Raw genomic sequence first — 57,671 nt, forward strand, 5'->3', positions numbered from 1 at the left:
CCTCCGGACGGCACGACGCCCTGTGCGGCACCTCCACCCTCGTACGCAACACCGACCGCTACGGGGACGGGACCCCGCAGTCCGCGTCCCCGGCCGGCCGGGAGCTGTTCAAGCTGGCCGCCGCCAAGAACGGCCTCGCACCCCGCGACCTGCCGCCCTCGCTCTCCTTCTTCCAGGGCGTGGAGATCACCGAGGACGGCGCTCCGCTCTTCACGGGCTCGGCCGGACCCGGCGCCGCGGTGACCCTGCGCGCCGAGCAGGACCTCACCGTGCTGCTCGCCAACGTGCCCCACCCCGCCGACCCGCGCCCCGCCTACACGAGCACCCCGCTGGAGGTGCTGGCCTGGCGCGCCCGGCCGACCGCGGCCGGCGACCCGCTGTGGGAGGCCACACCCGAAGGCCGCCGCGCCTTCCTCAACACCGCCGAATTCCTTGCCACGAGGGGGCTCGCATGACGCACGTCACCGTCCCGGCCCGGGCCGCCTGGTCCGCCGTCGTCCGCGCCGGCCAGACGCTCACCGTCACCGACCTGCACGGCAACCAGGCCGTCGACTTCCTGGTGTACGACGCCGCCGACACCGCCGTCCGCTACAGCGCCCCCGACACGATCCAGGCCCAGGGGAACATCTTCCTGACCACGGGAAGCGTGCTGATGTCCAACGAGCACACCCCGCTGATGACGGTCGTCGCGGACGAGGTCGGCCGTCACGACACGGTCGGCGGCGCCTGCTCCAAGGAGTCCAACACCCTGCGCTACGGCCACCACACCTGGTCCCAGCACGCCTGCGTGGACAACTTCCTGGCCGAGGGCGCCCGTCACGGCCTCGGCAAGCGCGATCTCGTGTCGAACATCAACTGGTACATGAACGTGCCGGTCGAGAAGGACGGCACCCTCGGCATCGTCGACGGCATCTCCGCCCCCGGCCTCACCCTGACCCTGCGCGCCGAACGCGATGTGATCGTGCTGGTCTCCAACTGCCCCCAGACCAACAACCCGTGCAACGGCTTCGAGCCGACGGCGGTCGCCATGACGATCGGGGACCCCGCATGAGCTTCGACACCCTCCTGGTCGCCAACCGCGGCGAGATCGCCGTCCGCATCATCCGCACGGCCCGCGAACTGGGCCTGCGCACCGTCGCCGTGTACTCCGACGCCGACCGGGCCGCGCCCCACGTCCGGCTCGCCGACGAGGCCGTACGGCTCGGCCCGGCCCCCGCCAAGGAGTCCTACCTCGACGCCGACCTCGTCCTGAAGGCCGCCAAGGACACCGGAGCCGGGGCCGTCCACCCCGGATACGGCTTCCTGTCCGAGGACGCGGCCTTCGCCCGGCGCTGCGAGGACGCCGGGATCGTCTTCGTCGGGCCGACACCGGAGCAGCTGGAGCTGTTCGGCGCCAAGCACACGGCGCGAGCGGCGGCCGAGGCCGCAGGCGTCCCGCTGGCACCCGGCACCGGGCTGCTCCCCGGTCTCCCCGAGGCCCTGGATGCGGCCGGCCGCATCGGCTACCCCGTCATGCTCAAGGCCACCGGCGGTGGCGGCGGCATCGGCATGTCGGCCTGCCGGTCCGCCGCCGAACTGACCGACGCCTGGGACCGGGTGCAGCGGGTCGCCGCCGCCTCCTTCTCCTCCGCCGGGGTCTTCCTTGAACGCCTGGTCGAACACGCCCGCCATGTCGAGGTCCAGGTCTTCGGCGACGGCCGGGGCCGGGTCGTCACCTTCGGCGACCGCGACTGCTCGCTCCAGCGCCGCAACCAGAAGGTCCTGGAGGAGGCGCCCGCCCCCGGCCTGCCCGCCCGGGTGCGCGAACGGCTCGCCTCCGCCGCGCGCGACCTGTGCGCCTCCGTCGGCTACCGCTCCGCCGGGACCGTCGAGTTCGTCTACGACGCCGCCCGCGAGGAGGCGTACTTCCTGGAGGTCAACACCCGCCTCCAGGTGGAACACCCGGTCACCGAGGAGATCTACGGCGTCGACCTGGTCGCCTGGATGCTGCGCCTGGCCCGGGGCGAGTCCGAGGTCGTCCGGGAACCGGGGGAACCCCGGGGGCACGCCGTCGAGGCACGCGTCTACGCCGAGGACCCCTCCCGCGAACACCGGCCCAGCGCCGGCCTGTTGACGCGGGTCGCGTTCCCCGCCGGGGTCCGCGTCGACGGCTGGGTCGAGACGGGCACCGAGGTGACCACCTCGTACGACCCGATGCTCGCGAAGGTCGTCGCCCACGGGGCCGACCGGGCCGAGGCCCTGGAACGCCTCGACGAGGCACTCGCCGCGACCCGGATCGACGGGATCGAGACCAACCTCGGCCTCGTGCGGGCCGCGCTCGCCGAACCCTCCTTCCGCGGCGCGGAGCACTCGACGGCCACCCTGGCCGGCGTCGCCGATCCCACCCCGCGGGTCGAGGTCGTCTCGGGCGGCACGCTCACCACCGTGCAGGACTGGCCGGGGCGCAGGGGCTACTGGCAGGTCGGGGTACCGCCGTGCGGCCCGATGGACGACCTCTCCTTCCGGCTCGGCAACCGCGCGCTCGGCAACCCCGAGGGCGCGCCGGGACTCGAATGCACCCTCCAGGGACCGGCGTTGAGGTTCACCCACGCCACGACGGTCTGCGTCACCGGCGCTCCCGCACCGGTCACCGTGGACGGGTCCGCCGTCCGGCAGTGGGAGCCGCTGACCCTGCCGGCCGGTGCCGTGCTGGAGGTCGGGGCACCCTCCGGGCACGGGCTGCGCACCTACGTCCTGTTCGCGGGCGGCGGACTGGACGTGCCCGCCTTCCTCGGCAGCGCCGCCACGTTCACGCTCGGCCGGTTCGGCGGGCACGGCGGCCGCACCCTGCGCACCGGTGACGTCCTGCACGGCGGCACGGTCACGGAGTCCGGGACGCCCGTGCCCGCCGCGGACCGCCCCGCCCTCACGGCCGAGTGGCACGTCGGCGCCCTCGAAGGACCGCACGCGGCACCGGAGTTCTTCACCGAGGACGACATCCACGACTTCTACGCCGCCGACTGGAAGGTCCACTTCAACTCGGCCCGCACCGGAGTGCGGCTCGTGGGACCCAAGCCCCGCTGGGCCCGCACCGACGGCGGCGAGGCCGGCCTGCACCCCTCGAACATCCACGACACCCCGTACTCGGTCGGCGCCGTCGACTACACGGGTGACATGCCGGTGCTCCTCGGCCCGGACGGCCCCTCCCTCGGCGGCTTCGTCTGCCCCGCGACCGTCGTGAGCACCGAACGCTGGAAGCTCGGCCAGCTCCGCCCCGGCGACACCGTGCGCTTCGTGCCGCTCGCCGACGACGGCTCCGCGCGGCCCGAGATCGCCGACGGCGGGATCCTCGCCCGGGACGGCGACGTGACGTACCGGCGCAGCGGCGACGACAACCTGCTCGTCGAGTTCGGGCCCATGCAACTGGACCTCGCCCTGCGCATGCGGGTCCACGCCCTGATGGAGGCGGTGGCGGCCGCGGGGCTCGACGGCGTCACGGACCTGACCCCGGGCATCCGCTCGCTCCAGATCCAGACGGACCCGGGCCGGCTCCCCCAGCGCGAACTCCTGGACACCGTGCGGCGCACGGTCCGCGCCCTGCCCCCGACCGACCGGCTCGTCGTCCCCTCCCGCACCGTCCATCTCCCGCTGTCCTGGGACGACCCCGCCACCCGCGAGGCCATCGCCCGCTACATGGCCGGGGTCCGCGACGACGCCCCCTGGTGCCCGTGGAACATCGAGTTCATCCGCCGCGTCAACGGCCTGGACTCGGTGGACGACGTGTACCGCACGGTCTTCGACGCGGAGTACCTGGTCCTCGGCCTCGGCGACGTCTATCTGGGCGCGCCGGTCGCCACCCCGCTCGACCCGCGGCACCGCCTGGTCACCACGAAGTACAACCCGGCCCGTACCTGGACCGCGGAGAACTCGGTCGGGATCGGCGGCGCCTACCTCTGCGTCTACGGCATGGAGGGCCCCGGCGGCTACCAGTTCGTGGGCCGTACGACCCAGGTGTGGTCCGCGTGGCAGCAGCGCGGCGCGTTCGAGCCGGGCTCGCCCTGGCTGCTGCGCTTCTTCGACCGGATCAAGTGGTACCCGGTGGAGGCGGACGAACTGCTGGAGCTGCGGGCCGACATCGTCTCCGGCCGCTTCGTGCCACGCGTCGAGGAGGGCACCTTCTCGCTCGCCGCGTACGAGGCCTTCCTCGCCGAGAACGCCGCCTCCATAGCGGAGTTCCGGTCCCGGCAGGGCGGGGCGTTCTCGGCCGAACGGGACGCCTGGGAGGCGGCGGGCGAGTTCGCCCGCGCCGAGGCGGCGGCCGCCCCGCCGGCCCCGCCCGTCGAGGTGCGCGTCCCCGAGGGCGGCCGGCTCGTCGAGGCCGAGTTCGCGGCCTCGGTGTGGCAGCTGAACGTGGCACCGGGCGAACGGGTCACGGCGGGGCAGCCGCTGCTCGCCCTGGAGGCGATGAAGATGGAGTCCCGTGTCCCCGCCCCGATCGACGGCGTGGTCCGGCAGATCCTCACCCGCCCCGGCGACCATGTGGAGGCGGGCACGGCCCTGCTCGTCCTCGCACCCCCGGAACTCCCGGCACCCTGACGCCCTCCACCCGATCCGCCCGCACCCGGACCGGCTCCCACCGGTCCGGGCACGGCGCCCGGCCTCGACCACCACCGCACCGGCCATTTCGGTCCGGCCTGGACCCCGTCCTCGCGCCGGTCTCCGGCCGCTCCACCCCCGTCCACGGCCCCCGCTCGCCCCCTCTCCGCCCGCGCACCACCTCCGTCACGAGGAGCCCCGATGTCCGCCCTCACCCGAGTCCGTCTGGCGTACGCCCGCATCGAGGCCGTGGACCGTCCCGAGATCTGGATCGGCCTGCGTCCCCAGGAGGAGGCCGAGGGCGAGGCCCGTGCCGTCGACGAACGGGTCGCCGCCGGCGAGCGCCTCCCGCTCGCCGGGCGGCTCCTCGCCGTCAAGGGCAACATCGACGTGGCCGGGCTGCCCACCACCGCCGGCTGCCCGGACTACGCCTACACTCCGCGGGCCGACGCCCCCGCCGTCGCCCGGCTCCGCGCGGCCGGAGCCGTCGTGCTCGGCACCACCAACCTCGACCAGTTCGCCACCGGCCTCGTCGGCACCCGGTCCCCCTACGGCGCCGTGCGCAACGCCCTGGACCCGGAGCGGATCAGCGGCGGCTCCAGCTCGGGATCGGCCGTGGCGGTCGCCCTCGGCATCGCGGACCTGGCCCTCGGCACCGACACCGCAGGGTCCGGCCGCGTCCCCGCCGCGTTCAACGGCATCGTCGGCCTCAAGCCGACCCGCGGACTGGTGCCCACCACCGGCGTCGTCCCGGCCTGCGCCTCCCTGGACTGCGTCACCGTCTTCGCCCGCACCCTCCCGGAGGCCGAGCAGGCCCTCGCCCACCTCACCTCCCCCTCCGCACGCGAACTGCCGCCCCTGACACAGCGAGCGCCCGCCCCCTGGCGCGTGGCCGTCGCGCCGACGGCACAGCTCGGCGAACTGGACGAGGGCTGGGCACAGGCCTACGAGGAGGCGGTGGACCGGCTCGCCGCGTCAGGGGCCGAGGTGCGCACCCTCGACCTCACCCCGTTCACCGAGGCCGCCGCGATGCTCTACGAGGGCGCCTTCGTCGCCGAGCGCTACACCGCGGTCGGGAGCTTTGTCGACAAGCAGACCGCGGAGGGAGGTGCCGGGCTCGACCCGACCGTCGCCGGGATCATCACCCGCGCCCGGGACGTCCCCGCCCACCGGCTGTACGCCGACCAGGAGCGGCTGGCCGGACTGCGCGCCCGGGCGCTCGCCGAACTGGGCGACGCCGACGCGCTGCTGCTGCCCACCACGCCCGGGCATCCCACGCTCGCCGAGGTCGCCGCCGATCCGCTCGGCGCCAACGCCCGGCTGGGCCGCTTCACCAACTCCACGAACCTCTTCGACCTGGCGGCGGTCGCCGTACCGGCCGGCCTGACACCGGCGGGGCTTCCCTTCGGGGTGATGCTGATCGGGCCCGCCTTCACCGACGAGCGGCTCTCCCGCATCGCCCGCTCGCTGGAGCCCGGGACCCGTCTGGCCGTGGTCGGGGCGCATCTGTCGGGCCAGCCGCTCAACCCCCAGCTGCTCTCCCTGGGCGCCCGGCTCGACCGTACGACCACGACCGCCGCCGTCTACCGCCTGCACGTCCTGGACACCAGCCCGCCGAAGCCGGGACTCGTCCATGTCGGCGCGGGCGGCGCGGCCGTCGAGGCCGAGGTGTGGAGCCTGCCCGCGGACGGCCTCGGGCGGCTGCTGGCGGCGCTCCCCCGGCCGATGGCCCTGGGCAGTGTCGAACTGGCCGACGGCACCCGGGTGCCCGGCTTCCTGTGCGAACCCGGCGCGGCGGCCGGAGCGCCCGACATCACCTCGTACGGGGGCTGGCGCGCGTATCTCGGCCGCTGAAACGAGTGCGGCCGGTGGTGCGCCCCTCCCCGGGCGGGGAGACGCACGCCACCGGCCGCACCGGTCCGGCTCCGCGAGCGCGGGGCCGGCCACAATCCGTCGGCCTCGGCCGGCCTCAGCCGACCGAGGAGTAGGCCACCACTCCGCGCAGCAGGGCGTCGACCGCCTTGCGGGCGTTCTTCGCGACCGTCGACCTCTCGCCGCCCGAGACGGGCGCGGCGGCGGCGATCTGGCCGAGGACGTCGATGACCTGCTTGCACCAGCGCACGAAGTCGCCGGCGGGCATCTCGGCCTCGCGCAGCACCTCGTCCAGGCCCTTGCCCGAGGCCCACTCGTGGGCGGCCCAGGCGAAGCCGAGGTCCGGCTCGCGCTGGCCCACGCCCTCCGTCTGGTTGATCCGGAAGTCCTCCTCCAGCGCGTCCAGCCGGCCCCAGATCCGGACCATCTCGCCGAGCGCCGCCTTGGCCTTGCCCGACGGCACCTTGGGCGCCATCGCGTCGTCGGCGACCCGGGACTCGTACACCAACGCCGAGACGCAGGCCGCCAGTTCGGCCGGGGAGAGCCCGTCCCAGACGCCGGCCCGCAGACATTCGCTGGCCAGCAGGTCGAGTTCGCCGTAGAGCCGGGCGAGCCGCTTGCCGTGCTCGGTGACCTCGTCGGCCCGCAGATAGTCCAGCTCGGTGAGGAGGGCCACGATCCGGTCGAAGGTGCGGGCGATGGTGTTCGTCCGGCCCTCGATCCGGCGCTCCAGCTGCGTGGTGTCCCGTTGCAGCCGGTGGTAGCGCTCGGCCCAACGCGCGTGGTCCTCGCGGTCGTTGCATCCGTGGCAGGGGTGCGCGCGGATCTCCGTGCGCAGCCGGGCGATCTCACGGTCGTCGGCGGCCTCGGAGCGCCGCTTGCGGTGCCGGTCCGGGACGATGTGCCCGGCCTTGGTGCGCAGCGCGGACGCGAGGTCCCGGCGGGACTGCGGGGAACGCGGGTTGAAGGACTTGGGGATCCTCATCCGGTCCAGCGCCTCGACCGGCACCGGGAAGTCCATCGAGGCCAGCCGCTTCACCTGGCGTTCGGCGGTCAGCACCAGCGGGCGCGGTCCGTCGTGCTGCTCGAAGCCGCGGTGGCCGTTCGACCGCCCGGCGGGCAGCCCGGGGTCGAGGACCAGCGCCAGCCCCGCGTACTTGCCGGTGGGCACGTGGATCACGTCACCGGGCTTCAGCTTCTCCAGGGCGACGGCCGCCTCGGCGCGGCGCTGCGACATCCCCTGCCGGGCCAACTCGGTCTCGCGGTCCTTCAGTTCGCGGCGCAGCCCCATATAGGCGTCGAAGTCGCCGAGATGGCAGGTCATCGACTCCTTGTAGCCTTCCAGGCCCTCCTCGTTGCGCTGCACCTGCCGGGAGATCCCGACGACCGACTTGTCGGCCTGGAACTGCGCGAAGGAGGTCTCGAGCAGCTCGCGCGAGCGGTGCCGGCCGAACTGCTCGACCAGGTTCACCGCCATGTTGTACGAGGGCTTGAAGCTGGAGCGCAGCGGATAGGTGCGGGTGCCCGCGAGTCCCGCGAGGTGCTCGGGACTGAAGCCGCGCTGCCACAGCACGACCGCGTGGCCCTCGACGTCGATGCCGCGGCGGCCCGCCCGGCCGGTCAGCTGGGTGTACTCGCCGGGCGTGATGTCGGCATGCTGCTCGCCGTTCCACTTGACGAGCTTCTCCAGCACCACGGAGCGGGCGGGCATGTTGATGCCCAGCGCGAGGGTCTCCGTCGCGAAGACGGCCTTGACGAGGCCGCGCACGAAGAGTTCCTCGACGACCTCCTTGAACGTGGGCAGCATGCCCGCGTGGTGGGCCGCGATCCCGCGCTCCAGGCCCTCCAGCCACTCGAAGTAGCCGAGGACGTGCAGGTCCTCGTCCGGGATGGAGGCGGTCCGCTCCTCGACCAGTTCCCGGACCCGGGCCCTCGCCGCGTCGTCGTTCAGCCGCAGCCCCGCGTACAGGCACTGCTGCACGGCGGCCTCGCAGGCCGCGCGGCTGAAGATGAACGTGATGGCGGGCAGCAGTCCTTCGGCGTCGAGCCGCTCGATGACCTCGGGCCGGCCGGGCGTCCAGATCCGCGAGCGCTGTCTGCGCTCACGCTCCCGGTCGGCCTCGCGCATCGCGCGGCCCCGTCTGCGGTCCTGGTACGACGGACGGCTGGCCTCCATGCGCGCCATGCGCGTGAGGTCGGGGTTGACGGCCTTGCGCTGGCCCTCGCCCTCCTCGAAGAGGTCGTACATCCGCCGTCCGGCGAGCACGTGCTGGAACAGCGGGACGGGCCGGTGCTCGGAGACGATCACCTGGGTGTCGCCACGCACGGTGTCCAGCCAGTCGCCGAACTCCTCCGCGTTGGACACGGTCGCCGACAGCGACACCAGGGTCACCGACTCGGGGAGGTGGATGATCACTTCCTCCCAGACGGCGCCGCGGAAGCGGTCGGAGAGGTAGTGCACCTCGTCCATCACCACATAGCCGAGGCCGAGAAGGGTCTGCGAGCCCGCGTACAGCATGTTCCGCAGGACCTCGGTGGTCATGACGACCACCGGGGCCTCGGAGTTGACGCTGTTGTCGCCGGTGAGCAGACCGACCTTGTCCGCGCCGTAGCGGCGGCACAGGTCGGCGTACTTCTGGTTGGAGAGCGCCTTGATCGGCGTGGTGTAGAAGCACTTCTTGCCCTGCTGGAGGGCGAGGTGGACGGCGAACTCGCCGACGATCGTCTTGCCCGAGCCGGTGGGCGCGGCCACCAGCACGCCCTTGCCCGCTTCGAGCGCCTGGCAGGCCTCGATCTGGAAGGGGTCGAGGCCGAAGTCGTACATCTCGCGGAAGGACGCGAGCGCGGTGGCCTGCTCGGCAGCGCGCCTGCGTGCTGCCGCGTACCGCTCGGCCGGTGAGAGGTCCTCTGTCATCGTGCTTTCGAGACTACCGGGAGGCACTGACACAAGGACGATCATTATCCGGATAAGCAGCTGTGAAACCCCGGATCCCCGCAGCTCAGGGAAGTGCGACGCGCACAGCTGCCCGTATGCACTCCGCGGTGAGCGGCAGCGGGCCCAGCGGTTCGCCGTCCGCGTACCCGGTGACGCCCTCCGCGAGGAGCTCGACCCGGGCCGCCCGGTGCACGCTCACCACGGGATGGCCGACGTGGGTGCCCCGGTACACGCGGGGGAAGATCTTGAGCAGCGTCGCGCGGGAGCAGTCCCCGACCACCGTGACGTCGAACAGCCCGTCACCGAGGCTCGCGCCGGGACAGATCCTCATGCCGCCGCCGTAGGAGGACCCGTTGCCGACGGCCACCAGGGTCGCCTCGACGTCCCGGGTCCCGCCGTCGTCCAGCGTGATGCGGTACGGGACGGGCCGGAAGGCGGCCAGTTCGGCGACCATGGCGACGTCGTACTTGAAACGGCCGACGGGCAGGCGCATGCGGTTGCCGCGGTCGTTGACCCGGGAGTCGAACCCGGAGGCGAGGACGGTGCCGAACCAGGTGCCGTTCACCCGGCCCAGGTCCACCTCGCGCAGCCGCTCGCCCCGCAGCGCCTCGGCGATCATCCGGCCCGCCGCCGCGGGGTCGGCCACGGGCAGGCCGAGGGCCCGCGCGAAGTCGTTGCCGGTCCCGGCCGCGACCAGTCCGAAGGGTGTACGGGTCCCGGCGACGGCCTGGAGGGCCAGGTTCGCCATGCCGTCCCCGCCGACCGCGACGAGGGCGCCGGTGCCGCCGGCGACCGCCTCGCGGGCCCGGGCGAGGGCGTCCGCCGCGTCCTCGCCCTGGACGGTGTCGACGGAGAATCCCGCGGCACGCAAAGCGGAAGCGGCCGGCAGCGCCGCTCGGGCGCCCCGGCCGCGGCCCGCGGTGGGGTTGACGATGAGGGTGATCTCGCTGGTCACAGGGTGACCCTACGAGGTCCCGGGCTCCGTCAGGTCACGTCGTCATAACCGTTGACCCGGTCCGGGCCGGCCTGCTCCGGAAGGCTCCGGCTGGCCGTCACGGGCTCGATGGCGCCGATCGCCTCGGGGGTGAGGTCGAGATCGGAGGCCTCGTCGTCACCGGGGCCCTCGGCGTCGCGTCGGGCCCGGCGCCGGTCGTTGAGCAACGCCACGGCGACGGCGATGAAGTACAGCGCCCAGATCGGTGAGGCGAGCGCCAGCATCGTCATCGGGTCGGGGCTGGGCGTGGCCACGGCCGAGAACGCCGTGATGCCGATGATCATGCCGCGCCACCAGCCGAGCATGCGCTTGCCGGACAGCACACCGGTGAGGTTCAGCAGGATCAGCAGCAACGGCATCTCGAAGGCGAGACCGAAGACGACGATCATGCGGGTGATCAGGTCCAGCAGATCGTCCAGCGGCAGCAGGTTCTCGGCGCCGCTCGGCGTGAGGTCGATCATGACCTTGGCCGTGGTGGGCAGCACGTGGAACGCGAGGAATCCGCCGGCCAGGAAGAGCGGGAAACCGATGCCGACGAACGCGTACGCGTACTTCTTCTCGGTGCGGTGCAGGCCGGGGGCGACGAACGCCCACAGCTGGTACAGCCAGACCGGGGACGCGAGCACGACACCCGCCGTCAGCGCGACCTTCAGGGCCAGCGTGAACGGCGCCAGCAGGCCGCTGACCGTGAGATGCGCGCAGTGCGTGTTCTTGGCCTTCGTCAGCTCGCCGAAGGACTGGTGACAGCCGATCTCTGCGAGCATCGGCTTGGTGATGACATCGATGATGTCCCTGTAGAAGAAGGCCGCGACGATCGTGACAACGAGGATCGCCAGGACACCCTTCGCGAGCCGGTTGCGCAGCTCACGCAAGTGATCCGCGAGGGGCATCCGGCCCTCGGGATCCCTCTCCTCTTTGCGGGCGGACTTGAGCAACCCACATCCTCATCTCGTGCAACGGACCGGATGGCCCGGTCCTCGCGTCAGCGCTGGGTCGTGTCCGTGGTCTCGTTGACCGGGCGTGAGCTGGTCACGTCCCCGGGAGAGGCCTGGATCGTACGCTGGGCGGGAGTGGGCTCGTCGGCGGACTCGGCGGGGGTGGAGGTGGTGGGCTGCTTGCCCTCCTCCTTCATCGCCTTGGCCTCGCTCTTGAGGATGCGGGCGGACTTGCCGAGCGAGCGCGCCATGTCCGGCAGCTTCTTCGAGCCGAAGACGAGGACGATCACGACAACGAGGATCAGCAGGTGCCACGGCTCAAGTCCGTTGCGGAACATAAGTCTTTACCTTCTCACCGAGGCTGCATGGTCAGGGTGCTGTCCGATCGACCGGACATGTGTCCGATCATCGCGTTGTCAGCGATCGTAACGCTCATGGGTGAACGCGGGGCAATCCCCGTGCGTACGCCCAGTTCGCGGCCCGCGCCTCATTCTCCGGGCCCTGACCCTGAGCGTACCTGGCCAAGGCACGAAGTCGACAGGCTGGCGTGACGCATTGCATCCGCGGACGGCTCAGACCGCGTCCATGGATCGCGCGGCCCCGGCCGCGGCCCTCTCCAGGTCCTCCGAGGCGGCACCGACCCGGCGCGCCGAGTCGGCCACCTGCCTCCCCAGACGCTCCGCCTCGACGAAGACACGGACGGCGAGAACGCCGAGAACCGTGATTCCCAGGAAACCCGCGGCGATCGCAAACATCGGCCAGAACATGACCACGACCCTAGAGGGTGGAGTGGAGCCGCAGCGTGCGGACCCCGCCCCCGGTGAGAAGTTCCACGATGCGTTCGCCCGCGGGCTTGCGGACGGCCGACCCGCACGCGGGGCAGGTGAACGAGTAGAACGTGGTGCGGCTGCTGGCGCCGATGGCCAGGCGCAGGGCACCGGGGGTGAGCTCGAAACCGGCCCGGCAGTCGGGGCAGGCGGCCTTGAACATCACCTCGACGACGCGGCGCATCCCGGCGAAGGCCGTCCCGACCGACATCTCCGGCCCGCCCGGTGCCGAGGCGGCCCGTCCCGGCGTGCCCGGGGCCGCTCCCCCGCGTCCCTGGGCCCCCGCCCGCCGCACCGCGCCCGCCTTCTCGGGGACACCCGGCCTTCCCTGCGCACCAGACATCGACGACGTCCTCAAAGCCCTTGCTCCCGCCCCTCGTACGGTCTGTCCCGGACGTCCGCGAGCCCCTCCGGCCCGTCGTAGGCGGCGAGCGCCTCACGGGCCGCGGCGCGCGCGCTGTCCGCGAGCGCCTGCGGCGAGACGATCCGGCCGTCACCGCCGAGACGCAGGGCCAGCCGCCGCAGCGAGGCGGGGTCGGGTGTCCGCAAGGTGATACGCAGCCCGCCGTCCGGCAGCTCATCCGCGCTGTCGTGCGGGTAGTACTCGGCGACCCAGCGCCCGCCGGGGCCGACCTCGACGACCACCTCCGGGTCCTCGGCCGCGGGCTGGACGAGCCCCTCGGACAGGTCCCGCAGTTCGATCTCGGGCGGCGCGGACGGCTCGTCGAGGATGCGGATCTCGGCGACCCGGTCGAGCCGGAAGGTGCGGCGCGCCTCCGAGCGGCGGCACCAGGCCTCCACATAGGTGTGACCCACGGTCACCAGACGGATCGGGTCGATCTCGCGCTCGCTGAGCTCGTCGCGCGAGGGCGAGTAGTAGCGGATCCACAGCCGCCGCCGCTCGGAGATCGCCCGGTCCACGTCGGCGAAGACCCCGCCCTCGGACTCGAAGGTCACCGACAGCCGGGAGCTGGCGCCCGCCGCCTCGCCCGACGCGGCCTCCACCTTGGCGGTGGCCCGCAGCAGCGCCTGCCGGTCGCCCTCGCGCAGACCCGGCAGGGTGGACACCGCGCGGGCGGCCACCAGCAGCGCGGTCGCCTCGTCGGCGGCGATCCGCAGCGGCGCGGCGACGTCGTCGGGGTTGTGCCACCAGATCCGGTCGCCGTCGGTGTCGATGTCGAGGAGATCCCCGCCGCGGAAACTCGTCCCGCACAGCGGCAGGACGTCCAGGTCGGAGATCAGTTCGTCCTCGGTGATCCCGAAGGCACGGGCGACGTCCCCGACGCGCGCGCCGGGACGCTCGCGCAGATAGGTCACCAGGGAGAGCATCCGCCGGGTCTGGTCGATCGCGTTCGCGGGCCTGGCCGGTTTTCCTGCCACGTTCTTTCTCTCCCCCTCAGCCCTTGGCCACGGAACGCAGCCGGTCGATCACATCGGCCCGCAGTTCGGCGGGTTCCACGACCACGACGTCCGGCCCGAACTCGACGAGCCAGGCGTCCAGCCCGTGCCCGTACGGAATCTCCAGCTCGTCCCAGCCACCGCCCAGTTCCCGGACGGAGACGGCCTTGGCGCGCAGCGGGTAGCCCGCGCCGGCCCGCAGCCGGATGAGCGCCGAGCGGTCGGTGATCTCCCCCGCCCAGCCGGCCACCGTCTCACGCACGGTGACGACGTCGGGGACCTCGGCGGTGTAGCGGCCCGCACGCGCGCGGACCTTGCCGGTGATCCGGGAGAGCCGGAAGACGCGCTCCGCCCCCCGGTCGCGGTCGAAGCCCGCGAGATACCAGTGGCCGCGCCAGCACTCCAGGGCCCAGGGCTCCACGTGCCGGGTCCCGGGCTGCGCGGCGTTGGCCTTGCGGTAGTCGAAGACGACCGGGCGCCGGTCGCGGCAGGCGAGCATCAGGGGCTCGAAGGCGGCCTCGTGGACGGGGATGTGGGGTTCGAGGGCGCCGTGGGATCCGTAGGGGTCCACGTCCTCGGGCAGGCCCGCGGCGCGCAGCTTCTGGAGCGCGCCGCTCGCGGCGCCCGCCAGCCGGGCCTGCTGCCAGACCTTGGCCGCCAGGCCCAGGGCCGCGGCCTCCTCGGCGTCGAGGGTGATCGGCGGCAGCCGGTTGCTGTCGCGGCGGGCCAGGTAGCCGACCTCGCCGTCGAGGTTCTCCACCGTCTCGATGACCAGGCCGAGTTCACGCAGATCGTCCTTGTCCCGCTCGAACATCCGGTTGAAGCTGTCGTCCGATCCGGCTTCCAGATAGGCCTCGATGGACTCGCGGAGTTCCCGCTTGCTGAGCGGCCGCCGCGTCCCGAGCAGACACAGTGCGAGGTTCATCAGCCGCTCGGCCTTGGCAATGGCCATCGATGCCCTTCCTATGGTGCTTCCGACCGATGACCGTACCGCTCAGAAGTGTCGCGGCAAAAGCCGAGGGCCCATGCCCGGACGGGCATGGGCCTCGGATGATCGGATCCAGGCCGGATCCGGTCCGCCGTGATCAGACCGCGATCAGGTCGACCACGAAGATCAGCGTCTCACCGGGCTTGATCGCCGGGGTGGGGCTCTGGTCGCCGTAGGCGAGGTGGGCGGGGATGGTCAGCTGGCGACGGCCACCGACCTTCATGCCCTGCACGCCACGGTCCCAGCCCTTGATGACACGGCCGCCGCCGAGCGGGAACTTGAACGGGGCGCCCCGGTTCCAGCTCGCGTCGAACTCCTCACCCGTGCTGAACGACACACCCACGTAGTGCACCGTGACGTTCTGGCCCGCCTCGGCCACGGCGCCGTCACCCTCCCAGAGGTCCTTGATCTCAAGGTCCGCCGGCGGCTCGCCCTCGGGGAAATCGATCTCGGGCTTCTCGATGCTCACGTCTTTGCTCCTGCTTGTGTACGTAAGGACAACACGGACAGTCTTGCATCCCCGGAGGGGTTACATCTTCGCCAGGATGTCGACCGAGAAGACGAGGGTGGAGTCCTTCTTGATACCGCTGCCGGCCGGCGGGTTGTCGGCGTAGCCCAGCGCCGGCGGGATGACGATCAGGACGCGGCTGCCGACCTTCTTGCCCGTCAGCCCCTGCGCCCAGCCCTTGACGACCTGCTGCAGGGAGAACGAGGTCAGCTGACCCCGCTTGTACGTGGAGTCGAACTCCTTGCCGCTGTCCCACAGCACACCCTCGTACTGCACCAGGACCGTGCTGTCCGCCTTGACCTCGGGACCGTCGCCCTCGATCACGTAGTTCGCCACGAGCTTCGTCGGAGCGGTCTTCTTCGGCACCGTGATCTTGGGAGCCGAGCCGTCCGTGTTCGTGCCGACCGTCGGCAGCGAGGAGTCCTTCTGCGGGACGTCCTTGCCCTTCGCGGAGCTCTTGGCGTTGAACGTGTCCTGGATGTCCACCACGAACACCAGCGTGTCGGTGCCCTTGATGCCCGCCTGCGCGTTGCCCGACGAGCCGTAGCCCCAGGTCGGGGGGACCGACATCTCCACACGGCTGCCGGCCTTCTTGCCGATCAGACCGTAGCGCCAGCCGTCGATGATCCCGCCCTGGGCCAGCTGGATCACCAGCGGCGTGCCCCGGTCGTAGGAGTTGTCGAAGACCTTCGCCGTGGACCAGATCTGCCCCAGGTAGTTGGCCTGGATGTAGTCGTTCTCCGCGACCGTCGTGCCGTTGCCCGCGATCACCGTGCGGACCGCCAGGTCCTTCGACGGCTCCCCCGGACCCTTGGCCACGGTCGGCTTCTCACCGAACTTCGTGCCGGCGGTGATCGCCGGCAGCGGACCGTCGACGATCTTCGGCGGGGGCGGCGCGGAAGCCGCGGCCGAGGCCGAGGGCGACGGGCTGCTGCTGGACTTCGCCGTGTCTGACTTGCCGTCGTCACCGCATCCGGCGAGTGTGACCAGTCCAGCGGGTACGGAGAGAAGGAGTGAGCGTCGGCGCACGGTGGGAGCCTCGTATCGGTCGATCTTGGTTGATGGCGTGCGCGCAACTCTACGACGTGAGAAGGGCGCCGTACGGAAAACGTACGGCGCCCCGCGTTGCGTTCCGCGTCACGCGCGGAACGCCCGGCTCACATTCCGGCGATCAGCTTCTCGACCCGGTCGTCCACCGAACGGAACGGGTCCTTGCACAACACCGTGCGCTGGGCCTGGTCGTTGAGCTTCAGATGGACCCAGTCGACGGTGAAGTCCCGCCGCTGCTCCTGGGCCCGCCGGATGAAGTCGCCGCGCAGCCGGGCCCGAGTGGTCTGCGGCGGCACCGACTTGCCCTCGAAGATCTTCAAGTCGTTGCAGATCCGGGCGGCTTGCCCCTTCCGCTCCAGAAGGTAGTACAGACCACGACGTCGGTGGATGTCGTGATATGCGAGGTCTATCTGCGCGACCCGGGGGTGCGACATGGTCATGTTGTGCTTGGCCCGGTACCGCTCGATGAGCTGGTACTTCATGACCCAGTCGATCTCCGTGCCGATCCGGTCGAGGTCCTCGGCCTCGATCGCGTCGAGCGTACGGCCCCACAGTTCGAGGACCTGTTCGACCGTCCCCGTGCGGATGCCGCGGCGCTCGCAGAAGTCCACGGCCTTCTCGTAGTACTCGCGCTGCACCTCCAGCGCGGAGGCCTCACGGCCGCTGGCCAGACGCACCTTGCGCCGGCCCGTGATGTCATGGCTGACCTCGCGGATCGCCCGGATGGGGTTCTCCAGGGTGAGGTCCCGCATGACCGTGCCCGCCTCGATCATGCGCAGCACGAGATCCGTGGCACCGACCTTGAGGAGCATCGTCGTCTCGGACATGTTCGAGTCGCCGACGATGACGTGCAGACGGCGGTACCGCTCGGCGTCCGCGTGCGGCTCGTCACGCGTGTTGATGATGGGCCGGGACCGGGTCGTCGCCGAACTGACGCCCTCCCAGATGTGCTCGGCCCGCTGGCTGACGCAGTACACGGCACCGCGCGGGGTCTGGAGCACCTTGCCCGCGCCGCACAGCAGCTGCCGCGTGACGAGGAAGGGAATGAGGATGTCCGCGAGCCGTGAGAACTCCCCGTGCCGGGCCACCAGATAGTTCTCGTGGCATCCATAGGAGTTTCCGGCCGAGTCGGTGTTGTTCTTGAACAGATAGACGTCGCCCGCGATTCCTTCCTCGTGCAGGCGTCGTTCGGCGTCCACCAGGAGACCTTCGAGAATGCGCTCGCCGGCCTTGTCGTGGGTGACGAGCTCCGTCACGTTGTCACACTCGGGTGTGGCGTATTCCGGATGTGATCCCACGTCGAGATAAAGGCGGGCACCGTTCCGCAGAAAGACATTGCTGCTGCGGCCCCATGACACGACACGGCGGAAGAGGTACCGCGCCACCTCGTCGGGAGACAGCCGGCGCTGTCCCCTGAACGTACACGTGACGCCGTACTCGTTCTCCAGCCCGAAAATGCGGCGGTCCATGACTGAACATTACGCCCGATCCCCTGAGCTGAAACGGGGTTCGACGGCTCGGTTTGGATCATTTTCCGATGACGCCGCAACAACCTCGCCCCTTCCGGGGGCCGCGAGGACCCGGCCCGTGGCCAGCAGAACCACCAGCGCGGCGGCACCCGCGACCCCCGGAACGGCGAAGCCCCGCCCCGCCCCGCCCCACTCGACCACCGGTCCCGCGAGGGCCGTCCCGACCGAGGCGCCCACGGTGAACGTGGTCACGAGCCAGGAGAAGGCCTCGGTGACGGTGCCGGCCGGAGCGTGCCGGTCCACCAGGACGAACGCGCACGCGATGCTCGGCGCGAGGAACACCCCGGCGAGCGTGGCCAGAGCCGTCATCGCGACCGGACCGGGCACCAGCGTCAGCGGGACGTAACACACCGCCAGAAGGCCCACCAGCACCCGCAGTCGCCGCTCCGGCGCCCCGCCCCAGCTGCGCGCCCCGTAGACCACACCGCCGCACAGCGCGCCGAGCCCGATGCCCGCCATCAGCCAGCCGTACACCGTGTCCCCGCCGTGCGCGTCGGCGTACGACAGCGCCGCGACCGTGATCGAGCCGAGCGCGATCCCGATGAACAGGAAGGCGCCCAGCAGGGCCAGCAGTCCAGGCGAGCGCAGCGCGCCCAGCCAGTGCGCCTCGCGGGGCGCCGAACGCCACGCGCGCGAGGGCTCCGAGAGGACCACGGAGAGGGCGCCCAGGACACCGATGACGCCCAGGATCAGCAGGGCGGCCTGCGCGGACCACAGCGACACGCACAGCGTCACGAACAACGGCCCGACGGTGAACAGGACTTCCTGCGCCACCGCGTCCATCGCGTACGCGGTGTGCACCTGCTCCTCCTCGCGCAGCACCGAGGGCCACAGCGCCCGCAGGCCGCCCTCCAGGGGCGGCGTGAAGAGTCCGGCCACGGCCATCGCGGCACAGGCCAGCGCCACCGGGTCCGTACCGGCCAGCGCGAAGACCGTCATGCCGAGCGCGGAGACGACCGCCGCGGGCAGCTGCACCCGGGGCTGGCCGTGGAGGTCCACCAGCCGGCCGAGCAGGGGCTGCCCCACCGCGTTGGCCACCCCGTAGACGGCCGCGAGCGCGCCCGCCAGGCTGTACGTGCCGCCCTCGGCCCGCACGAACAGCACGACGGCGATGGCCGCGGTCGCGTTGGGCAGCCGTCCCACCAGCGTCCCGACGAGCAGCCGGGTGGCGTGCCTCGCCCTCAGGATCTCCAGGTATCCCGCAGCCATGGCGTGCCCTTCCGGTAGTGCGTGACGTCGAGGTGTTACGTATAACGTCCTCCTCAATACGTACCATGTGCGCTGACCGCGAGTCCAGACGAAGGAGCAGGCACACGGTGGCAAGAGGTAGTACGCGCCCCACCAGCCGGGACGTCGCCGAGGCCGCCGGGGTCTCCCAGGCCGCCGTGTCCCTCGTGCTCGGCGACAAGTGGCGCGGACGCGTCTCCCCCGCCACCGCCGAACGCGTACGCGACGCCGCCCAGGAACTCGGCTACCGCCCCAACCTGGCCGCCCGCAACCTCCGGCTCGGCCGCACCCGCACCGTCCTGCTGGTCGTCCCCGCGCTCACCACCGAGTTCTTCGCCGGCGTCTACACCGGCGCCGCCCGCGTCGCTTCCGAGCACGGCTTCGGAGTCGTCCTCTACCCCTCCCCCGAGGGCATCGGCCCCGCCCGCGACCCCTTCGGCTCCGCGCAGGCCGCCCTCGACGGCGTCCTCGCCTCCTCCATGGCCGCCGACGCCCTCACCGCCATCCGCGGCGACCAGCTCCCCCTGGTCATGCTCGACAGCGACCCCGCCGGCAGCCAGGGCGCCGCCACCGTCAACCTCGACATCGCCGACGGCGTGCGCCAGGTCACCGACCACCTCCTCGGGCTCGGCCACCGCCGCTTCCTGCACCTCGCCGCCGACATCCCGTCCTGGACCTTCGAGGTGCGCGGCCGCGAGATCGCCTCCTGCCTCGTCGAGGTCCCCGGCACCAGCCTGCGCGTCGCCCACGCGCCCATCTCCTTCGAGGACGCGCTCGCCGCCGCCCACACGGCCCTGTCCGCCCCGGGCCCCCGGCCCACCGCGGTCATCTGCGACGACGACAAACTCGCCGCCGGCGCCTACAAGGCCGCCCGCCGCCTCGGTCTGCGCATCCCCGACGACATCTCCATCACCGGACTCGACGACCTCGCCCTGGCCCGCGCCCTGGACCCCGAGCTCACCACGGTCCGCCTCGACGCGGAACGGTTCGGCGAGCAGGGCATGAAGGCCCTCCTGGCCGTCCTGGACGGCCGCACGCCTTCGGGGGAGGACATCCCCGTCGAGCTGGTCGTCCGGGGCTCCACGGCCCCTCCAGGCCTCTAGAGCGGCCCACGACCTCCCTCTTCCCGCCAGCCTTTAGCGTCAGCCGTCTGCCGTCTGCCGTCTGCCGGGCATACGGAAGGGGGCCGCGCCGGTCTGCACCGGAGCGGCCCCCTTCCCCGCGATCACCCGTCGAACGGGTACGCGGTCCGAGCGCGAAACTCACTCGTCGTCGTCGGCGTCCTCCGCCTCCGTGGCGGTCTCCGCTCCCCCGACCTCCAGAAGCCGGGACAGCTGACGGCCCACGATCCGCTTGAACTTGCGCTGCTGCGGCCGCGTACGGTCGAGCACCGCCACCTCGAGACGCTCCGCCGGGATCTCCCGCTCGCCGCCGTTCGGCTCCCGGGACAGCGACTGGACGGCCAGCTTCAGCGCCTCGGCCAGCGACATGCCGTCCCGGTGCTGGGTGTCCAGGTACGTGCTGATCTGCTCGGCGTTGCCGCCCACGGCGACCGAACCGTGCTCGTCCACGATGGAACCGTCGTGCGGCAGCCGGTAGATCTGGTCGCCGTCCGGCGTCTCGCCGACCTCGGCGACCACCAGCTCCACCTCGTACGGCTTCTCCGCCGCCGACGAGAAGATGGTGCCCAGCGTCTGCGCGTACACGTTCGCCAGACCACGGGCGGTCACGTCGTCACGGTCGTACGTGTAGCCGCGCAGATCGGCGTACCGCACACCGCCGATCCGCAGGTTCTCGTACTCGTTGTACTTGCCGGCGGCCGCGAAGCCGATCCGGTCGTAGATCTCGCTGAACTTGTGCAGCGCGCGGGACGGGTTCTCGCCGACGAACACGATGCCGTCGGCGTACTGGAGCACGACCAGGCTGCGGCCACGGGCGATGCCCTTGCGGGCGTACTCCGCCCGGTCCGCCATCGCCTGCTGGGGTGAGACATAGAACGGCGTCGACACCGGCTATCCGTCCCTTTCTGTCGAAGTCACTGGATCACCTGGGAGAGACGGGTCTTCAGTACAGCGCGGCACGCGGCCCGTCGGGCTGCTGGAGCCGCGCCTCCAGGATCACGCGGGCGATCTCGGAGGACTCCTCGTCGGTGAGCCGGCGGAAGCCGCTCTCGGTGATCACGGTGACGATCGGGTAGATCCGGCGCGCGACATCGGGACCACCGGTCGCCGAGTCGTCGTCGGCCGCGTCGTAGAGGGCCTGGATGACCAGCGTCGTGGCCTGGTCCTCCGTCAGATCCTTGGCGTAGAGCTTCTTCATGGCGCCGCGCGCGAAGATCGAGCCGGAGCCCGTGGCCGCGTAGCCGTGCTCCTCGGAGCGGCCGCCGGTGACGTCGTAGGAGAAGATGCGGCCCCTGCCGCGGTCGACGTCGTAGCCGGCGAAGAGGGGGACCACGGCGAGGCCCTGCATGGCCATGCCGAGGTTGGAACGGATCATCGTGGACAGGCGGTTCGCCTTGCCCTCCAGGGAGAGCTGGGCGCCCTCCACCTTCTCGAAGTGCTCCAGCTCCAGCTGGAACAGCTTCACCATCTCCACGGCCAGGCCCGCCGTGCCGGCGATGCCCACCGCGGAGTACTCGTCGGCCGGGAACACCTTCTCGATGTCGCGCTGGGCGATGACGTTGCCCATCGTGGCCCGCCGGTCGCCGGCGAGGACGACTCCGCCGGGGAACGTGACGGCGACGATCGTCGTGCCGTGCGGGGCCTCGATCACGCCCTGGACGGGCGGCAGTTGCCGCTTGCCCGGGAGCATCTCCGGCTGGTGCTCGGACAGGAAGTCCATGAAGGACGAGGAACCGGGCGTCAGGAAGGCAGCCGGTAGACGCCCGGTGCTACGAGTGTTGGCTTCCACGCGTTTCCTTCCACGTATGCGGCAGCCCGCCTTATGGCATCGGGCCGATCCTTGAACTGCCCCAGTGCGGCATTGCAGCTGAAGCACAGTACGCCTCGGACACTACCCGTCTCGTGGCAGTGATCCACATGCGCCGCCGGGGCTGACAAACATATGCAGCAGACGCCCCCTTGAGAAGCGATCAGCTCGTCACGCTCGGCTTCGGTGATGCCGTACTGACGCTTCAGATGGTCCTGCCGCCCCCGAACTGCCCGGCACGCCTTGCACCGTGTGGACAGCCCGTCCGATGCGGTGGCGTTCCGATGCCATTCGTCGTGCGGCTTCACCTCACCGCACGTCCGACAGAGCTTGTGCCCGGCCGGAACATCCACCTTCTCCCGCACCGGCTTGCCCATGGCCTCCCGGCGGCGCCGGTAGTGCGCGGCGCTGTACTTCGCCACGCACTCCCGGCACCGCGGCTGGAGGCCATCGCGCCGGTTCCTGTCGCCCGCGAACGCCTCAAGAGGCAGGTCGCGCCGACATCCCGTGCAATGTTTCACGTTCAGATCGCCTGTCACCCCAATCCCCCGCAACCTTCGGTTCGAAGGCTAGGGGTGCGAAATTGCTCTACTCGCCGCCTTTTTGCACGAAGGACCTCACGAAATCCTCGGCGTTTTCCTCGAGTACATCGTCAATTTCGTCAAGAACCGAGTCGACGTCGTCGCTCAGCTTTTCCTGGCGTTCCTTGAGGTCGTCGGTGCTCTTCGCGTCCTGCGACTGTTCCTCGACCTCCTCGGTGGAACGCGTCGCCTTCTGCTGTCCGCCGCCGGTGTCCTTGGTCGCCATAACCCTCACCCCGCTCGGTTCGACGTTCTTGATCAGACCCTACAAGCAGGGTCCGACATCGGCCCCGCAGTTGCCACAACGTACGGGGACCACCTCGATGATTCCCGTAACGCCGGGTATTCCACCCTGTCCGGCGTGTGCCGTCCGGGCGGAAGCTCAATTGCCCGACAGCACCCTGACCAGGTCCTCCGCCGTGCGGCAGCGGTCCAGGAGCTCCTTGACGTGATTACGCGTTCCGCGAAGGGGCTCCAGGGTTGGAACGCGCTGGAGCGAGTCCCGGCCGGGCAGATCGAAGATCACCGAGTCCCAGGAGGCCGCCGCGACGTCGTCCGCGTACTGCTCGAGGCAGCGTCCGCGGAAGTAGGCACGGGTGTCCTCCGGCGGGGTCGTACGGGCCCGCTCGACCTCGTTCTCGTCCAGCAGGCGCTTCATCTTGCCGCGGGCGGCCAGACGGTTGTAGAGGCCCTTCTCGGCCCGCACGTCGGCGTACTGGAGGTCGACCAGGTGCAGCCGGGCGGCGTCCCAGTCGAGGTCGTCCCGGCGCCGGTAGCCCTCCATGAGTTCCCGCTTGGCGACCCAGTCGAGCTCCCCGGAGAGGCTCATGGGGTCGTTCTCCAGGCGGTTCAGGGTGTCCTCCCAGCGCAGGAGGACGTCCTTGGTCTGTTCGTCGGCGTCGGCCCCGAACCGCTCCTCCACGTACTTGCGCGAGAGCTCGAAGTACTCCATCTGGAGCTGCACGGCGGTGAGTGTGCGGCCGCTGCGGAGGGTGACGAGGCGCTTGAGGGTCGGGTCGTGGGAGACCTGGTGGAGGGTGCGTACGGGCTGGTCGACGGCCAGGTCGACGGCGATGAAGCCGTCCTCGATCATGGAGAGGACCAGGGCCGTCGTGCCGAGCTTGAGGTAGGTCGAGATCTCGGAGAGGTTCGCGTCCCCGATGATCACGTGGAGCCGGCGGTACTTCTCCGCGTCGGCGTGGGGTTCGTCGCGGGTGTTGATGATGGGGCGCTTGAGGGTGGTCTCCAGGCCGACCTCGACCTCGAAGTAGTCGGCGCGCTGACTGAGCTGGAAGCCGTGCTCGTGCCCGTCCTGGCCGATGCCGACGCGGCCCGCTCCGGTGACGACCTGGCGTGAGACGAAGAACGGCGTGAGGTGGCGCACGATGTCCGAGAAGGGGGTCTCCCGCTTCATCAGGTAGTTCTCGTGCGTGCCGTAGGAGGCGCCCTTGTTGTCGGTGTTGTTCTTGTAGAGGTGGATCGGCTGGGCGCCGGGGAGCTGGGCCGCCCGGTCCGCGGCCTCGGCCATGATGCGCTCGCCGGCCTTGTCCCACAGGACGGCGTCGCGCGGGTTGGTGACTTCGGGGGAGCTGTATTCCGGGTGTGCGTGGTCGACGTACAGCCGTGCACCGTTGGTGAGGATGACATTGGCCAGGCCGATGTCCTCGTCGGTGAGCTGGCTGGCGTCGGCGGTCTCCCGGGCGAGGTCGAAGCCTCGCGCGTCCCGCAGCGGGTTCTCCTCCTCGAAGTCCCAGCGGGCGCGGCGCGCCCGGTGCATCGCCGCCGCGTAGGCGTTGACGATCTGGGACGAGGTGAGCATGGCATTGGCGTTGGGGTGACCGGGGACGGAGATCCCGTACTCCGTCTCGATGCCCATTACTCGCCGTACGGTCATGCGGCCCTCCTTGCCCGGCGGCGCCCTCGGTCGGGGGCGCTGCTCAAGTACCGCTGGCGCTCCGGTGCGTGTGCGGTGCCCGTCCCCGCACTGCGCGACTCGGCGGTACGAAAGAGCCTAGAACGCCTCTGCGCTGGTGGGGAGATCATTTGCGTCATTGCTGTGGTCCGGCCGTGACCGGAAAAGCAGGCGGCTGCGGACACCCCGTGAAGGGCACCCGCAGCCGCCCTGTCTTTTACAGGTACTGACCGGTGTTGGCCACCGTGTCGATGGAGCGTCCCGTGTCCGCGCCCTGCTTTCCGGTGATGAGCGTTCGGATGTAAACGATCCGTTCGCCCTTCTTTCCGGAGATCCTGGCCCAGTCGTCGGGGTTGGTGGTGTTCGGCAGGTCCTCGTTCTCCTTGAACTCGTCCACGCACGCCTGGAGGAGGTGGGAGACCCGGAGGCCCTTCTGGCTGTGCTCCAAGAAGTCCTTGATGGCCATCTTCTTGGCGCGGCCCACGATGTTCTCGATCATGGCGCCGGAATTGAAGTCCTTGAAGTAGAGGACTTCCTTGTCACCGTTGGCGTAGGTGACCTCCAGGAAGCGGTTCTCCTCGGATTCGGCGTACATCTGTTCCACGGCGGTCTGGATCATGCCGTGGACGGTGGCCGCCTTGTCGCCGCCGTGCTCCCCGACGTCCTCGGAGTGCAGGGGGAGGCGTTCGGTGAGGTACTTCTGGAAGATGTCCTTGGCCGCTTCGGCGTCCGGACGCTCGATCTTGATCTTCACGTCGAGCCGGCCGGGCCTCAGGATGGCGGGGTCGATCATGTCCTCGCGGTTCGAGGCTCCGATCACGACCACGTTCTGCAGGCCTTCGACACCGTCGATCTCGGCGAGGAGCTGCGGGACGATGGTGTTCTCCACGTCCGAGCTGACGCCGGATCCGCGGGTGCGGAAGAGGGACTCCATCTCGTCGAAGAAGACGATGACGGGTGTGCCCTCGCTGGCCTTCTCCCGGGCACGCTGGAAGACCAGGCGGATCTGCCGTTCGGTCTCGCCGACGTACTTGTTCAGGAGCTCGGGGCCCTTGATGTTGAGGAAGAAGCTCTTGCCGGTGGCCTGTCCGGTCACCTCGGCGACCTTCTTGGCCAGTGAATTGGCCACGGCCTTGGCGATGAGCGTCTTTCCGCATCCGGGGGGCCCGTAGAGCAGGACTCCCTTGGGGGGCCGCAGCTCGTGTTCCTTGAAGAGGTCCGGGTAGAGGTACGGGAGCTCGACCGCGTCGCGGATCATCTCGATCTGGCCGCCCAGACCGCCGATCTGCTCGTAGCCGATGTCCGGGACCTCTTCGAGGACGAGTTCCTCGACCTCGCTCTTGGGAACGATCTCGTAGACGTAGCCGGAACGGGGTTCGAGGAGCAGGGCGTCTCCGGGACGGATGGTGACGTCCAGGAGTGGTTCGGCGAGCCGGACCACTCGTTCCTCGTCGGTGTGTCCCTGGACGAGGGCGCGCTCGCCGTCCTCCAGGATCTCCTTGAGGGTGACGATGTCGCCGACGCTCTCGTACTCCATGGCCTCGACCACGTTGAGAGCTTCGTTGAGCATCACTTCCTGGCCGCGCCTGAGCTCGTCGAGCTCGACGCTGGGGCTGACGTTCACCCGGAGCTTGCGGCCCCCGGTGAAGATGTCGGCGGTGCCGTCCTCGTTCGCCGTGAGGAAGACTCCGAAGCCGGCCGGCGGCTGTGCGAGCCGGTCGACCTCCTCCTTGAGGGCCACGATCTGGTCGCGGGCCTCACGGAGCGTGTTCGCCAGTCGTTCGTTCTGTGCGGACACGCCTGCCAGGTTGGTCTGCAACTCGACGATCCGCTCTTCGAGAATCCTCGTGTGACGCGGAGAGTCGGCGAGCTTGCGTCGCAGGACGGCGATCTCCTGCTCAAGGTAGGCAATCTGCCCGGCGGGGTCATCGGACCCTCTTCCCGGGCGGATGCCGCGGTTCATGTCGTCGTCGTGGGCTGCCACGGTCCTCACCTCCTCCAAGGGGAGCTGGACGCTTCCAGACCCTACCTGGGTGGGTGTCGATTGAAACCCCTAGATCACAAAGACTGTCGGGGTGTGTCCGATCTTCACCCTTGCGCTCTCCCTCACGCCAGGGGAATACCCACCGAACATGATTGGGAAGCGGGCGGAGGTAGGGTCGAAGTGTTCAACACCCGTCAGAGCTGGCCCGATTCCCCAGTCTTCGGTTCGCTCGACGCAGAAAACGGCAGGAGAAATGACCGTGCAGCAGGAGGCCGGAGTCAGCGGCGAGGCGCTTGAGGTCTGGATCGACCAGGATCTCTGTACCGGCGACGGGATCTGCGTCCAGTACGCGCCCGAGGTCTTTGAGCTGGACATCGACGGTCTGGCGTACGTGAAGAGCCCCGAGGACGAGCTCCTCCAGGCGGTGGGCGCCACAACGCCCGTACCCCTGCCGCTTCTGAGCGACGTGGTGGACTCGGCGAAGGAGTGTCCGGGTGACTGCATCCATGTCCGTCGCGTTTCGGACAAGGTCGAAGTCTTCGGGCCCGACGCGGAGTGACCTCACGGGCACCCCGCGTCACCCCGTGACCGGTTGACGACACCCTCCGCGCCGCGGAGGGTGTTCTTTTTTGTTCGGGTCACGCGCCGGGGGCGCGTTCAGGCACCGAGTGCTTCGGACGGCGTCGAGCGGATGAACACGCCGTTCTTCCACTGCCACTTGGCGTCCTGCTTCAGGTCGGGGCAGCAACTCGGTACGTCGGCCGAGGAGTAGCCGAGGAGCGTGGCGGTGACGGCTCCGTCGCGCACCGCGAAGTCCGTGACGCTGAGCCGGTCCTTGGGGTCGACCAGGGTCGCCACGACCCGGGGCCGCTCGGCGCCCTCGGCCCGGGTGAGGACGTAGACACCGTTGGGCGGGGTGCCCGAGCCGGCGTCGCAGCGCACGACGGCGACGGTCTCGGGGCGGCCGTCGCCGTCCAGGTCCCCGGAGGCGTGCTTCTCCACGAGGACCTTGGTGGGCCCGCAGACGATCGGGTAGTCCACGCCGGCCGGGTCGGGGGCGGCCGCGGTGGCCGTGGCCGTCTTCGGTGCGGCGCCGGGCTGGGCCGCTCTCGCCGGGTCGGGATGGACGACCGAGGAGAGGGCCACGACTCCGGCGATGGCGGTGGCAGTGGCGACCCACTGGATGGGGCTGGTCTGCGTATGCGCCAGTTCCGGGACAACGGAATGCTGCACTAGGGGTGTCTCCCGCGAGGGCTGTGCCGGTGGGGTGGGTGTCCCGCATGGTGCCACACGTCACAGCCTGGTGGAACGGCGGGGTCCGGACTCATGAGGAGTTCCTCCGGAGTTTGCGCGGGGGTCCGTCGGCGGCCCCGGCGACATCGCCGCGGCGCCACTGTCCGGGACGGCCGGGGGCCTGCGCATCGGTCACGCCTGGGCCACGGAGCGGCCCGCGCACCGGCCATGCCTGGGCCACAGGGCAGCCCGCGTATCAGCCATGCCTGGGCCACGGGACAGCCCGCACATCAGCCATGCCTGGGTCGCGGGACAGCTCGCGCATCTGCCAGGACCGGGTCACAGGACAGCCTGCGTATCAGCCATGACCGGCCCGTGGAAGTGCTGTGCGTCGGCCATGAGCGGGGCCGAAAGATCGCGCTCACCGGCAGTGACCGGGTCGGCCGTCGGACCCGCGCACCGGCCGCGATCGGTCGCCGGGGGCTCCGCGCGCGGACGTGGGGTGAGGCAGCCCGGGGAGCGGGCGCGTGGGTGCGACCGGGCGACCCGAGCCGTCGGCGCCCCGCCGCGCGGCCCCGGGCGGCTCTCACGGAGCGGCCCGCCGACGGGGCCTGGGTAAGGGCCGCGGAGGGTGTGCGGCAGGGGGTGTGCCGCCCGTCGGTGGGGCATCGGGGGGCCGCCTCGTCGGGGCCGCCCGCGACCTCGGGCCTCCGCGGCATGGGGCATCCCGGACGCGGTCCGTCGTCGTGACGGCGGTCCGTGCGGCGGCTTCTGGTGGTGCGTCAACGGAAAAGCGCTGTGGCCGAGTTCCCGGAGGGGTCCGGGAACTCGGCCACAGGTGTGGTGCGTTGGGTACGTCAGCGGGCGGAGCCGCCGTCGGCGTTCGGGCCAGCGTAGTCCTCGCCGTACGCGCCCTTGGCGGGGCGGCGGCGGCGCATGGGCGGCTCGACGCCGTCCGCGAGGCGGCGGGCGGTGAGCAGGAAGCCGGTGTGGCCGATCATGCGGTGGTCCGGGCGGACGGCCAGGCCCTCGATGTGCCAGTTGCGGATCATCGATTCCCAGGCGGTCGGCTCGTTGAAGCAGCCGATCTCGCGGATCGACTCGACGGTCCGCGCGAGCTGGGTGGTGGTCGCCACGTAGCAGCAGAGGATGCCGCCGGGGACGAGCGCCTTGGAGACGGACTCCAGGCATTCCCAGGGAGCGAGCATGTCGAGGATGACCCGGTCGACGTCGGTGTCGCTCAGGTTGTCCTGGAGGTCGCCGACGGTGAGCTGCCAGGCGGGGTGGGGTCCGCCGAAGTAGCGCTCCACGTTCTGCTGGGCGATCTCGGCGAAGTCCTCGCGGCGCTCGTAAGAGTGCAGCATGCCCTGGTCGCCGATGGCGCGCAGCAGGAAGCTGCTCAGCGAGCCGGAGCCGACCCCCGCTTCAACGACGCGGGCGCCGGGGAAGATGTCGGCGAAGGCCAGGATCTGCCCCGCGTCCTTGGGGTAGACCACGGCGGCGCCGCGGGGCATGGACAGGACGTAGTCGGGGAGCAGGGGGCGCAGCGCGAGATAGGCGACGTTCCCCGTGGTGCGGACAACGCTGCCCTCGGGAGCGCCGATCAGCTCGTCGTGGGGGAAGGAACCCTTGTGGGTGTGGAAGTTCTTCCCGGCCTCGAGCGTGAACGTGTAGTGGCGGCCCTTGGGGTCGGTCAGCTGAACCTGGTCCCCGACCTTGAAGGGCCCGCGCCTGCGGGCGGCACCGGTCGGTTCGGACATGTGAACAGCCTACCGGTCCCGGGCGGGGCCGCCGACCACGGTCAGGAGGGGCGGGCCATGGCCTTGACGAAGGCGCGTTCCACGTCGGCGGCGGACAGGACGCCGTAGATCTCGCCGGAGTCCTCGACGACGAGGTATTCGGTGGCGGGGCTGGCGCGCAGGGCGTCGAGGAGGTCTTCCCCGGCCAGTTCGGCGGAGACGCGCATGCCGTCGGTGAGGTCCTGGGCGAGGCCGCTGACGGCGACCCAGGGGCGGCGGTGTTCGGGGACGCCGACGATGGCGGCCTCGCGGACCAGGGAGAGGGGTTCGCCGTCGGCGTCGACGACGACCAGGGCGCGGGCGCCGACGTCGTTGGCGCGGCGGAGCGCTTCGGAGAGCGGGGTGGTGGTCTCGACGGGGACGGCGCGGCGGGTGAGGGAGCGGGCGCGCAGTTCCGGGAGGTGTTCGCGCAGGCGGGCCATGCGGAGGCTGTTGCCGGCGCCGGTCCAGATGATCGCCGCGAGGATGGCGGCGAGGAGGGCGTCGGTGACGGTGTCCATGCTGCTGGTGTTCTCGGGGGCCGCGCCGAGTGCCGAGGACTGGGTGAGCAGGGGCAGGCCGATGAGGACGGAGACGGCGAGGGCGCGGCCGACCCAGGCGGCGGCGACGGTGCCGCTCATGGCCCTGCCGGTGATCTTCCAGACGACGGCGCGGAGCATGCGTCCGCCGTCGAGGGGGAGGCCGGGGAGCAGGTTGAAGGCGGCGACGATGAGGTTGGAGATCATCAGGCCGGCCAGCAGGACGCCGGGTACGGTGCCGGGCTCGACGGGCAGCATGGCGAGGTAGAAGAGGCCGGACAGGACGAGGGAGAGGAGGGGGCCGACGAAGGCGAGGACGAACTCGCGGCCGGGGGTCTCGGCCTCCTTCTCGATCTCGGAGACGCCGCCGAAGAACTGGAGCTGGATGCGGCGGACCGGGAGTTTGAAGCGGAGGGCGGCGACGGTGTGGGCGAGTTCGTGGACGAGGACCGAGGCGTAGAAGGCGACGGCGAAGAAGAGGGAGACGAGGTAGCGGGCGGCGCCGAGGTCGGGCAGGACGCGGTCGAGCTGGCCGCCGAAGACCCAGGTGATCAGGGCGGCGACGAGGAACCAGCTGGGGGCGACGTACACGGGGACGCCGAAGGGGCGGCCCATGAGGATTCCGCCGCCGGGGTCCTTGGGTCGGCGGGGCGGGCGTCCCTTGGTGGTGCCGGTACGGGCGCGGGTGCGCGGGCTGCCGGGTTCTTCCTGGCCCTGGTCCTGACCCTGGTTCTGGCCCCCGTCGCGGTTGTCGGCCGGGTGGGCGGGTCCGAAGGGGTCGGACGGCTCGGAGGGGCCGGAGGGCTCGGTGGGTTCGGAGGGCTCCGTGGGTTCTTCGCGGGACGCCTCCGCGCCGGTGGACCCGGTGACGGCGGGGACCTTCGCGAGCGGGTCGCGGGTGGGCGCGACCGGTGCGACCGGTGCGACCGGTGCAGCCGATGCGGCGGTGTCGTCCGGGGACGCGGGGCCGCCGGGCGGGGACGCCGGGCCTGCGGACGGGTGCTCGGGGGTCTCGGGGCCGGCGGCGGGTTCGGGCCGGGTTCCGGTGCCGGTGTCCGTGCCGGGCCGTGTCCGGGAGTCGTGATCGGGGCCCGTGGCGTCCGGCCCGGTGGTCTCGGGGCCTGCGGGTCCGGGGTGCGCGCCGGAGACCGGACCGGTGGAGGCCGGACGCCTCTCGTGGTGCTCGGCCGTCTCGCCGCTGCCGGACCGCGGCTGCCCGCTCCCGCCGCTCTCGTCCACGATGTCCCCTCGTTCGAAGCGTCCCCCGCCCCCCGGTGCATGCGGGGCGGGAGGGTCTGTGGTCGATGGTATGCGGCCGTCGCGGTGCGTTCCGCCCCGGCACCCCTTCTGTTTTCCGTGCCGTCGTGCCCGCCGGGACAGGTTCACTGTCGGTGGCGGGCCGTATGGTCTGTTGTCATGGAAACCAGCACCGAGGGCGCCGTGCCCGAAGAACCGGCCGTGCCCGGCGCAGCCGTCGTGGCCGCGGCCGGAACCGGCGGGGGCGTCGTGGACCTCCCGGCTCCCGTGGTCGCGCGCGCGCCCGCCTCGCTGTCGCCCTCGCGTGCGAGTGACTTCATGCAGTGTCCTTTGCTGTACCGGTTCCGGGTGATCGACAAGCTGCCGGAGAAGCCGAGCGAGGCGGCGACCAGGGGGACCCTGGTGCACGCGGTCCTTGAGCGGCTGTTCGACGCGCCGGCCGCGGACCGGACGGCACCGCGCGCCAAGTCGTTGATCCCGGCGCAGTGGGACCGGCTGCGGGAGTCGAAGCCCGAGGTCGTGGAGCTGTTCGCGGACGACCCGGAGGGTGAGCGGCTGGCCCGCTGGCTGTCCGAGGCGGAGCGGCTGGTGGAGCGCTGGTTCACGCTGGAGGACCCGACGCGTCTCGAGCCGGCCGAGCGGGAGCTGTTCGTGGAGGCGCGGCTGGATTCCGGGCTGACGCTGCGCGGGATCATCGACCGGGTCGATGTGGCGCCGTCGGGCGAGGTCCGGATCGTCGACTACAAGACGGGCAAGGCGCCGCGGCCGGAGTACGCCGAGGGCGCCCTGTTCCAGATGAAGTTCTACGCGCTGGTGGTGTGGCGGCTGAAGCGGGTGGTCCCGCGCCGTCTGCAGCTGGTCTATCTGGGCAGCGGTGACGTGCTGACGTACGACCCCGAGATCGGGGACCTGGAGCGGGTGGAGCGCAAGCTCCTCGCTCTGTGGGAGGCGATCCGGGAGGCGACGGAGACGGGTGAGTGGCGGCCGCGTCCCACCAAGCTGTGCGGCTGGTGCGACCACCAGGCCGTGTGTCCGGAATTCGGTGGTACTCCCCCGGCATATCCGCTCCCGGTCAGGGCGGCGGGGTCGGGCGCGGGTGAGCAGGGCAGAATGGGCCCGGACTAGCGAAGGAGACTCACGTGGCCATCCGCGTCCTACTGGTCGACGACCAGCCGCTGCTGCGCACCGGCTTCCGGATGATTCTGGAAGCGGAGCCGGATCTGGCGGTCGTCGGCGAGGCCGGTGACGGTCTCCAGGCACTCGATCAGGTGCGTGCGCTCCAGCCCGATGTGGTGCTGATGGACATCCGCATGCCGCGGATGGACGGTGTGGAGGCGACGCGGCAGATCACCGGACCCGGCCGGGACGGTCCGGCGAAGGTGCTGGTGCTGACGACGTTCGACCTCGACGAGTACGTGGTGGAGGCGCTCCGCGCCGGTGCCAGCGGTTTCCTTCTCAAGGACGCGCCGGCCAATGAGCTGGTGCAGGCGATCCGGGTGGTGGCGGCGGGCGAGGCGATGCTCGCGCCGAGCATCACGCGTCGGCTGCTGGACAAGTACGCGGGTCATCTGCCGTCCGGGGACGAGCCGGTTCCGGACACGCTGCACACGCTGACCGACCGTGAGGTCGAGGTGCTGAAGCTGGTGGCGCGCGGTCTGTCGAACGCGGAGATCGCGGCCGATCTGTTCGTCAGCGAGACCACGGTCAAGACGCATGTCGGGCATGTGCTGACGAAGCTGGGGCTGCGCGACCGGGTGCAGGCCGCGGTGTACGCGTACGAGAGCGGTCTGGTGCGGCCCGGCGCGCAGTGAGCACAGGGCCGGCCGGGCCCGCTTTCCCGGCGAGCGTACGAAAGGGCGCCCGTTCCGCACTGGAACGGGCGCCCTTTCGGCGTTCGGGCCCGGGGCCTCACGGCCCCGGGTCGGACGGTTCGGTCACTGGCTGATGCCGCGACCGAGCTCCCACAGCTGAAGGGTGGAGGAGGAGTTGAGCGCCCACTCCGAACCCGTGATGTCGTCACGCGCGGCGATGTACTGCTTGCCCTGCCAGAGCGGGATGACCGGGACGTCGTTGGCGACGATGTCCTGGATGGTCGTGAGGCTCTTGGACGCGGTGAGACGGTCGGCCTCGCGCCGGGAGTCCGGGATCAGGTTGTTGATGATCCGCGGGTTCGAGTAGGGCGAACCGAGGAAGTTGCCCTTGTCGAGGAACGGCGCCAGGAAGTTGTCGGCGTCCGGGAAGTCGGGGAACCAACCCATGCCGTAGACCTCGTACGCGCCCTTCTGCTCGGCGGGACGGAACTTGGCCCACGGGGTGCCCTGGATGCTGACGTCGAACAGACCGGTCGCGTTCAGCTGCTTCTTCAGGACCTCGAACTCCTGCGCGGTGACCGCACCGTAGTGGTCGGTCGTGTAGTGCAGGGTCATCTTGACCGGGGTGGTGATGCCGGCCTTGGCGAGCAGCGACTGGGCGCGGCTGACGCTCGGGTCGCCGTACTTGTTGAAGAAGGCGTTGGCGTGGCCGGTGATGGTCGCCGGGACGAGCGAGTAGAGCGGCTCGGCCTGGGAACCGTAGACCTTGGAGATGAGCTCACCGCGGTTGATGACCTGCGCCATGGCCTGGCGGACGGCCGTGGACTTCACCGACGGGGCGTCGGTGTTGAAGGCCAGGTAGCGGATTTCGAGACCGGGCATCTCGTTCAGGTTGATGTTGCCGCCGGACGCGTTGTCCAGCTTGTTGATCTGATCCGGCGTCATCGAGCGCGTCATCAGGTCGATGTCGCCCTTGTCGAGAGCCGCGCCCATGGTGTCGGCGTCCGCGAAGGAGCGCAGCTCGACCGCGTTGTTCTTGACCTTGAGCTGTCCCGTGTAGTGCGGGTTCTTCGTGAAGACGGCCCGGGTGACGGTGTCGTCCTTGGACTCGATCTTCACGGTGTACGGTCCGGAGCCGTCGACGGAGAAGCCGTCGCGCAGGTGGTCCTTCTCGTAGTTCTTCGAGCTGATGATGCCCGCGACGGGGGTCGACAGCTTGAAGGGGAAGGTGGCGTCGGCGATCTTGAGGTGGAAGATCACCTCGCGGTCGCCGCGGGTCTCGACGGTGTCGATGGTGGACAGCAGGCCCGCCACACCGGAGTCGGCCTTGATGGCGCGGGCACGGTCGATGGAGAACTTGACGTCCTTGGCGGTGATCGCGTCACCGTTGGAGAACTCCAGGCCCTGACGCAGCGTGCACGCGTAGCGCTCGTTGCCGCTGTCGGTGAAGCCGCACTTCTCGGCCGCCTCGGGCTGCGGCTCACCGTCACCACGGGGCTGGACCATCAGCGTCTGCACGGTCTGACGGAGCACGTTCCAGGTGCCGACGTCGTAGGCGTACGCCGGGTCGAACGGCGCCGGGGCGTCCTTCGAGGCGGTGAACTGGTCCGTGGTACCGACAACGATGGCATCGCCGCTGTTGCCCCCGCCGGCGGACCCGCCGCAGGCGGCGAGCACTGGGGCGAGCAGGCCGACCACGGCCGGCAGCACCAAAGTCTTGCGGTTCATGCTCGTGTTTCTCCAGAGCTGTAGGTTCCGCGAGCCGGCATGCAGGGGTGGCGCGGCGGGTCACGGGGATACGGCGATGTTCTCGGCGATGACATTAGTCCGCACCACAAGGTCGGCCACCCGTCGTGGGAGCGGTCTTCCGCTCACGCTGCGAAACCGGGCGTGGACACACTGATAACCCGACACGGGAAGGATTAGTGCAGGGTTTCATCAATCGGGACACAAAGGCACGCCAGGTCTTCACGAATGGGCGGTGCGTGCACAAGTCGGTCCGACTGTCGACCCTCAGTCACGTGGCGAACGTCACACAGCAAAATTGATTGAGGCGTACCGGAATTACTGGTTCCGCCCGATTTGAATTCCGGAAGCCCCTCGCCCGCGCTTACCACACGGAACGGTCACGAATTTCCAACGTATTCGACTCCGCACGCGATTCGGCACGCTGCGTACGGAGCCGGACGACGTTCCGTGATCGGTCAGTGGGGGTTTGTCATCAGACGATGCAGAAAGGGCAGGTCGACCTCTTCCAGGGACCCCACCACGGTGCGGCGGGCGGCGGGGGCGATGGGGGCGACCGAGGGCACGGCGATCACCTGGCAGCCCGCGGCCTCGGCGGAGGCGACGCCGGTCGAGGTGTCCTCGATGACCGCGCAGCGCGCCGGTTCGGCGCCGAGCCTCGCGGCCGCGAGGAGATAGGGGTCGGGGAACGGCTTGGTCCGCTCGACCTCGTCGCCCGCGACGGTCAGGGCGAAGAAGTGGGACCCGATGGCGCCCAGGACGCGGTCGATGATCCGCCGGTGCGAGGCCGAGACCAGCGCGGTGGGGATCTCGTGCGCCGCGAGCTCGGCGAGCAGCCGGGCGGCGCCCGGCATCAGCGGCAGGGAGTGCCCGATGCGCTCCTCGAAACCGTCGTTGAGCAGGGTGGACAGTTCCGGCAGGGTGATGTCGGCGCCGGTGGCCTCGATGAGGAATCCCGCGCTGCGGGTCATGGGGCCGCCGACCACCACATGGCGCCAGGAGTCGTCCAGCGCGTGCCCGAGCGCGGCGAAGACCGCGACCTCCACGTCCCACCAGAAACCCTCGGTGTCCACCAGGGTTCCGTCCATGTCGAGGAGCACGGCCTGGAGTGCTGAGCCTTCGGCCGTACGGGTTCCGAGCGCGGGGACCGTACTGGTCATCCTGGCGCACCTCCTTGAGGGACGATCAGGCCGGCCGTCCCCTTGTACGCCAGGGGACGACCGGCCTGCGATGGACCGACCAGTGTACGACTTATCCGATCAGCGTGCTGTGTGCCGCGTGCCACGGCGCGCCGGGACGCTCACCGTGCGTTGAAGTACTTCGCCTCGGGGTGGTGGATGACGATGGCGTCGGTCGACTGCTCGGGGTGGAGCTGGAACTCCTCGGAGAGGTGGACGCCGATGCGCTCCGGTTCGAGGAGCTCGGCGATCTTGGCGCGGTCCTCCAGGTTCGGGCAGGCGCCATAGCCGAGGGAGAAGCGGGCGCCGCGGTACTTCAGGGCGAACATGTCGTCGATCGCGGCCGGGTCCTCCCCCGCGAAGCCCAGCTCGGAGCGGACGCGCGCGTGCCAGTACTCGGCGAGGGCCTCGGCGAGCTGGACGGACAGGCCGTGCAGTTCGAGGTAGTCGCGGTAGGCGTTGGCCTCGAAGAGCTTGGCGGTCTCCTCGCCGATGCGCGAGCCGACGGTGACGACCTGGAGGCCGACCACGTCGGTCTCCCCCGACTCCTCGGGACGGAAGAAGTCGGCGAGGCAGAGCCGGCGGCCGCGGCTCTGGCGGGGGAAGGTGAAACGGGTCCGCTCGTTGCCGCGGTCGTCCAGGATGATCAGGTCGTCGTCCTTGGAGACGCACGGGAAGTAGCCGTAGACCACGGCGGCCTCCAGCAGGTTGTCCCGCTGGAGCCGGTCGAGCAGACCGCGCAGCCGCGGCCGCCCCTCGGTCTCGACGAGCTCCTCGTAGGTGGGACCGTCACCGGCGCGGGCCTGCTTGAGACCCCACTGGCCCTTGAACAGGGCGCCCTCGTCCAGCCAGGAGGCGTACTCCTTGAGCTGGATGCCCTTGATCACGCGGGTGCCGGTGAAGGGGGCCTTCGGTACGGGGTTGTCGACGGAGACGTCGGAGCGGACGTGTCCCTCCTGCGGCCGTTCCTCGGTCACCACGGAGGCGGCCGCGCGCACCCGGCGCTGCTTGAGTTCGGGCAGGACCGCGCCGGGGACTCCGCGCTTGACGCCGATGAGGGCGTCCATCAGACGCAGGCCCTCGAAGGCGTCGCGGGCGTAGCGGACCTCTCCCTGGTAGATCTCGTGGAGGTCCTGTTCGACGTAGGCCCTGGTCAGGGCCGCGCCGCCGAGGATGACGGGGTAGTCGGCGGACAGGCCCCGCTGGTTCAGCTCCTCCAGGTTCTCCTTCATGATCACCGTGGACTTGACCAGGAGTCCCGACATGCCGATGACGTCGGCCTTGTGCTCCTCGGCGGCGTCCAGGATCGCGGAGACCGGCTGCTTGATGCCGAGGTTGACGACGTTGTAGCCGTTGTTGGACAGGATGATGTCGACGAGGTTCTTGCCGATGTCGTGGACGTCGCCGCGGACGGTGGCCAGGACGATGGTGCCCTTGCCCTCGGCGTCCGACTTCTCCATGTGGGGTTCGAGGTAGGCGACGGCCGACTTCATGACCTCGGCGGACTGGAGCACGAAGGGCAGCTGCATCTGGCCGGAGCCGAACAGTTCGCCGACCACCTTCATGCCGTCGAGCAGGGTCTCGTTGACGATGTCGAGGGCGGGCCGGTCCTGGAGGGCCTCGGCGAGGTCGGCCTCTAGGCCGTTCTTCTCGCCGTCGATGATCCGCCGCTTCAGGCGCTCGTCCAGCGGGAGCGCGGCCAGTTCCTCGGCCTTGCCCGCCTTGAGCGACTTGGTGGTGGCGCCCTCGAACAGGGCCATGAGCTTCTGGAGCGGGTCGTAGCCCTCGGCGCGCCGGTCGTGGATGAGGTCGAGTGCGGTGGTGACCTCCTCCTCGCTGAAGCGGGCGATCGGCAGGATCTTCGAGGCGTGGACGATCGCCGAGTCCAGGCCGGCCTTGACGCACTCGTCGAGGAAGACCGAGTTGAGCAGGATGCGGGCGGCCGGGTTGAGGCCGAAGGAGATGTTGGACAGGCCGAGCGTGGTCTGGACGTCGGGACGGCGGCGCTTGAGCTCGCGGATCGCCTCGATGGTGGCGATGCCGTCCTTGCGGGACTCCTCCTGGCCGGTACAGATGGTGAAGGTCAGGCAGTCGATGAGGATGTCGGACTCGTGGATGCCCCAGTTGCCGGTGAGGTCCTCGATGAGCCGTTCGGCGATGGCGACCTTGGTCTCGACGGTACGGGCCTGGCCCTCCTCGTCGATGGTCAGGGCGATCAGCGCGGCGCCGTGCTCGCGGGCGAGGCCGGTGACCTTGGCGAACCGGGACTCGGGGCCGTCGCCGTCCTCGTAGTTGACGGAGTTGAGGACCGCTCGGCCGCCGAGGCGCTCCAGTCCCGCGCGCAGGACCTCGACCTCGGTGGAGTCGAGCACGATCGGCAGGGTGGAGGCGGTGGCGAAGCGGCCGGCGAGTTCGTCCATGTCGGCGACGCCGTCGCGGCCCACGTAGTCGACGCACAGGTCGAGCATGTGCGCGCCCTCGCGGATCTGGTCGCGGGCCATCTCCACGCAGTCGTCCCAGCGGGCCTCCAGCATGGCCTCGCGGAACTTCTTCGAGCCGTTGGCGTTGGTGCGCTCGCCGATCGCCATGTAGGCGGTGTCCTGGCGGAACGGGACCGTCTGGTAGAGGGAGGCGGCGCCGGGCTCGGGCCGCGGGCTGCGCTCGGCGGGCGTGAGGCCGTTGACCCGCTCGACCACCTGGCGCAGGTGCTCGGGGGTCGTGCCGCAGCAGCCGCCGATCAGGGAGAGGCCGTAGTCCCGTACGAAGTTCTCCTGGGCGTCGGCGAGGCCCTCGGCGTCGAGCGGGAAGTGGGCGCCGTCCTTGGTCAGGACGGGCAGGCCTGCGTTGGGCATGCACAGCAGGGGGATGCGGGAGTGGCGGGTGAGATAGCGCAGGTGCTCGCTCATCTCGGCGGGGCCCGTGGAGCAGTTCAGGCCGATCATGTCGATGCCGAGCGGTTCCAGCGCGGTCAGCGCGGCGCCGATCTCGGAGCCGAGCAGCATGGTGCCGGTGGTCTCGAAGGCCATGGAGACCAGCAGGGGCACGCGGACGCCGGTCGCCTCCATGGCGCGGTGCGCGCCGAGGATCGAGGACTTGGTCTGGAGCAGGTCCTGGGTGGTCTCGACGATCAGGGCGTCGGCGCCGCCCGAGAGCAGGCCCTCGGCGTTGGCCTGGAAGCCGTCGCGCAGGGTGCCGTAGGAGACGTGGCCGAGCGTGGGCAGCTTGGTGCCGGGGCCGATCGAGCCGAGGACCCAGCGCTGGCGGCCGTCGCGGGCGCCGAAGGCGTCGGCGACCTCGCGGGCGATCCTGGCCCCCGCCTCGGAGAGTTCGTGGACGCGCTCGGCGATGTCGTACTCGGCCATCGCCGAGTGGTTCGCCCCGAAGGTGTTCGTCTCGACGCAGTCGACGCCGACCTCGAAGTAGGCCTCGTGGACGGAGCGCACGATGTCGGGGCGGGTGATGTTGAGGATCTCGTTGCAGCCCTCGAGGTCCTGGAAGTCCTCGAGCGTGGGGTCCTGCGCCTGAAGCATGGTGCCCATCGCGCCGTCGGCCACCACGACACGGGTGGCGAGGGCTTCTCGAAGTGCGTCGGTTCGCTGCCGGCCTTCGGAAGGACCGGACGAAAGGGACGGGTTCGGCAACGAGGCCATGAAGGTGCTCCCTGGAGTGCGACGGCTGTCGGCTTTGCGCTTCCCATGGAAGGCGCACGCCGTCAGGGTAGCCCGGAGCACCACGGATCGGTCATGGGCGTCCACGAGGCGGACGGGTGTGGCGTGGATGGCCGCGGTGTGGAGAAGCGCGGAACGTGGGGCGACCACCCATTGGCGGGAGATCGGTGACGACCGGTAGTGTTCGACATTGCCGAACGGCAGCGAGAAGTCGCGCCGGCGGCCCAAGGGGACGGAGGCAGCACGGCGATGGCACGGAACATCCAGTCGCTCGAGCGGGCAGCGGCGATGCTGCGGCTGCTCGCGGGCGGCGAGCGGCAGCTCGGCCTGTCGGACATCGCCTCCTCGCTCGGCCTGGCCAAGGGTACGGCCCACGGCATCCTGCGGACCCTCCAGCAGGAGGGGTTCGTCGAGCAGGACGCCGTGTCCGGGCGCTATCAGCTGGGCGCCGAGCTGCTGCGTCTCGGCACCACCTATCTGGACGTGCACGAACTGCGGGCGCGGGCCCTGGTGTGGACCGACGACCTGGCCCGTTCCAGCGGCGAGAGCGTGTACCTGGGTGTGCTGCACCAGCAGGGCGTCCTGATCGTGCACCACGTCTTCCGGCCCGACGACAGCCGCCAGGTCCTGGAGGTCGGGGCGATGCAGCCGCTGCACTCCACGGCCCTGGGCAAGGTGCTGTCGGCGTACGACCCGGTGGCGCACAGCGAGGTCCTGGAGGTCGAGCGCAAGGCGTTCACCCCCCGGACGATCAGCGAGCTGGACGACTTCGAGGCCGTCCTGGACGTGACCCGCGCACGGGGGTACGCGGACGACGTCGAGGAGACCTGGACGGGCGTGGCGTCCGTCGCCGCCCCGATCCACAACCGGCGGCGGATGCCGGTCGGCGCGGTGGGCATCACCGGGGCCGTGGAGCGGGTGTGCAAGGACGGGGAACTGCGTCCCGAGCTGATCGCGGCCGTACGCGACTGCGCCCGCGCGGTGTCGCGCGACCTGGGCGCCGGACGCTTCTGACGCGAACGGCGTTCGCCGCTCCCATACGGGCCCGCGAACCGCGCTGACGGGCCCACCCGCACCGACGCCTCCCCCGAGCCCGTGCGGCGCCGCGGCTCCGCCCGGGAGCGGTGTCACGCGCGCCGGTGCTCCGTGTTTTTCACACGCCTTCGCCCCGTTCCCGTACGGGGCCCAGTCGCCGATCCCCAGTGCCCGGGGCCGGGAAGCGGAACGCTTCCCGGCCCCCTTCGCATGCCCTCCGACGAGCGACGACGCACCGATAGCACACAGCAATCAATAACGATCCCGTTTTCGATAACCGAACCCTTGACGAGGCGGCGAAGCGAGAGCAAGACTCCCGTCCATCGGTCGGCATTGTCGAACACCTACCGGCAATAAGCGTTAGGGTGTGCCAATGCCAGGGCCGACATCGCTCTCACTCCCCGAGAGCACGAACCACCGGTGGGACCCGGGGTTCGGCTTCCCCTGGACGAAGGACAAAGGAGTCGCGGGTGTCCAGCTCCGACATCTTCATCGGCGAGACCATCGGTACCGCCGTTCTCATCCTGCTGGGCGGTGGCGTGTGCGCCGCCGTCACGCTGAAGGCCTCCAAGGCGCGAGCCGCCGGATGGCTGGCCATCGCCTTCGGGTGGGGCTTCGCGGTCATGACCGCGGTCTACATCTCGGCGCCGCTGTCCGGTGCCCACCTCAACCCGGCCGTGACCCTCGCGCTCGCCATCAAGAACGACGACTACAGCAACCTCGCCACCTACTGGGGCGGACAGCTGCTCGGCGCCATGATCGGCGCGGTCCTGGTCTGGGTCGCCTACTACGGCCAGTTCCTCGCGCACCTCACCGACAGCGAGATCGTCGGCGGCCCCGAGGAGCGGACCGCGAAGGCCGTCGAGGCCGAGGAGCCGGGCGCGGGCCCGGTGCTCGGTGTCTTCTCCACCGGCCCGGAGATCCGCAACGTGGTGCAGAACCTGGCCACCGAGATCATCGGCACCGTCGTCCTGGTCCTCGCGATCCTCACGCAGGGACTGAACAACAACGGCGACGGCCTGGGCGTCCTCGGCGCGCTGATCACCTCCTTCGTCGTGGTGAGCATCGGCCTCTCGCTCGGCGGTCCCACCGGCTACGCGATCAACCCGGCCCGTGACCTCGGTCCGCGCATCGTGCACGCCCTGCTCCCCCTGCCCAACAAGGGTGGTTCCGACTGGAGCTACGCCTGGATACCGGTCGCCGGCCCGCTCATCGGCGGCGCGATCGCAGCAGGCATCTACAACGTCGCCTTCGCCTAGGAGCCCCCGCTCCAGCACGCTTGGAAGCCGCGCCCCATGCACCATGAGCCGCACAGCACCGCTTTGAAGCACCGCGCCGTACACAGCCCCAGCCCCTCATCCACGGACACCAGGAGCACACCGTGACCGACGCACACACCGCCGGCCCCTTCATCGCCGCCATCGACCAGGGCACCACCTCGTCGCGCTGCATCGTCTTCGACCGCGACGGCCGCATCGTCTCGGTCGACCAGAAGGAGCACGAGCAGATCTTCCCGAAGCCGGGCTGGGTCGAGCACGACGCCACCGAGATCTGGACCAACGTCCAGGAGGTCGTCGCCGGAGCCATCTCGAAGGCCGGCATCACCCGTGACGACATCAAGGCCATCGGCATCACCAACCAGCGCGAGACCACGCTGCTCTGGGACAAGAACACCGGTGAGCCCGTCCACAACGCGCTCGTCTGGCAGGACACCCGCACCGACGCCCTCTGCAAGGAACTCGGCCGCAACGTCGGCCAGGACCGCTTCCGCCGCGAGACCGGCCTGCCGCTCGCGTCCTACTTCGCGGGCCCCAAGGCGCGCTGGCTGCTCGACAACGTCGAGGGCCTGCGCGAGCGCGCCGAGGCCGGGGACATCCTCTTCGGCACCATGGACACCTGGGTCATCTGGAACCTGACCGGTGGTGTCGACGGCGGCAAGCACGTCACCGACGTCACCAACGCCTCGCGCACCATGCTGATGAACCTGCACACCCTGGCCTGGGACGAGAAGATCGCCGAGTCCATCGGCGTCCCGCTGGCGATGCTGCCGGAGATCCGCTCCTCCGCCGAGGTCTACGGCGAGGTCACCGGCGGCCCGCTCGGCGAACTGCTCGGCGGCATCCCCGTCGCCTCCGCGCTCGGCGACCAGCAGGCGGCCCTGTTCGGCCAGACCTGTTTTTCCGAGGGCGAGGCCAAGTCCACGTACGGCACCGGCACCTTCATGCTGATGAACACCGGTGACAAGATCATCAACTCCTACTCGGGGCTGCTGACCACGGTCGGCTACCGGATCGGCGACCAGGAGCCGGTCTACGCCCTCGAAGGCTCCATCGCCGTCACCGGGTCGCTCGTGCAGTGGATGCGCGACCAGATGGGCCTGATCCAGTCCGCCGCCGAGATCGAGACCCTCGCGTCCTCGGTCGAGGACAACGGCGGCGCCTACTTCGTACCGGCCTTCTCCGGTCTGTTCGCCCCGTACTGGCGTCCCGACGCCCGCGGTGTGATCGCCGGCCTGACCCGGTACGTCACCAAGGCGCACATCGCGCGCGCCGTCCTGGAGGCCACCGCCTGGCAGACCCGTGAGATCAGCGACGCCATGACCAAGGACTCCGGCGTCGAGCTCACGGCGCTCAAGGTCGACGGCGGCATGACCTCCAACAACCTGCTGATGCAGACCCTGGCCGACGTCCTGGACGCCCCCGTGGTGCGCCCGATGGTCGCCGAGACCACCTGCCTCGGCGCCGCCTACGCCGCCGGTCTGGCCGTCGGCTTCTGGACCAACACCGAGGACCTGCGCGCCAACTGGCGCCGGGCCGCGGAATGGACCCCCAACATGGCCGCGGACGTCCGCGACCGTGAGTACAAGAGCTGGCTCAAGGCCGTCGAGCGGACCATGGGCTGGATCGAAGACGAGAACTGACGAGGAGTAAGAACCCGCAATGACCAGCCAGTCCACCACGCAGTCCGTGCCTGCCCTCGGTACGCACCCGGCCTCCGGCTCCAACCCGAGCCGCGCCGAGACCCGGGAACAGCTCTCCAAGGCGACGTACGACCTCCTCGTCATCGGCGGCGGCATCCTGGGCATCTCCACCGCCTGGCACGCCGCGCAGTCCGGGCTGCGGGTGGCTCTGGTCGACGCCGGCGACTTCGCCGGCGCCACCTCCTCCGCGTCCTCCAAGCTCCTCCACGGCGGTCTGCGCTACCTGCAGACCGGCGCGGTGAAGCTGGTCGCGGAGAACCACTTCGAGCGCCGTGCGGTCTCCCGCCAGGTGGCACCCCACCTGGCGAATCCGCTCACGTTCTACCTCCCCGTGTACAAGGGCGGGCCGCACGGCGCGGCGAAGCTCGGAGCGGGCGTCTTCGCCTACTCCGCCCTGTCGGCGTTCGGTGACGGCGTGGGACATCTGCTGAGCCCCTCCAAGGCCGCGCAGGACGTGCCCGAGCTGCGCACCGACAACCTCAAGGCCGTGGCCGTGTACGGCGACGACCAGATGAACGACTCCCGCATGGCCCTGATGACGGTCCGCGCGGCCGTCGAGTCGGGGGCCGCGGTCCTGAACCACGCGGAGGTCACGGGCCTGCGCTTCACGCGGGGCCGGGTGACGGGCGCCGAGCTGCGGGACCGGCTGTCCGGCGACGAGTTCGGCGTGAGCGCCCGGCTCGTACTCAACGCGACCGGCCCGTGGGTCGACCACCTGCGCCGGATGGAGGACCCGAAGGCGGCACCCTCGATCCGCCTCTCCAAGGGCGCGCACCTGGTCCTCAAGCGCACCTCCCCGTGGAAGGCCGCGCTGGCCACCCCGATCGACAAGTACCGCATCACCTTCGCCCTCCCGTGGGAGGACATGCTGCTGCTCGGCACCACGGACGAGGAGTACGAGGGCGACCCGGCGGACGTCTCGGTGAACGAGAAGGACACGGCCCAGATACTCGACGAGGCCGCGTTCTCCATCCGCGACCAGCAGCTCTCGCGCGACCTGATCACCTACGCGTTCGCCGGTCTGCGGGTGCTGCCGGGCGGTCCCGGAGACACCTCGAAGGCCAAGCGCGAGACGGTCGTCACGGAGGGCCGCGGCGGGATGCTGTCCGTCGCGGGCGGCAAGTGGACCACCTTCCGGCACATCGGCCGCACCGTCATGAAGAAGCTGGAGTCGCTGCCGGGCCGGCCCCTGGGCGAGGACTTCGAGCCGATCTCCGAGCTGCCGAAGCGGATGCCGCTCCCCGGCGTCGCCAACCCGCGCGCGGTCGCCCACCGGCTGCTGGTGGACGGCCCGGCTCCGGGTCCGCGCATGGCCGCCGACACGGCCCGGCACCTGGCCACCCACTACGGCTCGCTGGCCTTCGACATCGCCCGGCTGGCCAACGAGAACCCGGCGCTCGGCGAGCGGGTCCACCCGGACGCCCCGGAGATCTGGGCGCAGGTCGTCTACGCCCGGGACAACGAGTGGGCCGAGACGGCGGACGACGTGCTGCGCCGCCGTACGACGCTGACGATCCGGGGTCTGGCGACGGACGAGGTCCGCGGCCGGGTCCAGGACCTGCTCGACGACAAGTAGGCCCCGTCAACGGGTGAGGGGCGGCTCCCACGGGGGGTGCCGCCCCTCACCCGCGCGCGTGAGCCGTGCGCCGTGACGGGTCCGTACGGCCTGGCAAGAGGCGCCGCCGCCGGGCGAGTTGACCGGGTCCGGCGCGGGGCGCGGTGGCGGGCGCGCGTGTTTCCGGGGCCCGGACGGGGCAGTGATCCGTTCACTCCCCCGTGCAAGGGGGCTGCGGAGGTCCCCTCTGCACGCCGTAAGGTTGAGGCGTACGCGAGGGCACATCGGAAGGAGGCGCTGGGTGATCGAGCTGGAGGGGGTTCCCGAGCTGATCGACCCAGTCATGGTGGCCGCGTTCGAGGGCTGGAACGACGCCGGCGACGCCGCCTCCGCCGCGGTCGCACATCTGGACCGGGAGTGGAAGGGCGAGGTGTTCGCGGCGCTGGACGCCGAGGACTACTACGACTTCCAGGTGAACCGTCCGACCGTGTGGCTGGACGCCGGCGTACGCAAGATCACCTGGCCGACCACACGTCTGTCGGTGGTCCGGATCGGCGGCGAGAAGCCGCGCGACCTGGTGCTGGTCAGGGGCATCGAGCCGTCGATGCGCTGGCGGTCGTTCTGCAACGAACTGCTCGGCTTCGCGCACGAACTGGGCGTGGAGCTGGTGGTGATCCTGGGCGCGCTGCTCGGCGACACCCCGCACACCCGTCCGGTTCCGGTCAGCGGGGTCACCTCCGACGCCGATCTGGCCCGCACGATGGATCTGGAGGAGACCAAGTACGAGGGCCCCACGGGCATCGTCGGCATCCTCCAGGAGGCGTGCACGCACGCGGGCGTCCCCGCCGTGTCCCTGTGGGCGGCCGTGCCGCACTACGTGTCGCAGCCGCCCAACCCGAAGGCGACGCTGGCGCTGCTCAACCGGCTTGAGGACCTGATCGACCTGCGCATCCCGCTGGGCGAGCTGCCCGAGGACGCGCGGGCCTGGCAGCTGGGCGTCGACCAGCTGGCCGCCGAGGACAGCGAGGTCGCCGAGTACGTGCAGACGTTGGAGGAGGCCCGGGACACCGCCGAGCTGCCCGAGGCGTCCGGCGAGGCGATCGCCCGCGAGTTCGAGCGCTATCTGCGCCGCAGGGACGGCGGCGGTCCGACGGCCGGCGGCCAGGGTCACGCGACGGAGAGCGGTGAGCCGGCCTCGTACCTGCGGGACACTCCCGGCGGCCGCACCCGGCCGCCGCTGACCCAGCGGCCCGAGTCCGGCGGCGGGCAGGAGACCGGGGCGGACGCCCGGGACCCCGAGTCCGCCTCCGGCAAGGAACCGGACACCGGCTCCGAGACCGGCTCCGCTTCCGGCGCCGGGGAGGGACCCGGCACCCCGAAGCCGCAGAACGCGCCGGAGTCCCCCGATACTCCGGACGACTCCGGGTCCTCCGACGCGGAGGACTCCTCCGGGGACTGAACTCCCGTACGGGACAAGGGAATCGAGAACCGCCGGCCGGATCCGCCCGGCCGCTCGCGACGGGGCGGCACGCGTGACGCGTGCCGCCCCTTCCGGCTGTCCGGGACCGGGCTCCGCTCCGGCGGTCGACCACCGCTGCCGTCCCGGCACATGACACCCGCCTCCATGGCCTATGGCCTGAATTCGGCGTGACATCTCTTTCCGGCCGGATTGCACACGTTGCCCAATTCAACTTGTTCCCAAACCAAGTTGGCGAATTCGGGGTGGACGGGATGCCGGGCGCGTGCCAGGTTGTGCGTCGAACGGCACACGCAGGGACCGGCACCCCAGGGATCGAAGGGAGCGGTACGCGATGACCGACCAGGTACAGCCGGCGCGAGACCCGGGAACGTCCGGGCCGGGGCCCGACGGAGCGGGATTCACCTACCGAGGAGCCGAGCAGGAGCTGATCGTCGTCGCCCGTCCGGAGGCCAGGCTGCGCGCACGGGCCGAGGGCGTCCGCTCGGCGGCGGGCGCCGACGTCTCGGCCCTCGACATGTTCCTCAGCGACGAACAGCTCGTCCTGGAGCCGCTGTTCGGCAGCGAGGAACGGCTCGGGCAGTCGCCCGCGGGCACCGGCGGCGGACCGGACCTCGCACTGTTCTACCGGCTGCGCGGCGCACGGAACCGCGCCCAGGAACTGCGTGCGCGGATCGCGGCGCTGCCGGGCATCGAGGCGGCGTACGTGAAGCCCGGTGCCGTACCGGCGTCGCCGCGGCCGGCACCGTGGACGGGCCCGGGCACGACCCCGGGCACGGACGACGGCGGGCGGCTGAAGGAAGGGGCGCCGGTCACCCCGGACTTCACCGGCAGGCAGGGATATCTGCGCCCGGCGCCCGAGGGCGTCGACGCGTACTGGGCCTGGCAGCGGCCCGGCGGTTCGGGCCAGGGCGTCACGGTGATCGACGTGGAGGGCGCCTGGCAGCTCGGCCACGAGGACCTGTCGTCCCGGCTCGCCGGTGTCGTCGTCGGCACACCGCACACGGATCTGGCCTGGCGCAACCACGGAACCGCGGTCATCGGCGTGATCGGCGGCGACCGCGACGAGCGCGGGATCACCGGGATCGTGCCGGACGCGGTGACCGCGGCCGCCTCGATCCAGGGCATCGGGACGGCCGCGGCGATCCACGCGGCGGCCGAACGGCTGGCACCCGGCGACATCGTCCTGGTCGAACTGCACGCTCCGGGACCCCGGTTCGACTTCGAGGAGCGCGACGGCCAGGCGGGGTACATCCCGCTGGAATGGTGGCCCGACGACTTCGCCGCCATCCAGGACGCGACGGCCCGGGGCATCCTCGTGGTGGCGGCGGCCGGCAACGGCGGCGAGTCGCTCGACGACGCGCTCTACGAACGGCGGCCCGCGGAGTTCCCCGAGTGGTGGCGCAACCCCTTCAACCCCTCGAACCCGTCCTCCGGAGCGGTCCTGGTCGGGGCGGGAGCGCCGCCGCCCGGCACGCACGGCCGCGACCACGGGCCGGACCGTTCACGGCTCGCGTTCTCCAACTACGGCGCGCGCGTGGACGCGCAGGGCTGGGGTCGCGAGGTCACGACCACCGGCGGCTTCTGGGACCGGCCCGGCGATCTGCAGGGCGGGCCCGAGGAGATCGCCTGGTACACGGACACGTTCTCCGGGACCTCATCGGCCTCCCCGGTGGTGGTCGGCGCCCTGGCCTCGCTGCAAGGCATGCTCAAGGCGGCGGGCCGGGCACCGATGTCCGCGGAACGTGCGCGCGTCCTGCTGCGGGCGACGGGTTCCCCGCAGCAGGACGCGCCGGGCCGGCCCGCGTCCCAGCGGATCGGCAGCCGGCCGGACATCAGGTCCGCGGTGACCCGGCTGCTGCCGGAGGCGGTCGGCTCCGGCCGGGCGGAGCGGTACTGGGACGAACTGCTGCCGTATCCGCGTGAACTCCCGCCGAGGCTCCGGCTGTACGTGTCCGGCGCCTGGCGCAGTCTCGACCGTCCGTCCCCCGAGATCCGCCGGGCGGTGCAGTCCGCCTTCGCGGGGGGACGGCCCGACGTACGGGTCTGGTTCGCCGACGACGAGATCGTCGGCCTGGTCGTCACGGGCTGAGGACGTGGTCCGGCCGATCCCGGCCCGACGGAACGCAACCAACCATGAATGGAAGGTGGCACCCAGCATGAGCACGATCCCGCAGATGAGCCAGCAGGGTCAGCAGCAGTACCCGAGCACCTCGCCCTACCAGCAGCAGGGCTTCGGCCAGCAGCAGCCGATCGGACCGCAGATGCCCGTCGGCCAGCAGACGCCGATCACCCAGCAGATGCCGATGGGGCAGCAGATTCCGTTCGCCCACCAGACGCCGATGGGGCAGCAGATTCCGCTCGGGCAGCAGATTCCCTTCGGGCAGCAGCCGCAGCAGTCCTTCGGCCGGCACGAGATCGGGCAGCAGGTTCCCCAGCACCTCCAGCAGCAGCTCCAGCAGCTCGGCCAGCAGCAGCCGTTCCAGCAGCTGCTCCAGCAGCTCGGCGGCCAGCAGCAGCACCAGCAGATCCAGCAGGGCGAGCCGCTGATCCTGCACAGCGCCGTCGAGAACCGGTCCCTGGCCATCGGCACGGCCCAGCACTTCCAGGACGTGGTGACCCCGCTCCCCGGCCAGCCGCAGGCCCTGTACCTGTTCATCGACAACGGCTGGCGCCGGCTCGTGCACCCCGACCCGGTGACCCACGAGGTCGTCCAGCGGGCCTTCGCCTACGGGCAGCAGGTCTACGGGATCTACGACACCGGGACGAGCGCCCTCCAGTCCGTCGTCGTGACCAGGTAGGGACGACGGCTCCGGGAAAATAGGGAGTGCCGGGCGGATGATCTCCGCCCGGCACTCGCGTGTCAGGACGCGCCCGGGAAGGGGCGCGGGACGAGGTGCTACAGGGCGACGCCGAGGAGGGCGTCGACGGCCCGCGAGACGACGCCGGGGGCGCCCTCGTCCGTACCGCCCGACGCGTGCTGGAGCGCGGCCCAGCGGTCGACCGCGGCGAGCGCGGCGGGTGCGTCGAGGTCCTCGGCGAGCGCGGCCCTGATCTCCTCCACGAGCGCCTCGGCGGACGGCCCGTCGGGGCGGGACACCGCGGCCCGCCAGTCCTCCAGGCGCGCGACGGCCTGTTCGAGGACGGCGTCCGTCCACTCCCAGTCGGAGCGGTAGTGGTGCGCGAGCAGCGCCAGGCGGATGGCGGCGGGGTCGACGCCGTCGTGCCGCAGCCGGGACACGAAGACGAGGTTGCCCTTGGACTTCGACATCTTCTCGCCGTCCAGCGCGACCATGCCGGCGTGGACGTAGGCCTTGGCCATCGGGAACTCGCCGGTCAGCACCTGGGCGTGGGAGGCGCCCATCTCGTGGTGCGGGAAGGCGAGGTCGGAGCCGCCGCCCTGGACGTCGAAGCCCATGCCCAGGTGGTCGAGGGCGATGGCGACGCACTCGATGTGCCAGCCGGGGCGGCCGCGGCCCAGGGAGCCGCCGTCCCAGCTCGGCTCGCCCTCGCGGGCGGCCATCCACAGCATCGGGTCGAGGGGGTTCTTCTTGCCGGGCCGGTCCGGGTCCCCGCCGCGTTCCGCGGAGAGGAGGCGCATGGTGGCGGCGTCCAGGTTGGACACCTTGCCGAAGTCGGGGTCGGCCTCGACGGAGAAGTAGACGTCGCCTTCGAGTTCGTAGGCGGCTCCGGCGTCGCGCAGCCGCTCGACGAGCGGCACGATGCCGGGTATCGCCTCGACGGCGCCTATGTAGTGGCGCGGCGGCAGCATCCGCAGGGCGGTCATGTCCTCGCGGAAGAGGGCGGTCTCCTTCTCGGCGAGTCCCACCCAGTCGACGCCGTCGCGCTCGGCCCGCTCCAGCAGCGGGTCGTCGACGTCCGTCACGTTCTGGACGTAGTGAACCTGCCGCTTGGTGTCGAGCCACACGCGCTGCACCAGGTCGAACGCGTTGTAGGTCGCCGCGTGTCCCATGTGGGTGGCGTCGTACGGCGTGATGCCGCAGACGTAGATTCGGGCGACGGGACCGGGGTCGAGGGTGACGAGCCCACCGGTCGCGGTGTCGTGGATCCGGAGGTCGCGGCCCTCACCAGGCAGGGCGGGGACCTCAGAAGCGGGCCAGGCATACATGTCATGAGCCTAACCGGACGGGACTTCCGTATACGAACCGGGCAGCGTCTGGGGACCGGAGGGCCCGTCCCGCCCCGGCCCGCCCGTGTGCCGCGGGCGGGCCGTCGCGCTACACCGGGGGCCAGGGGATCGCGGGCCAGTCCCCGCTCGGCTCCGGGTGTCTCCCCGAGGCGAGCATGGCCTCGACCCGCGCGCGTGTGGCCTCGGTCTCGGCCGGAGTGACCAGTTCGGCCAAGCGGGTGGCCAGCGGCGCCCCGGGGGCCAGCGCGTCGCGCAGGGAGGCCAGCACCTGGAGGGCCTCTTCCGTGAGCGGCTCCCCCGCCCATCCCCACAGCAGGGTGCGCAGCTTGTTCTCGGCGTTGAAGGTGACCCCGTGGTCGATGCCGTAGAGGCGGCCCTCCTGCGTGGGCAGCAGATGGCCGCCCTTGCGGTCGGCGTTGTTGATCACGGCGTCGAGGACGGCGAGCCGCCGCAGCCGGTCGTCGTCCGCGTGCACGAGCAGGGCCGTCGCGCCCTCGCCGACCTCGGCGAAGCCGATGGCCTTCCAGCCCTCGGCGGCCTCCTCGCCCTCCACGAGCGCGAGCAGCCCGTCCCCGTCCTCGGCGGCCGAGGGCTCGATCCACAGCTGGCACATGCCCTCGCCGTACGGCCCGTCGCGCAGCACGGTGGTGGGCACGAGGCCCCATCCGGTCGCCTCGGAGACCTCGTAGGCCGCGACCTCACGCTGGGCGAGGGTGCCGTCGGGGAAGTCCCACAGGGGCCGCTCCCCGGCGACGGGCTTGTAGACGCAGAAGGCCTCACGGCCCTCGTAGGACACGGAGCAGTACAGGACCGCGTTCGAGGCCTCGCGGATCTGTCCCCGTACGGTCAGCTCGCCCCGGGCGAGCAGGTCGGCGGTGGTCACGCTCCGCGGCGGTATCCGTTCTGGCGCGGACATACGTGTCCTTCCGGGTCGAGCGGGAGGCTGCACAGCGGGCAGGGGGGCCGGCCGGCGTTGACGACGTCGAGGGCGCGTTTGGCGAAGGCCCTGGCCTGCGCGCCGGTGAGGCGGACGCGGAGCATGGGCGGGCCGTTCTCCTCGTCCTGGAGGAGCCGTTCCTCGGCCTCGGCGAGGTCCTCGTCGGTCTCCGCCTCGACCTCCACGAGGGCCTGCGCCTCGACGATCATGCGCTGTTCCTCGCCGTCCCAGGCCAGCGCCATGGTGCCGACCCGGAACTCCTCCTCGACGGGGGTGTCGAGGGGCGCGGTGTCGGACACCTCGGTCGAGGCCATCGCCGGGACCGGGGCGCTGCCGCCGGTGCGCCGGACGACCTCGTCGAGGAGTTCGTCCATCCGTTCGGCGAGCGCGGCGACCTGGGTCTTCTCCAGGGCGACACTCGTCACCCGGGGGCCGGAGGATGCCTGGAGGAAGAAGGTACGGCGTCCGGGCAACCCGACCGTACCGGCCACGAAGCGGTCCGGGGGGTCGTAGAGGAACACCTGACGGGACACGTCCTGTCTCCATTGAATCGGCATGGGGCCGCTGACCGCGCGGGCCCGCATCGGCTGAGAACGGGTTGACAACTACTGGGCTGGTTCGACCGCTTCACCCTACTGCGGCCGACGATCACGGTGCGCCCGCACCGCCCCCGACCGGAGCGTCGCCGCCCGGGGGTTCCTCGCGCGGGGCCAGGGAGGCGAGATCGCCGGTGTCCCCGAGACGCACGAGAAAGGGCCTCAGACGGGTGTAACGGATCGCTGTGATGGAACACGGTTCGACAGAGATCCGCTGAAAGAGGTCGAGATGAAGTCCGAGTGCGTCGGCGACGAGCGACTTGATGATGTCGCCGTGCGAACACATCAGGTAGACGGCGTCCTCGCCGTGGTCGCGCGCCACGCGCGCGTTCCACTCGCGTACCGCCTCGGCGGCGCGGGTCTGCATGGCGCGCATGGACTCGCCGCCCGGGAACGCGGCGGCGGAGGGGTGCGCCTGGACGACGTCCATCAGCGGCTCGTCCTTGAGCTCGGCGAGCTTGCGGCCCGACCAGTCGCCGTAGTGCGCCTCCCCTATGCGTTCCTCGGTGTGGACGGGGACCTCGGGACGGGCCTCCAGGAGCGGCTGGACCGTCTCCTGACAGCGCTGGAGGGGGCTGGTGACGACCTCGGCGAGCGGCAGCCCGGCGAGCCGGCCGGGCAGGGCCGCGGCCTGCTGCGTACCGCGCTCGTCGAGTGCGACGCCGGGTGTCCAGCCGGCGAGCAGTCCCGCGGTGTTGGCGGTGGAGCGTCCGTGCCGGACGAGGATCAGGGTGGGCATGCGGCCCAGCGTAAACGGACGGCGCCGGAAGGCGGCGGGCCCTGTGGAAAGCGGCTCCCGGAAGGCGCCGGGTCCTGTGGAAAGCGGCCCCCGGGAAGCGGGCGGGCCCGTGGAGAACGGTTCCGGAGGGACGCGGATCTCCGGGGAAGGCTGCCCCGGGTGGGCGTAGTGACGACGGCGAAGGGAGAATGCGCACCGTGATCGTCGACTGCGCCATCTACCGCGACGGCCGCCGCACCGGAGGCGCCGACGACTTCTCGGACGCCCTGGCCCGGTGCCGGGCGGGCGGCGACTCCTTCGTGTGGATCGGGCTGCACGAGCCGACGGAGGACGAGTTCGACCTGGTCACGCAGGAGTTCGGGCTCCATCCGCTGGCGGTCGAGGACGCCCTCAAGGCCCATCAGCGACCCAAGCTGGAGGTGTACGAGGACTCGCTGTTCGTGGTCCTCAAGCCGGTGTCGTACGAGCCGAAGGGGGACACCGTCACCTCCGGCGAGGTCATGGTCTTCGTGGGCGACTCGTTCGTGGTGACCGTGCGGCACGGCGAGGAGGCTCCGCTCAAGGGGGTCAGGCAGCGGCTGGAGGCGGATCCCGAGATGCTGCGGCACGGGCCGACCGCGGTGCTCTACGCCATCGCGGACGACACGGTGGACCACTACCTGGAGGTGGCGACCGAGCTCGGCACCGACCTGGACGAGCTGGAGGCGGAGGTGTTCTCGCCGCAGCTCGGCGGGTCGCGCAACACGGCCTCGCGGATCTACGGGTTCAAGCGGCAGGTCCAGGAGTTCCGCAGGGCCACGGTGCCGCTGGCGGTTCCGCTCGGCCGGCTCTCGGGCACGGGCATGAAGGTGACGGCCGTGCCGTTCGTGGACGAGAAGGCGCAGCCGTTCTTCCGTGACGTCAACGACCATCTGCTGCGGGTCAACGAGTCCGTGGAGGCGCTGGACCGGCTGGTGTCCGACATCCTGTCGGCGCATCTGGCGCAGATGAGCGTGCGGCAGAACGACGACATGCGGAAGATCTCCGCGTGGGCGGCGATGGCCGCGGTCCCCACGATGATCGCGGGGATCTACGGCATGAACTTCGACCACATGCCCGAGCTGCACTGGCTGTGGGGGTATCCGGTGGTGATCGCGCTGATGGTCGTCCTGGAGGTCCTGCTGTTCCGGCTCTTCAAGCGGAGGGGCTGGCTGTAGGGGCGGGGTTCAGGCGAATTCCGGGGCCGTGGCGGCGGGGCCGTCGAGGGCGCCGCGCCGCTCGGGCATCTTGAGGGTGACCATGCGGCGCCAGCCCAGGGCGCGCTCGTAGGCGTACACGGCGTGGATGCCGGCGGCGAGGACGGCGGCCTTGGGCCCGGACCAGCCGAGGACGCGGCCCATGCGGGCCATCACGGCGAGGCTGACGTCCCGGTAGATCCGGATCTCGGCGAGCGCGCACTCGTGCAGGGCCCGCTGGATGGCGCGGCCGTGGCCCGCGTAGGCGAAGCGCAGCAGCTCCTCGTGGCAGTAGGCGAGGTGGTTGTCCTCGTCGGCGGAGATCATCCGGACCGCTCGGCCGATGTCCGGGTGGTCGGCGAAGTGCCGGCGCAGCAGGTCCATCTGCTCGGAGGCGCGCTGTTCGGTGACCCTGCTGTGGGCCAGATAGGTGACGATGTCCTGGACGGTGAGGGGCTGCTCGCCCTTGAGCTTGTCGTGGGCCAGGCCGATGCCGTGGCGTTCCAGGAGCATCGTGTAGTCGGTGTCCGGCGGTACCTCGACGGGTTCGAGGCCGCGCTTCTTCAGGAGGGCGTTGAAGATCCGGCCGTGCTTGTCCTCGTCGGCGCCGTGCCGGGCGATCCTGGGGGCCAGCGCGCTCTCCCCTGCCGGGACCAGTGCGGCGATCCGGGCGTTCTCCCAGCCGCCCTGGGCTTCTCCGCTGGCGGCGATGGAGCAGAAGAGACGGTACGACTCGTCGTTGTCGAGGATCTCCTGGAACAGGCTCTTGGCGGACAGCATCTTTGACACCCTCTCTCCGGAGTTGCGCAGAAAACGAGTCAAATGGGTTGTTCGTGACCCGGCAACCGATGTGTCCGACAAATCGGCCGAACGATGGAGGGTGAGGCGGCCCCGGATGCGTAACCAAGGGGCTGTCGGCGCGTTGTTCTCCGTGACGGCCGTGGCGGGGAAGACCCCCGAGCCCCCACCACGGCCGCAGAACTTTCCCGGCGGTTCCTCCGCGTGGGTTACGCGATCCCGGCCCGCTCCAGGGCGTCCGAGCCGGCCCGCAGCGAGGCGATCCGGTCCTCCAGGGTGAAGCCCGCGGGGGCCAGGGTCAGCGTGGTGACGCCGGCGGCGGCGTAGGCCTTCATCCGGTCGGCGATGCGGTCCACGGAGCCGAGCAGAGTGGTCTGGTCGATCAGCGCGTGCGGAATGGCCGCCGCCGCGCCCTCCTTGTCGCCGGACAGGTACTTGTCCTGGATCTCGGCCGCTTCCTTCTCGTAGCCCATGCGCTGCGCGAGCTGGTTGTAGAAGTTCTGCTTGCGGCTTCCCATGCCGCCGACGTACAGCGCGGTGTACGGGCGGAACATGTCGGCGAGGGCGGGGACGTCCTTGTCGGCGCCGACGGCGAGCGGGAGGGTCGGGCAGACGTCGAAGCCCTCCATCGTCTTCCCGGCCTTCTCGCGGCCCGCGCGCAGATGCCGGAGCGCGGTGTCCTCCAGGTGCTCGGCCGAGGGGAAGATGAGCAGCGCGCCGTCGGCGATCTCGCCCGTCTGCTCCAGGTTCTTCGGGCCGATCGCGGCGATGTACAGCGGGATGTGCTCGCGCTCCGGGTGCACGGTCAGCTTGAGCGGCTTGCCCGGACCGCCCGGCAGCGGCAGGGTCCAGTGCTCGCCCTCGTACGACAGCCGCTCGCGCGTCATGGCCTTGCGCACGATCTCCACGTACTCGCGGGTGCGGGCCAGCGGCTTGTCGAACTTGACCCCGTACCAGCCCTCGGAGACCTGGGGTCCCGAGACGCCGAGGCCGAGGCGGAAACGGCCGCCCGACAGCGAGTCGAGGGTCGCGGCGGTCATCGCGGTCATCGCCGGCTGGCGGGCCGGGATCTGGAAGATGGCCGAACCGACGTCGATGCGCTCCGTCTGGGCGGCGACCCAGCTGAGCACGGTGGCCGCGTCGGAGCCGTAGGCCTCCGCGGCCCAGCAGACGGCGTATCCGAGCCGGTCTGCCTCCTGGGCCACGGCGAGATTGTCCGCGTCCATTCCGGCGCCCCAGTAGCCGAGATTGATGCCGAGCTGCATGGCCGATCCCCTTACCGATCAGTAACGTCCCTTGTGTCCGAGACCCTAGCGTGCGGCCGCCCCGGCGGGGAGCCCGTCCCGTCCGGCCCTCGCCGTGATTTCCGTTGTCCACAGGCCCCCACACCGCCGGTGCCGGACAGTAATCTCGGCGTCCATGGAGCAGAGGCATCTCGGCCGTACCGGCCTGCGTGTTTCCCGGATCGGTCTCGGCACCCTGACATGGGGCCGGGACACCGACGAGCATGACGCCGCGGACCTCTTGAAGACGTTCTGGGAAGCGGGCGGGAACCTCGTCGACACGGCGGACGTGTACGGCGACGGGGAGGCCGAGTACCTCCTCGGACAGCTGATGGAGCGGCTCGTTCCGCGCCGGGACCTGGTCATCTCGACGAAGGCCGGGAGCGTGCGCGAGCCGGACCGCCGCTTCGACGGCTCGCGCAGCCATCTGCTGTCGGCCCTGGACGCCTCGCTCGCCCGTCTCGGCACCGACCACGTGGACGTGTGGCACGTGCACGCCTACGACCCGGACACACCCCTCGACGAGACCCTCCAGGCCCTCGACCTGGCCGTCAGCAGCGGCCGCGCGCGCTACGCGGGCGTGTCCAACTTCTGCGGCTGGCAGCTCGCCAAGGCCGCCACCTGGCAGCTCGCGGCCCCCGGCATACGCACCCGGCTGGCCAGTACGCAGATGGAGTACTCCCTGTTGCAGCGCGGCATCGAGCGGGAGGTGCTGCCCGCCGCCCTCGACCTGGGCATCGGCCTGCTGCCCTCCTCGCCGCTCGGGCGCGGTGTGCTCACCGGCAAGTACCGGGGCGGGACCCCGGCCGACTCCCGGGGCGGTTCGGAACACCTCGCGCCGTTCGTCGCGCCGTATCTGGACGAGACGGCGAGCAGCATCGTGGAGGCGGTGACGACCGCGGCGGACGGTCTCGCCGTGAGCGCGCTCCAGGTGGCACTGGCCTGGGTCCGCGACCGGCCCGGGGTCGTCGCCCCCATCGTCGGCGCGCGCAACGCCCAGCAGCTCACGGCCGCGTTGTCAGTGGAGGCGCTTAGTCTTCCTGACGAGATCTGCCGGGCGCTCGACGACGTGTCGGCCCCGGTGCACCACTATCCCGATCACGACTGGAGCACGCTGTGAGCACGGAGCCCGAGACCACCCAGGACGCGGAGCCGGGGACGCCGGGCGCGGACACGGCCGTCGACGCCCCTGAGCCGACGGGCGAGGGCGTGGACGGGGCGGAAGCCCGCTCCGGGGACGGGGACGTCCCCGCGGGCGAGGGCACGGAGCCGGACGCCGGGACGGCCGGGACCGGTGAGGGCGGCGAAGGCGGCACGCAGCTCTCCGAGGCCGCCGCCGAGCTCGCGGCCCAGCGGGTGGAGCGGGAGCGGATCGAGCGGCGCAAGGCGGAGAAGCAGGCGCCGATCGAGGCCGGGGGCAAGCTCAGCGGCACGGCCGCTGACCTGCTCGCGGC

General features: G+C 71.0%; 48 protein-coding genes (1 of these 48 running past the window's edge). 18 read left to right on the forward strand and 30 right to left on the reverse strand.

Annotated features, from left to right (window positions below):
- The 4 genes from ACFWI4_RS27225 to atzF all read left to right on the forward strand — a co-directional run.
- Positions 1 to 455, forward strand: a 455-nt coding sequence (locus ACFWI4_RS27225; RefSeq protein WP_387201100.1) for a DUF1989 domain-containing protein, incomplete at its 5' end; no start/stop codon positions are given.
- Complete coding sequence (locus tag ACFWI4_RS27230) at positions 452 to 1,051, forward strand: urea amidolyase associated protein UAAP2 (RefSeq protein WP_385403707.1); 600 nt, start codon at positions 452 to 454, stop codon at positions 1,049 to 1,051. The genes ACFWI4_RS27225 and ACFWI4_RS27230, both read left to right, overlap by 4 nt.
- Positions 1,048 to 4,575 (forward strand): 5-oxoprolinase/urea amidolyase family protein, encoded by a 3,528-nt coding sequence (locus tag ACFWI4_RS27235; RefSeq protein ID WP_387201104.1) that lies wholly within the window; start codon positions 1,048 to 1,050, stop codon positions 4,573 to 4,575. The genes ACFWI4_RS27230 and ACFWI4_RS27235 overlap by 4 nt, the downstream gene beginning before the upstream one ends.
- 201 nt (positions 4,576 to 4,776) lie before the next feature.
- On the forward strand, positions 4,777 to 6,429 hold the full coding sequence (gene atzF / locus ACFWI4_RS27240) for an allophanate hydrolase (RefSeq protein WP_387201107.1): 1,653 nt from the start codon (positions 4,777 to 4,779) through the stop codon (positions 6,427 to 6,429).
- Between the two features lie 115 nt (positions 6,430 to 6,544).
- Here atzF and ACFWI4_RS27245 read toward each other — a convergent pair whose 3' ends face one another.
- The 12 genes from ACFWI4_RS27245 to ACFWI4_RS27300 form a co-directional block, all read right to left on the reverse strand.
- Positions 6,545 to 9,406, reverse strand: a complete 2,862-nt coding sequence (locus ACFWI4_RS27245; RefSeq protein ID WP_387201110.1) for a DEAD/DEAH box helicase — start codon at positions 9,404 to 9,406, stop codon at positions 6,545 to 6,547.
- A gap of 40 nt (positions 9,407 to 9,446) precedes the next feature.
- Positions 9,447 to 10,337 carry a diacylglycerol kinase gene (locus tag ACFWI4_RS27250; RefSeq protein ID WP_385403716.1) on the reverse strand — a complete coding sequence of 297 codons (891 nt, stop codon included), beginning with the start codon at positions 10,335 to 10,337 and terminating at the stop codon, positions 9,447 to 9,449.
- Between the two features lie 29 nt (positions 10,338 to 10,366).
- On the reverse strand, positions 10,367 to 11,311 hold the full coding sequence (tatC, locus tag ACFWI4_RS27255; RefSeq protein ID WP_387201113.1) for a twin-arginine translocase subunit TatC: 945 nt from the start codon (positions 11,309 to 11,311) through the stop codon (positions 10,367 to 10,369).
- A 47-nt stretch (positions 11,312 to 11,358) separates the two neighbouring features.
- Positions 11,359 to 11,649, reverse strand: coding sequence for a Sec-independent protein translocase subunit TatA (tatA, locus tag ACFWI4_RS27260; RefSeq protein ID WP_385403720.1), 291 nt, complete (start codon positions 11,647 to 11,649; stop codon positions 11,359 to 11,361).
- A 234-nt stretch (positions 11,650 to 11,883) separates the two neighbouring features.
- Complete coding sequence (locus ACFWI4_RS27265; RefSeq protein WP_385403723.1) at positions 11,884 to 12,078, reverse strand: hypothetical protein; 195 nt, start codon at positions 12,076 to 12,078, stop codon at positions 11,884 to 11,886.
- Positions 12,079 to 12,088: 10 nt separating this feature from the next.
- Entirely contained in the window at positions 12,089 to 12,349 is a 261-nt protein-coding gene (locus ACFWI4_RS27270; RefSeq protein ID WP_103553753.1) for a hypothetical protein, read from the reverse strand.
- 143 nt (positions 12,350 to 12,492) lie between these two features.
- The gene (locus tag ACFWI4_RS27275) at positions 12,493 to 13,518 is read right to left on the reverse strand and encodes a helix-turn-helix transcriptional regulator (protein ID WP_387201117.1); all 1,026 of its coding nucleotides are present in this window, start codon (positions 13,516 to 13,518) and stop codon (positions 12,493 to 12,495) included.
- A 16-nt stretch (positions 13,519 to 13,534) separates the two neighbouring features.
- Entirely contained in the window at positions 13,535 to 14,488 is a 954-nt protein-coding gene (locus ACFWI4_RS27280) for a helix-turn-helix transcriptional regulator (RefSeq protein WP_387201120.1), read from the reverse strand.
- 133 nt (positions 14,489 to 14,621) lie between these two features.
- A complete protein-coding gene (locus ACFWI4_RS27285; protein ID WP_385403729.1) occupies positions 14,622 to 14,993 on the reverse strand; it encodes an FKBP-type peptidyl-prolyl cis-trans isomerase in 372 nt (123 codons plus the stop codon).
- 60 nt (positions 14,994 to 15,053) lie between these two features.
- A complete protein-coding gene (locus tag ACFWI4_RS27290) occupies positions 15,054 to 16,061 on the reverse strand; it encodes an FKBP-type peptidyl-prolyl cis-trans isomerase (RefSeq protein ID WP_387201123.1) in 1,008 nt (335 codons plus the stop codon).
- A 128-nt stretch (positions 16,062 to 16,189) separates the two neighbouring features.
- Positions 16,190 to 17,551, reverse strand: coding sequence for a Pup--protein ligase (gene pafA / locus ACFWI4_RS27295; RefSeq protein WP_007499792.1), 1,362 nt, complete (start codon positions 17,549 to 17,551; stop codon positions 16,190 to 16,192).
- A 9-nt stretch (positions 17,552 to 17,560) separates the two neighbouring features.
- Positions 17,561 to 18,820: an MFS transporter gene (locus ACFWI4_RS27300; RefSeq protein ID WP_385403734.1), complete on the reverse strand. Its 1,260-nt coding sequence runs from the start codon at positions 18,818 to 18,820 to the stop codon at positions 17,561 to 17,563.
- Positions 18,821 to 18,927: 107 nt separating this feature from the next.
- Between ACFWI4_RS27300 and ACFWI4_RS27305 the strand changes: the two genes are divergently transcribed.
- Positions 18,928 to 19,941 (forward strand): LacI family DNA-binding transcriptional regulator, encoded by a 1,014-nt coding sequence (locus ACFWI4_RS27305; protein WP_385403736.1) that lies wholly within the window; start codon positions 18,928 to 18,930, stop codon positions 19,939 to 19,941.
- Positions 19,942 to 20,100: 159 nt separating this feature from the next.
- Here ACFWI4_RS27305 and prcA read toward each other — a convergent pair whose 3' ends face one another.
- The 6 genes from prcA to arc form a co-directional block, all read right to left on the reverse strand.
- On the reverse strand, positions 20,101 to 20,847 hold the full coding sequence (gene prcA / locus ACFWI4_RS27310) for a proteasome subunit alpha (RefSeq protein ID WP_385403738.1): 747 nt from the start codon (positions 20,845 to 20,847) through the stop codon (positions 20,101 to 20,103).
- Positions 20,848 to 20,902: 55 nt separating this feature from the next.
- On the reverse strand, positions 20,903 to 21,748 hold the full coding sequence (gene prcB, locus ACFWI4_RS27315) for a proteasome subunit beta (RefSeq protein WP_387201129.1): 846 nt from the start codon (positions 21,746 to 21,748) through the stop codon (positions 20,903 to 20,905).
- Positions 21,700 to 22,188, reverse strand: coding sequence for an endonuclease VII domain-containing protein (locus ACFWI4_RS27320; protein WP_385403743.1), 489 nt, complete (start codon positions 22,186 to 22,188; stop codon positions 21,700 to 21,702). Before ACFWI4_RS27320 ends, prcB begins: the two co-directional genes overlap by 49 nt.
- A 166-nt stretch (positions 22,189 to 22,354) precedes the next feature.
- Complete coding sequence (locus ACFWI4_RS27325; protein WP_103553744.1) at positions 22,355 to 22,573, reverse strand: ubiquitin-like protein Pup; 219 nt, start codon at positions 22,571 to 22,573, stop codon at positions 22,355 to 22,357.
- Between the two features lie 156 nt (positions 22,574 to 22,729).
- Positions 22,730 to 24,241: a depupylase/deamidase Dop gene (gene dop / locus ACFWI4_RS27330; RefSeq protein WP_385403746.1), complete on the reverse strand. Its 1,512-nt coding sequence runs from the start codon at positions 24,239 to 24,241 to the stop codon at positions 22,730 to 22,732.
- Between the two features lie 235 nt (positions 24,242 to 24,476).
- Positions 24,477 to 26,243 (reverse strand): proteasome ATPase, encoded by a 1,767-nt coding sequence (gene arc / locus ACFWI4_RS27335; protein WP_103553742.1) that lies wholly within the window; start codon positions 26,241 to 26,243, stop codon positions 24,477 to 24,479.
- A gap of 253 nt (positions 26,244 to 26,496) precedes the next feature.
- Here arc and ACFWI4_RS27340 point away from each other — a divergent pair, with 253 nt between their 5' ends.
- Positions 26,497 to 26,802, forward strand: coding sequence for a ferredoxin (locus ACFWI4_RS27340; protein ID WP_365732639.1), 306 nt, complete (start codon positions 26,497 to 26,499; stop codon positions 26,800 to 26,802).
- A 98-nt stretch (positions 26,803 to 26,900) separates the two neighbouring features.
- Here the strand turns inward: ACFWI4_RS27340 and ACFWI4_RS27345 are convergent, their stop codons facing one another.
- From ACFWI4_RS27345 to ACFWI4_RS27355, 3 genes are all read right to left on the reverse strand, one after another.
- A complete protein-coding gene (locus tag ACFWI4_RS27345; protein WP_387201135.1) occupies positions 26,901 to 27,476 on the reverse strand; it encodes a hypothetical protein in 576 nt (191 codons plus the stop codon).
- Positions 27,477 to 28,333: 857 nt separating this feature from the next.
- Positions 28,334 to 29,236, reverse strand: a complete 903-nt coding sequence (locus ACFWI4_RS27350) for a tRNA (adenine-N1)-methyltransferase (RefSeq protein ID WP_385403752.1) — start codon at positions 29,234 to 29,236, stop codon at positions 28,334 to 28,336.
- A 41-nt stretch (positions 29,237 to 29,277) separates the two neighbouring features.
- Positions 29,278 to 31,032 carry a site-2 protease family protein gene (locus ACFWI4_RS27355; protein ID WP_387201138.1) on the reverse strand — a complete coding sequence of 585 codons (1,755 nt, stop codon included), beginning with the start codon at positions 31,030 to 31,032 and terminating at the stop codon, positions 29,278 to 29,280.
- A gap of 177 nt (positions 31,033 to 31,209) precedes the next feature.
- Here ACFWI4_RS27355 and ACFWI4_RS27360 point away from each other — a divergent pair, with 177 nt between their 5' ends.
- Both ACFWI4_RS27360 and ACFWI4_RS27365 read left to right on the forward strand, forming a co-directional pair.
- Positions 31,210 to 32,175, forward strand: a complete 966-nt coding sequence (locus tag ACFWI4_RS27360) for a RecB family exonuclease (RefSeq protein WP_387201141.1) — start codon at positions 31,210 to 31,212, stop codon at positions 32,173 to 32,175.
- Between the two features lie 14 nt (positions 32,176 to 32,189).
- The gene (locus ACFWI4_RS27365) at positions 32,190 to 32,861 is read left to right on the forward strand and encodes a response regulator transcription factor (RefSeq protein ID WP_037628456.1); all 672 of its coding nucleotides are present in this window, start codon (positions 32,190 to 32,192) and stop codon (positions 32,859 to 32,861) included.
- Positions 32,862 to 32,984: 123 nt separating this feature from the next.
- Here ACFWI4_RS27365 and ACFWI4_RS27370 read toward each other — a convergent pair whose 3' ends face one another.
- The 3 genes from ACFWI4_RS27370 to metH form a co-directional block, all read right to left on the reverse strand.
- Positions 32,985 to 34,589 carry an ABC transporter substrate-binding protein gene (locus ACFWI4_RS27370; protein ID WP_387201144.1) on the reverse strand — a complete coding sequence of 535 codons (1,605 nt, stop codon included), beginning with the start codon at positions 34,587 to 34,589 and terminating at the stop codon, positions 32,985 to 32,987.
- Positions 34,590 to 35,065: 476 nt separating this feature from the next.
- A complete protein-coding gene (locus tag ACFWI4_RS27375; protein WP_387201147.1) occupies positions 35,066 to 35,767 on the reverse strand; it encodes an HAD family hydrolase in 702 nt (233 codons plus the stop codon).
- Positions 35,768 to 35,907: 140 nt separating this feature from the next.
- On the reverse strand, positions 35,908 to 39,435 hold the full coding sequence (gene metH, locus ACFWI4_RS27380) for a methionine synthase (protein WP_385403765.1): 3,528 nt from the start codon (positions 39,433 to 39,435) through the stop codon (positions 35,908 to 35,910).
- A 267-nt stretch (positions 39,436 to 39,702) separates the two neighbouring features.
- Here metH and ACFWI4_RS27385 point away from each other — a divergent pair, with 267 nt between their 5' ends.
- The 7 genes from ACFWI4_RS27385 (at position 39,703) to ACFWI4_RS27415 (ending at position 49,301) form a co-directional block, all read left to right on the forward strand.
- Positions 39,703 to 40,467, forward strand: coding sequence for an IclR family transcriptional regulator (locus tag ACFWI4_RS27385; RefSeq protein WP_387201151.1), 765 nt, complete (start codon positions 39,703 to 39,705; stop codon positions 40,465 to 40,467).
- 491 nt (positions 40,468 to 40,958) lie between these two features.
- On the forward strand, positions 40,959 to 41,747 hold the full coding sequence (locus ACFWI4_RS27390) for an MIP/aquaporin family protein (RefSeq protein ID WP_387201154.1): 789 nt from the start codon (positions 40,959 to 40,961) through the stop codon (positions 41,745 to 41,747).
- Positions 41,748 to 41,869: 122 nt separating this feature from the next.
- Positions 41,870 to 43,408 carry a glycerol kinase GlpK gene (glpK, locus tag ACFWI4_RS27395; protein WP_339128340.1) on the forward strand — a complete coding sequence of 513 codons (1,539 nt, stop codon included), beginning with the start codon at positions 41,870 to 41,872 and terminating at the stop codon, positions 43,406 to 43,408.
- 19 nt (positions 43,409 to 43,427) lie between these two features.
- Positions 43,428 to 45,044 carry an FAD-dependent oxidoreductase gene (locus tag ACFWI4_RS27400; protein WP_385403776.1) on the forward strand — a complete coding sequence of 539 codons (1,617 nt, stop codon included), beginning with the start codon at positions 43,428 to 43,430 and terminating at the stop codon, positions 45,042 to 45,044.
- A gap of 280 nt (positions 45,045 to 45,324) precedes the next feature.
- Complete coding sequence (locus ACFWI4_RS27405; protein ID WP_387201158.1) at positions 45,325 to 46,482, forward strand: PAC2 family protein; 1,158 nt, start codon at positions 45,325 to 45,327, stop codon at positions 46,480 to 46,482.
- 352 nt (positions 46,483 to 46,834) lie between these two features.
- The gene (locus tag ACFWI4_RS27410; RefSeq protein ID WP_387201161.1) at positions 46,835 to 48,592 is read left to right on the forward strand and encodes a S8 family peptidase; all 1,758 of its coding nucleotides are present in this window, start codon (positions 46,835 to 46,837) and stop codon (positions 48,590 to 48,592) included.
- Positions 48,593 to 48,659: 67 nt separating this feature from the next.
- A complete protein-coding gene (locus tag ACFWI4_RS27415; protein WP_387201164.1) occupies positions 48,660 to 49,301 on the forward strand; it encodes a hypothetical protein in 642 nt (213 codons plus the stop codon).
- Positions 49,302 to 49,399: 98 nt separating this feature from the next.
- Here the strand turns inward: ACFWI4_RS27415 and mshC are convergent, their stop codons facing one another.
- The 4 genes from mshC to ACFWI4_RS27435 all read right to left on the reverse strand — a co-directional run bounded on the left by mshC (position 49,400) and on the right by ACFWI4_RS27435 (position 52,922).
- Entirely contained in the window at positions 49,400 to 50,629 is a 1,230-nt protein-coding gene (gene mshC / locus ACFWI4_RS27420; RefSeq protein ID WP_385403786.1) for a cysteine--1-D-myo-inosityl 2-amino-2-deoxy-alpha-D-glucopyranoside ligase, read from the reverse strand.
- 109 nt (positions 50,630 to 50,738) lie between these two features.
- A complete protein-coding gene (locus tag ACFWI4_RS27425) occupies positions 50,739 to 51,566 on the reverse strand; it encodes an SCO1664 family protein (protein ID WP_387201167.1) in 828 nt (275 codons plus the stop codon).
- Complete coding sequence (locus ACFWI4_RS27430) at positions 51,530 to 52,120, reverse strand: DUF3090 domain-containing protein (protein WP_385403790.1); 591 nt, start codon at positions 52,118 to 52,120, stop codon at positions 51,530 to 51,532. The genes ACFWI4_RS27425 and ACFWI4_RS27430 overlap by 37 nt, the downstream gene beginning before the upstream one ends.
- Positions 52,121 to 52,235: 115 nt before the next feature.
- Positions 52,236 to 52,922: a histidine phosphatase family protein gene (locus ACFWI4_RS27435; protein WP_385403793.1), complete on the reverse strand. Its 687-nt coding sequence runs from the start codon at positions 52,920 to 52,922 to the stop codon at positions 52,236 to 52,238.
- 197 nt (positions 52,923 to 53,119) lie between these two features.
- Here ACFWI4_RS27435 and corA point away from each other — a divergent pair, with 197 nt between their 5' ends.
- Positions 53,120 to 54,118 (forward strand): magnesium/cobalt transporter CorA, encoded by a 999-nt coding sequence (corA, locus tag ACFWI4_RS27440; protein ID WP_385403838.1) that lies wholly within the window; start codon positions 53,120 to 53,122, stop codon positions 54,116 to 54,118.
- A 9-nt stretch (positions 54,119 to 54,127) separates the two neighbouring features.
- Here the strand turns inward: corA and ACFWI4_RS27445 are convergent, their stop codons facing one another.
- Both ACFWI4_RS27445 and ACFWI4_RS27450 read right to left on the reverse strand, forming a co-directional pair.
- Positions 54,128 to 54,916 carry a ferritin-like domain-containing protein gene (locus ACFWI4_RS27445; RefSeq protein ID WP_387201171.1) on the reverse strand — a complete coding sequence of 263 codons (789 nt, stop codon included), beginning with the start codon at positions 54,914 to 54,916 and terminating at the stop codon, positions 54,128 to 54,130.
- A 227-nt stretch (positions 54,917 to 55,143) separates the two neighbouring features.
- Complete coding sequence (locus ACFWI4_RS27450) at positions 55,144 to 56,199, reverse strand: LLM class F420-dependent oxidoreductase (RefSeq protein ID WP_387201174.1); 1,056 nt, start codon at positions 56,197 to 56,199, stop codon at positions 55,144 to 55,146.
- 154 nt (positions 56,200 to 56,353) lie between these two features.
- Here ACFWI4_RS27450 and ACFWI4_RS27455 point away from each other — a divergent pair, with 154 nt between their 5' ends.
- Entirely contained in the window at positions 56,354 to 57,337 is a 984-nt protein-coding gene (locus tag ACFWI4_RS27455; RefSeq protein ID WP_387201177.1) for an aldo/keto reductase, read from the forward strand.
- Positions 57,334 to 57,671, forward strand: partial view of a helix-hairpin-helix domain-containing protein gene (locus tag ACFWI4_RS27460; RefSeq protein ID WP_387201180.1) — the 5' portion only. It continues 1,912 nt past the right edge of the window; only the first 338 of its 2,250 coding nucleotides appear in the window; it begins with the start codon at positions 57,334 to 57,336; its stop codon lies off the right edge, out of view. The genes ACFWI4_RS27455 and ACFWI4_RS27460 overlap by 4 nt, the downstream gene beginning before the upstream one ends.

The organism is Streptomyces sp. NPDC127038 (assembly GCF_042725875.1).
Classification (GTDB): Bacteria; Actinomycetota; Actinomycetes; order Streptomycetales; family Streptomycetaceae; genus Streptomyces.

What these genes read in the sequence shown, in the direction of transcription:
- ACFWI4_RS27375 (WP_387201147.1), bottom strand. Translation starts at nt 35,767, where the DNA reads ATGACCAGTACGGTCCCCGCGCTCGGAACCCGTACGGCCGAAGGCTCA.
- ACFWI4_RS27245 (WP_387201110.1), bottom strand. Translation starts at nt 9,406, where the DNA reads ATGATCGTCCTTGTGTCAGTGCCTCCCGGTAGTCTCGAAAGCACGATG.
- atzF (WP_387201107.1), top strand. Translation starts at nt 4,777, where the DNA reads ATGTCCGCCCTCACCCGAGTCCGTCTGGCGTACGCCCGCATCGAGGCC.
- tatA (WP_385403720.1), bottom strand. Translation starts at nt 11,649, where the DNA reads ATGTTCCGCAACGGACTTGAGCCGTGGCACCTGCTGATCCTCGTTGTC.
- ACFWI4_RS27450 (WP_387201174.1), bottom strand. Translation starts at nt 56,199, where the DNA reads ATGCAGCTCGGCATCAATCTCGGCTACTGGGGCGCCGGAATGGACGCG.
- ACFWI4_RS27350 (WP_385403752.1), bottom strand. Translation starts at nt 29,236, where the DNA reads ATGTCCGAACCGACCGGTGCCGCCCGCAGGCGCGGGCCCTTCAAGGTC.
- ACFWI4_RS27265 (WP_385403723.1), bottom strand. Translation starts at nt 12,078, where the DNA reads ATGTTCTGGCCGATGTTTGCGATCGCCGCGGGTTTCCTGGGAATCACG.
- ACFWI4_RS27385 (WP_387201151.1), top strand. Translation starts at nt 39,703, where the DNA reads ATGGCACGGAACATCCAGTCGCTCGAGCGGGCAGCGGCGATGCTGCGG.
- ACFWI4_RS27230 (WP_385403707.1), top strand. Translation starts at nt 452, where the DNA reads ATGACGCACGTCACCGTCCCGGCCCGGGCCGCCTGGTCCGCCGTCGTC.
- dop (WP_385403746.1), bottom strand. Translation starts at nt 24,241, where the DNA reads ATGACCGTACGGCGAGTAATGGGCATCGAGACGGAGTACGGGATCTCC.
- ACFWI4_RS27455 (WP_387201177.1), top strand. Translation starts at nt 56,354, where the DNA reads ATGGAGCAGAGGCATCTCGGCCGTACCGGCCTGCGTGTTTCCCGGATC.
- pafA (WP_007499792.1), bottom strand. Translation starts at nt 17,551, where the DNA reads ATGGACCGCCGCATTTTCGGGCTGGAGAACGAGTACGGCGTCACGTGT.
- mshC (WP_385403786.1), bottom strand. Translation starts at nt 50,629, where the DNA reads ATGTATGCCTGGCCCGCTTCTGAGGTCCCCGCCCTGCCTGGTGAGGGC.
- ACFWI4_RS27280 (WP_387201120.1), bottom strand. Translation starts at nt 14,488, where the DNA reads ATGGCCATTGCCAAGGCCGAGCGGCTGATGAACCTCGCACTGTGTCTG.
- ACFWI4_RS27445 (WP_387201171.1), bottom strand. Translation starts at nt 54,916, where the DNA reads ATGCTGTCCGCCAAGAGCCTGTTCCAGGAGATCCTCGACAACGACGAG.
- ACFWI4_RS27360 (WP_387201141.1), top strand. Translation starts at nt 31,210, where the DNA reads ATGGAAACCAGCACCGAGGGCGCCGTGCCCGAAGAACCGGCCGTGCCC.
- ACFWI4_RS27410 (WP_387201161.1), top strand. Translation starts at nt 46,835, where the DNA reads ATGACCGACCAGGTACAGCCGGCGCGAGACCCGGGAACGTCCGGGCCG.
- ACFWI4_RS27400 (WP_385403776.1), top strand. Translation starts at nt 43,428, where the DNA reads ATGACCAGCCAGTCCACCACGCAGTCCGTGCCTGCCCTCGGTACGCAC.
- ACFWI4_RS27435 (WP_385403793.1), bottom strand. Translation starts at nt 52,922, where the DNA reads ATGCCCACCCTGATCCTCGTCCGGCACGGACGCTCCACCGCCAACACC.
- metH (WP_385403765.1), bottom strand. Translation starts at nt 39,435, where the DNA reads ATGGCCTCGTTGCCGAACCCGTCCCTTTCGTCCGGTCCTTCCGAAGGC.
- ACFWI4_RS27235 (WP_387201104.1), top strand. Translation starts at nt 1,048, where the DNA reads ATGAGCTTCGACACCCTCCTGGTCGCCAACCGCGGCGAGATCGCCGTC.
- ACFWI4_RS27340 (WP_365732639.1), top strand. Translation starts at nt 26,497, where the DNA reads ATGACCGTGCAGCAGGAGGCCGGAGTCAGCGGCGAGGCGCTTGAGGTC.
- ACFWI4_RS27415 (WP_387201164.1), top strand. Translation starts at nt 48,660, where the DNA reads ATGAGCACGATCCCGCAGATGAGCCAGCAGGGTCAGCAGCAGTACCCG.
- ACFWI4_RS27370 (WP_387201144.1), bottom strand. Translation starts at nt 34,589, where the DNA reads ATGAACCGCAAGACTTTGGTGCTGCCGGCCGTGGTCGGCCTGCTCGCC.
- ACFWI4_RS27425 (WP_387201167.1), bottom strand. Translation starts at nt 51,566, where the DNA reads ATGTCCGCGCCAGAACGGATACCGCCGCGGAGCGTGACCACCGCCGAC.
- ACFWI4_RS27300 (WP_385403734.1), bottom strand. Translation starts at nt 18,820, where the DNA reads ATGGCTGCGGGATACCTGGAGATCCTGAGGGCGAGGCACGCCACCCGG.
- ACFWI4_RS27325 (WP_103553744.1), bottom strand. Translation starts at nt 22,573, where the DNA reads ATGGCGACCAAGGACACCGGCGGCGGACAGCAGAAGGCGACGCGTTCC.
- ACFWI4_RS27270 (WP_103553753.1), bottom strand. Translation starts at nt 12,349, where the DNA reads ATGTCGGTCGGGACGGCCTTCGCCGGGATGCGCCGCGTCGTCGAGGTG.